Origin of the sequence: Methylosinus sp. RM1 (assembly GCF_011378635.1) — a bacterium.
Taxonomy (GTDB): domain Bacteria; phylum Pseudomonadota; class Alphaproteobacteria; order Rhizobiales; family Beijerinckiaceae; genus Methylosinus; species Methylosinus sporium.
Window position 1 is genome coordinate 114,325 of the sequence record NZ_WOVC01000008.1, and the last position, 55,997, is coordinate 170,321.

General features: G+C 66.7%; 52 protein-coding genes (1 of these 52 running past the window's edge). 31 read left to right on the forward strand and 21 right to left on the reverse strand.

Going from position 1 to position 55,997, the window contains the following annotated elements; translation table 11 throughout:
• The first annotated feature begins 254 nt into the window (after positions 1–254).
• The 5 genes from FMZ75_RS07850 (at position 255) to FMZ75_RS07870 (ending at position 4,453) form a co-directional block, all read left to right on the forward strand.
• Positions 255–1,559 (forward strand): TAXI family TRAP transporter solute-binding subunit, encoded by a 1,305-nt coding sequence (locus FMZ75_RS07850; protein ID WP_166141969.1) that lies wholly within the window; start codon positions 255–257, stop codon positions 1,557–1,559.
• A 54-nt stretch (positions 1,560–1,613) separates the two neighbouring features.
• Positions 1,614–2,117 (forward strand): GFA family protein, encoded by a 504-nt coding sequence (locus FMZ75_RS07855; RefSeq protein ID WP_166141971.1) that lies wholly within the window; start codon positions 1,614–1,616, stop codon positions 2,115–2,117.
• Between the two features lie 107 nt (positions 2,118–2,224).
• On the forward strand, positions 2,225–3,403 hold the full coding sequence (locus FMZ75_RS07860; RefSeq protein WP_166141973.1) for an AI-2E family transporter: 1,179 nt from the start codon (positions 2,225–2,227) through the stop codon (positions 3,401–3,403).
• A 165-nt stretch (positions 3,404–3,568) separates the two neighbouring features.
• On the forward strand, positions 3,569–3,787 hold the full coding sequence (infA, locus tag FMZ75_RS07865) for a translation initiation factor IF-1 (protein WP_018266249.1): 219 nt from the start codon (positions 3,569–3,571) through the stop codon (positions 3,785–3,787).
• A gap of 9 nt (positions 3,788–3,796) precedes the next feature.
• Entirely contained in the window at positions 3,797–4,453 is a 657-nt protein-coding gene (locus FMZ75_RS07870; RefSeq protein ID WP_166141975.1) for a Maf-like protein, read from the forward strand.
• Positions 4,454–4,457: 4 nt separating this feature from the next.
• Here FMZ75_RS07870 and alr read toward each other — a convergent pair whose 3' ends face one another.
• Both alr and FMZ75_RS07880 read right to left on the reverse strand, forming a co-directional pair.
• On the reverse strand, positions 4,458–5,603 hold the full coding sequence (gene alr, locus FMZ75_RS07875) for an alanine racemase (RefSeq protein ID WP_207783330.1): 1,146 nt from the start codon (positions 5,601–5,603) through the stop codon (positions 4,458–4,460).
• A gap of 74 nt (positions 5,604–5,677) precedes the next feature.
• Complete coding sequence (locus FMZ75_RS07880) at positions 5,678–6,400, reverse strand: response regulator transcription factor (RefSeq protein WP_166141978.1); 723 nt, start codon at positions 6,398–6,400, stop codon at positions 5,678–5,680.
• A 475-nt stretch (positions 6,401–6,875) separates the two neighbouring features.
• On the opposite strand from FMZ75_RS07880, the gene sdhC reads away from it, so the two are divergent.
• From sdhC to FMZ75_RS07910, 6 genes are all read left to right on the forward strand, one after another.
• Positions 6,876–7,289: a succinate dehydrogenase, cytochrome b556 subunit gene (gene sdhC / locus FMZ75_RS07885; protein ID WP_166141980.1), complete on the forward strand. Its 414-nt coding sequence runs from the start codon at positions 6,876–6,878 to the stop codon at positions 7,287–7,289.
• A 42-nt stretch (positions 7,290–7,331) separates the two neighbouring features.
• Positions 7,332–7,724, forward strand: a complete 393-nt coding sequence (gene sdhD, locus FMZ75_RS07890) for a succinate dehydrogenase, hydrophobic membrane anchor protein (RefSeq protein WP_166141982.1) — start codon at positions 7,332–7,334, stop codon at positions 7,722–7,724.
• Between the two features lie 74 nt (positions 7,725–7,798).
• A complete protein-coding gene (gene sdhA / locus FMZ75_RS07895) occupies positions 7,799–9,628 on the forward strand; it encodes a succinate dehydrogenase flavoprotein subunit (RefSeq protein ID WP_166141984.1) in 1,830 nt (609 codons plus the stop codon).
• 53 nt (positions 9,629–9,681) lie between these two features.
• Entirely contained in the window at positions 9,682–10,467 is a 786-nt protein-coding gene (locus FMZ75_RS07900) for a succinate dehydrogenase iron-sulfur subunit (RefSeq protein ID WP_142863131.1), read from the forward strand.
• 121 nt (positions 10,468–10,588) lie between these two features.
• Entirely contained in the window at positions 10,589–10,945 is a 357-nt protein-coding gene (locus FMZ75_RS07905) for a hypothetical protein (RefSeq protein ID WP_142863152.1), read from the forward strand.
• Between the two features lie 159 nt (positions 10,946–11,104).
• Positions 11,105–12,139 carry an aspartate-semialdehyde dehydrogenase gene (locus FMZ75_RS07910; protein WP_166141986.1) on the forward strand — a complete coding sequence of 345 codons (1,035 nt, stop codon included), beginning with the start codon at positions 11,105–11,107 and terminating at the stop codon, positions 12,137–12,139.
• Here the strand turns inward: FMZ75_RS07910 and FMZ75_RS07915 are convergent.
• Positions 12,114–13,865: a SulP family inorganic anion transporter gene (locus tag FMZ75_RS07915; protein WP_246728846.1), complete on the reverse strand. Its 1,752-nt coding sequence runs from the start codon at positions 13,863–13,865 to the stop codon at positions 12,114–12,116. The two genes, FMZ75_RS07910 and FMZ75_RS07915, sit on opposite strands and share 26 nt — an antisense overlap.
• Positions 13,866–14,003: 138 nt before the next feature.
• Here FMZ75_RS07915 and FMZ75_RS07920 point away from each other — a divergent pair, with 138 nt between their 5' ends.
• Together FMZ75_RS07920 and FMZ75_RS07925 are read left to right on the forward strand one after the other, a co-directional pair.
• A complete protein-coding gene (locus FMZ75_RS07920; RefSeq protein WP_166141988.1) occupies positions 14,004–14,297 on the forward strand; it encodes a hypothetical protein in 294 nt (97 codons plus the stop codon).
• Between the two features lie 10 nt (positions 14,298–14,307).
• The gene (locus FMZ75_RS07925) at positions 14,308–14,931 is read left to right on the forward strand and encodes a nucleotidyl transferase AbiEii/AbiGii toxin family protein (RefSeq protein WP_166141990.1); all 624 of its coding nucleotides are present in this window, start codon (positions 14,308–14,310) and stop codon (positions 14,929–14,931) included.
• On the opposite strand, the gene FMZ75_RS07930 is transcribed toward FMZ75_RS07925, so the two are convergent.
• From FMZ75_RS07930 to FMZ75_RS07945, 4 genes are all read right to left on the reverse strand, one after another.
• Positions 14,846–17,125: a TonB-dependent receptor domain-containing protein gene (locus FMZ75_RS07930; protein ID WP_166141992.1), complete on the reverse strand. Its 2,280-nt coding sequence runs from the start codon at positions 17,123–17,125 to the stop codon at positions 14,846–14,848. The two genes, FMZ75_RS07925 and FMZ75_RS07930, sit on opposite strands and share 86 nt — an antisense overlap.
• Positions 17,126–17,199: 74 nt before the next feature.
• Positions 17,200–17,607: a hypothetical protein gene (locus FMZ75_RS07935; protein ID WP_166141994.1), complete on the reverse strand. Its 408-nt coding sequence runs from the start codon at positions 17,605–17,607 to the stop codon at positions 17,200–17,202.
• A 143-nt stretch (positions 17,608–17,750) separates the two neighbouring features.
• The gene (locus FMZ75_RS07940; RefSeq protein WP_166141996.1) at positions 17,751–18,641 is read right to left on the reverse strand and encodes an alpha/beta fold hydrolase; all 891 of its coding nucleotides are present in this window, start codon (positions 18,639–18,641) and stop codon (positions 17,751–17,753) included.
• Positions 18,638–19,012, reverse strand: a complete 375-nt coding sequence (locus FMZ75_RS07945) for a copper uptake system-associated protein (RefSeq protein ID WP_246659858.1) — start codon at positions 19,010–19,012, stop codon at positions 18,638–18,640. Before FMZ75_RS07945 ends, FMZ75_RS07940 begins: the two co-directional genes overlap by 4 nt.
• Positions 19,013–19,287: 275 nt before the next feature.
• Here FMZ75_RS07945 and FMZ75_RS07950 point away from each other — a divergent pair, with 275 nt between their 5' ends.
• The 3 genes from FMZ75_RS07950 to phbB all read left to right on the forward strand — a co-directional run bounded on the left by FMZ75_RS07950 (position 19,288) and on the right by phbB (position 21,904).
• Positions 19,288–19,821 (forward strand): TetR/AcrR family transcriptional regulator, encoded by a 534-nt coding sequence (locus FMZ75_RS07950; protein ID WP_142863124.1) that lies wholly within the window; start codon positions 19,288–19,290, stop codon positions 19,819–19,821.
• A gap of 111 nt (positions 19,822–19,932) precedes the next feature.
• Entirely contained in the window at positions 19,933–21,108 is a 1,176-nt protein-coding gene (locus FMZ75_RS07955; RefSeq protein WP_166141998.1) for an acetyl-CoA C-acetyltransferase, read from the forward strand.
• A 70-nt stretch (positions 21,109–21,178) separates the two neighbouring features.
• A complete protein-coding gene (gene phbB / locus FMZ75_RS07960; RefSeq protein WP_166142000.1) occupies positions 21,179–21,904 on the forward strand; it encodes an acetoacetyl-CoA reductase in 726 nt (241 codons plus the stop codon).
• Positions 21,905–21,992: 88 nt separating this feature from the next.
• Here the strand turns inward: phbB and FMZ75_RS07965 are convergent, their stop codons facing one another.
• The 3 genes from FMZ75_RS07965 to FMZ75_RS07975 form a co-directional block, all read right to left on the reverse strand.
• The gene (locus FMZ75_RS07965; protein WP_246728847.1) at positions 21,993–24,104 is read right to left on the reverse strand and encodes a PAS domain S-box protein; all 2,112 of its coding nucleotides are present in this window, start codon (positions 24,102–24,104) and stop codon (positions 21,993–21,995) included.
• 191 nt (positions 24,105–24,295) lie between these two features.
• Complete coding sequence (locus FMZ75_RS07970; RefSeq protein WP_166142002.1) at positions 24,296–26,362, reverse strand: elongation factor G; 2,067 nt, start codon at positions 26,360–26,362, stop codon at positions 24,296–24,298.
• 134 nt (positions 26,363–26,496) lie between these two features.
• Positions 26,497–27,579 carry a DUF2332 domain-containing protein gene (locus tag FMZ75_RS07975; RefSeq protein ID WP_166142004.1) on the reverse strand — a complete coding sequence of 361 codons (1,083 nt, stop codon included), beginning with the start codon at positions 27,577–27,579 and terminating at the stop codon, positions 26,497–26,499.
• A gap of 100 nt (positions 27,580–27,679) precedes the next feature.
• Between FMZ75_RS07975 and rph the strand changes: the two genes are divergently transcribed.
• Together rph and rdgB are read left to right on the forward strand one after the other, a co-directional pair.
• Positions 27,680–28,393, forward strand: coding sequence for a ribonuclease PH (gene rph / locus FMZ75_RS07980; RefSeq protein ID WP_108918088.1), 714 nt, complete (start codon positions 27,680–27,682; stop codon positions 28,391–28,393).
• Positions 28,390–29,016: an RdgB/HAM1 family non-canonical purine NTP pyrophosphatase gene (gene rdgB / locus FMZ75_RS07985; RefSeq protein ID WP_166142006.1), complete on the forward strand. Its 627-nt coding sequence runs from the start codon at positions 28,390–28,392 to the stop codon at positions 29,014–29,016. Before rph ends, rdgB begins: the two co-directional genes overlap by 4 nt.
• Positions 29,017–29,084: 68 nt before the next feature.
• Here the strand turns inward: rdgB and FMZ75_RS07990 are convergent, their stop codons facing one another.
• Both FMZ75_RS07990 and FMZ75_RS07995 read right to left on the reverse strand, forming a co-directional pair.
• On the reverse strand, positions 29,085–29,432 hold the full coding sequence (locus FMZ75_RS07990) for a general stress protein (RefSeq protein WP_166142008.1): 348 nt from the start codon (positions 29,430–29,432) through the stop codon (positions 29,085–29,087).
• A 130-nt stretch (positions 29,433–29,562) separates the two neighbouring features.
• Positions 29,563–30,789: an OmpA family protein gene (locus FMZ75_RS07995; protein ID WP_166142010.1), complete on the reverse strand. Its 1,227-nt coding sequence runs from the start codon at positions 30,787–30,789 to the stop codon at positions 29,563–29,565.
• 329 nt (positions 30,790–31,118) lie between these two features.
• Here FMZ75_RS07995 and FMZ75_RS08000 point away from each other — a divergent pair, with 329 nt between their 5' ends.
• Both FMZ75_RS08000 and hemW read left to right on the forward strand, forming a co-directional pair.
• Entirely contained in the window at positions 31,119–32,867 is a 1,749-nt protein-coding gene (locus tag FMZ75_RS08000; RefSeq protein ID WP_166142012.1) for an MEDS domain-containing protein, read from the forward strand.
• Between the two features lie 61 nt (positions 32,868–32,928).
• Positions 32,929–34,098, forward strand: coding sequence for a radical SAM family heme chaperone HemW (hemW, locus tag FMZ75_RS08005; RefSeq protein ID WP_166142014.1), 1,170 nt, complete (start codon positions 32,929–32,931; stop codon positions 34,096–34,098).
• A 9-nt stretch (positions 34,099–34,107) separates the two neighbouring features.
• On the opposite strand, the gene FMZ75_RS08010 is transcribed toward hemW, so the two are convergent.
• The 3 genes from FMZ75_RS08010 to FMZ75_RS08020 all read right to left on the reverse strand — a co-directional run bounded on the left by FMZ75_RS08010 (position 34,108) and on the right by FMZ75_RS08020 (position 37,571).
• The gene (locus tag FMZ75_RS08010; protein WP_166142016.1) at positions 34,108–34,962 is read right to left on the reverse strand and encodes a hypothetical protein; all 855 of its coding nucleotides are present in this window, start codon (positions 34,960–34,962) and stop codon (positions 34,108–34,110) included.
• Entirely contained in the window at positions 34,959–36,710 is a 1,752-nt protein-coding gene (locus FMZ75_RS08015; RefSeq protein ID WP_166142018.1) for a caspase family protein, read from the reverse strand. The genes FMZ75_RS08010 and FMZ75_RS08015 overlap by 4 nt, the downstream gene beginning before the upstream one ends.
• 93 nt (positions 36,711–36,803) lie before the next feature.
• On the reverse strand, positions 36,804–37,571 hold the full coding sequence (locus tag FMZ75_RS08020; RefSeq protein ID WP_246728849.1) for a tRNA1(Val) (adenine(37)-N6)-methyltransferase: 768 nt from the start codon (positions 37,569–37,571) through the stop codon (positions 36,804–36,806).
• 177 nt (positions 37,572–37,748) lie between these two features.
• Here FMZ75_RS08020 and FMZ75_RS08025 point away from each other — a divergent pair, with 177 nt between their 5' ends.
• Both FMZ75_RS08025 and FMZ75_RS08030 read left to right on the forward strand, forming a co-directional pair.
• Positions 37,749–38,036, forward strand: coding sequence for a YARHG domain-containing protein (locus FMZ75_RS08025; RefSeq protein ID WP_142863112.1), 288 nt, complete (start codon positions 37,749–37,751; stop codon positions 38,034–38,036).
• A gap of 136 nt (positions 38,037–38,172) precedes the next feature.
• On the forward strand, positions 38,173–39,183 hold the full coding sequence (locus tag FMZ75_RS08030) for a polyprenyl synthetase family protein (RefSeq protein WP_370464689.1): 1,011 nt from the start codon (positions 38,173–38,175) through the stop codon (positions 39,181–39,183).
• Positions 39,184–39,257: 74 nt separating this feature from the next.
• Here FMZ75_RS08030 and FMZ75_RS08035 read toward each other — a convergent pair whose 3' ends face one another.
• Positions 39,258–39,761: a Spy/CpxP family protein refolding chaperone gene (locus tag FMZ75_RS08035; protein WP_108918307.1), complete on the reverse strand. Its 504-nt coding sequence runs from the start codon at positions 39,759–39,761 to the stop codon at positions 39,258–39,260.
• A gap of 173 nt (positions 39,762–39,934) precedes the next feature.
• On the opposite strand from FMZ75_RS08035, the gene FMZ75_RS08040 reads away from it, so the two are divergent.
• Together FMZ75_RS08040 and greA are read left to right on the forward strand one after the other, a co-directional pair.
• Complete coding sequence (locus FMZ75_RS08040; protein WP_166142022.1) at positions 39,935–40,939, forward strand: MDR family oxidoreductase; 1,005 nt, start codon at positions 39,935–39,937, stop codon at positions 40,937–40,939.
• Between the two features lie 11 nt (positions 40,940–40,950).
• Entirely contained in the window at positions 40,951–41,418 is a 468-nt protein-coding gene (gene greA / locus FMZ75_RS08045) for a transcription elongation factor GreA (RefSeq protein WP_108918309.1), read from the forward strand.
• A 49-nt stretch (positions 41,419–41,467) separates the two neighbouring features.
• Here greA and FMZ75_RS08050 read toward each other — a convergent pair whose 3' ends face one another.
• Positions 41,468–42,394, reverse strand: a complete 927-nt coding sequence (locus FMZ75_RS08050; RefSeq protein WP_166142024.1) for an AAA family ATPase — start codon at positions 42,392–42,394, stop codon at positions 41,468–41,470.
• A gap of 234 nt (positions 42,395–42,628) precedes the next feature.
• On the opposite strand from FMZ75_RS08050, the gene FMZ75_RS08055 reads away from it, so the two are divergent.
• The 5 genes from FMZ75_RS08055 to FMZ75_RS08075 all read left to right on the forward strand — a co-directional run bounded on the left by FMZ75_RS08055 (position 42,629) and on the right by FMZ75_RS08075 (position 51,412).
• Positions 42,629–43,939 carry a replication-associated recombination protein A gene (locus tag FMZ75_RS08055; RefSeq protein ID WP_166142026.1) on the forward strand — a complete coding sequence of 437 codons (1,311 nt, stop codon included), beginning with the start codon at positions 42,629–42,631 and terminating at the stop codon, positions 43,937–43,939.
• A 505-nt stretch (positions 43,940–44,444) separates the two neighbouring features.
• Positions 44,445–45,254 carry an outer membrane protein gene (locus tag FMZ75_RS08060; protein WP_166142028.1) on the forward strand — a complete coding sequence of 270 codons (810 nt, stop codon included), beginning with the start codon at positions 44,445–44,447 and terminating at the stop codon, positions 45,252–45,254.
• A gap of 312 nt (positions 45,255–45,566) precedes the next feature.
• On the forward strand, positions 45,567–46,715 hold the full coding sequence (locus tag FMZ75_RS08065; protein WP_166142030.1) for an efflux RND transporter periplasmic adaptor subunit: 1,149 nt from the start codon (positions 45,567–45,569) through the stop codon (positions 46,713–46,715).
• Between the two features lie 48 nt (positions 46,716–46,763).
• Entirely contained in the window at positions 46,764–50,006 is a 3,243-nt protein-coding gene (locus tag FMZ75_RS08070) for an efflux RND transporter permease subunit (RefSeq protein WP_166142032.1), read from the forward strand.
• Complete coding sequence (locus FMZ75_RS08075) at positions 50,003–51,412, forward strand: TolC family outer membrane protein (protein ID WP_166142034.1); 1,410 nt, start codon at positions 50,003–50,005, stop codon at positions 51,410–51,412. The genes FMZ75_RS08070 and FMZ75_RS08075 overlap by 4 nt, the downstream gene beginning before the upstream one ends.
• A gap of 69 nt (positions 51,413–51,481) precedes the next feature.
• On the opposite strand, the gene FMZ75_RS08080 is transcribed toward FMZ75_RS08075, so the two are convergent.
• Complete coding sequence (locus FMZ75_RS08080) at positions 51,482–52,426, reverse strand: trypsin-like serine protease (RefSeq protein ID WP_166142037.1); 945 nt, start codon at positions 52,424–52,426, stop codon at positions 51,482–51,484.
• A 231-nt stretch (positions 52,427–52,657) separates the two neighbouring features.
• On the opposite strand from FMZ75_RS08080, the gene FMZ75_RS08085 reads away from it, so the two are divergent.
• The gene (locus tag FMZ75_RS08085) at positions 52,658–53,338 is read left to right on the forward strand and encodes a hypothetical protein (RefSeq protein ID WP_370464687.1); all 681 of its coding nucleotides are present in this window, start codon (positions 52,658–52,660) and stop codon (positions 53,336–53,338) included.
• Between the two features lie 7 nt (positions 53,339–53,345).
• On the opposite strand, the gene ruvB is transcribed toward FMZ75_RS08085, so the two are convergent.
• Positions 53,346–54,389, reverse strand: a complete 1,044-nt coding sequence (gene ruvB / locus FMZ75_RS08090) for a Holliday junction branch migration DNA helicase RuvB (RefSeq protein ID WP_166142041.1) — start codon at positions 54,387–54,389, stop codon at positions 53,346–53,348.
• Positions 54,390–54,456: 67 nt separating this feature from the next.
• Positions 54,457–55,254 (reverse strand): glucose 1-dehydrogenase, encoded by a 798-nt coding sequence (locus FMZ75_RS08095; protein ID WP_166142042.1) that lies wholly within the window; start codon positions 55,252–55,254, stop codon positions 54,457–54,459.
• Between the two features lie 95 nt (positions 55,255–55,349).
• Between FMZ75_RS08095 and FMZ75_RS08100 the strand changes: the two genes are divergently transcribed.
• Positions 55,350–55,934: a Uma2 family endonuclease gene (locus FMZ75_RS08100; protein ID WP_166142044.1), complete on the forward strand. Its 585-nt coding sequence runs from the start codon at positions 55,350–55,352 to the stop codon at positions 55,932–55,934.
• Positions 55,935–55,937: 3 nt separating this feature from the next.
• Here the strand turns inward: FMZ75_RS08100 and FMZ75_RS08105 are convergent, their stop codons facing one another.
• A protein-coding gene (locus tag FMZ75_RS08105) for a transglutaminase-like cysteine peptidase (protein ID WP_246728850.1) crosses the window boundary here: on the reverse strand, positions 55,938–55,997 show its 3' portion. The gene runs 552 nt beyond the window's last position; 60 of the gene's 612 nt are visible here — the last part of the coding sequence; its start codon lies off the right edge, out of view — the gene reads right to left on this strand; it ends in the stop codon at positions 55,938–55,940.

Sequence of the window (55,997 nt, forward strand, 5' to 3'; positions counted from 1 at the left end):
ATGCCCGGCGCGCGCGAATGGGAAGAGCGCGTGATCCGGCTTCCGGCTGATCGGTTCGCGCGGCGTTTGCCGCCTTCCTTCTCCCCGCATTGCGGGGAGAAGGTGGGGATGAGGGGCTCGGGGCGTTTTCCGTCTGCGGCTCACGCCCCGAGAGAGGGGGAACGCGCCGAACCATCCAGCGGGAAGGCGGTATGACAAGGCCGTGGGCTCTGGCGCGCGGCGGCCTATTTCTCCGCGCATAGGGAGGAGGCCCCATGCCCAAAGGCCATGCGCCGCGTCTCGTCTTCTGGGTCGCGGTTCTGCTGTTCGCGCTCGCGGCGGCGCTGTCGCTCTTTTATTACCTGTCGCCGCGGGCGACCTTGCGCATCACCACAGGCCCGGCGATGTCGCCGGCTCAGCGCACCATCTCCACGTTCATTCATGTCGTGTCGGGGTTGCACCCCTTCATCCGCATAGAGGAGGTCCCGGTCGCCGATCTTTCGGCCAGCGCCAAGGCGCTCGAGGACCGCAAGGTCAATCTCGCCATCGTGCGTACCGATGTCGCGCCGCCCTCCAATGGCCAGACCATCGCCATTCTGCGCCGCGACGTGGTGGCGATCGTGCTGCCGCATGGCTCGCCGATCAAGGACGCCGCCGGCCTCGCCCGCAAGACCATCGCCGTGCCGGAGGGCGCGCTGCAGACGGAAAATCAGCATGCGCTCGATGATATTCTCGCCTATTTCGACGTCCCCGCGGCGAGCGTGAAGCGCCTCGTCCTGCCGCTCGGCGAGATCGGCCCGGCCATGCGCGCGGGCCGCGTGGCGGCGGCGTTGGCGGTCGGGCCGATCGGGCCGGGGCAGGCGGTCGATGTCGTCGCCTCCATCGCCAAGGCGATGAAGAGCCCGCCCCAGCTCCTGCCGATGGATCAGGCCGACGCGCTGGTGAAGCGCTTTCCGGGCTTCGAATCTGTGGATATCCCCGAAGGCGCCTTCAAGGCGCATCCGCCCGTGCCCGACGATACGGTGAAGGGCCTCGCCGTCACCTATCGGCTGGTCGCGCCTTTTTCGATGCTCAATGTGGTGGCCGGAGCGATCGGCCGCTCCATTTTCAAGACCAAGGCCAAGCTCGCCGCCCTCTCGCCGGGCGGGACCCAGATCGAGGCGCCCGATCTCGACGCGCAGAACCCGCTGCTGCCGGTCCACCCTGGCGTCGCCGCCTATCTCGCGAGCGGCGATCAGAGCTTTTTCGATTCGTTCCAGCAATATTTCTACATTATCGGCATTCCGCTGAGCCTTTTGGGCTCGCTCGTCGCCGTGCTGCTCGGCCTATGGAACAATCGGCGCCTCGTGCAGGACCAAAATCGCGTCTTCCGCCTGCTGACCCTCGCAGACGAGGCGCTGACGGCCGACAGCGCGGGCCTCGAGCGGATCGAGACGGAGTTTCGCGGGCTCGTCGCCGATTGCGTCAACAAGCTCGCGGATGGCGAGACCGCGGCCGATCAATATCCCGTGTCCTCGCTCGCCATCGACCATGCGCGGCGTTCGATCGAGCGCAGGAAGGATGGCCTGCGCGCCGCATGACGCTCGCGCCGGGCTCGCTATAATGTCGTCGGTTTCGAGCAGAGGATTTCCGACATGGCTTCCCTCATCCGAGATTTTACCTGCGCCTGCGGGCGTGTGCGCTGCGAGGTGGTCGGCGAGCCGATCGTCAGCGCCGTCTGCTATTGCTCCGATTGCCAGGAGGGCGGCCGCAGGATCGAGGCTCTGCCCCATGCGCATCTCCTGCGCGATCCCGACGGCGGCACGCCTTATCTCACTTTTCGTGACGACCGTTTTCGCTGCGTCGCGGGCGCGGAGCTGCTCGAGGATCACAGGCTGAAGCCCGATTCGTCGACCCGCAGGGTGGCCGCCTCCTGCTGCAACACGGGCATGTTCCTGAAATTCGATCCCGGCTTCTGGGTTTCGACCTATCGGCTGCGCTACGCTGGCGATCTGCCGCCGATCGAGATGCGGACAAAGGTCGCGCGCCGGCGCTCGGCGCTGCCGCTGCCGCAGGATGCGCCGGCTTTCCGTGGCTTTCCGCTGCGGCTCTTCGGACGGCTGATCGGGGCGCGGCTCGCCATGGCCTTCGGGCGATAGGCGGGAAACGGGGCCGCGGGCGTGAAACCTTTTGTGATCCGCGCTATGTTGTCGCGGGGGAGGCGCGTCGGCGGCCGAGGCGCGACAAAAGATCGGGGAAAACTCGGGTGATCGAGGACCAGCGCGAAGCGTCCGGCCGCAGGCGGCTGAACGCGACACTCATAGATTTGATCATCCGGCTCGGCGCGCTCGGCGCTCTGGCCTATTGGTCCTTCCTGCTGGTGAGGCCCTTCGTCACCATCGTGACCTGGAGCGCGATTCTCGCCGTGGCGCTCTATCCCGTGTTCGAGTGGACGGCGGTCCGGCTCGGCGGGCGGCGACGGCTGGCGGCCGTCGTCATCACGCTCCTCGGCCTGCTCTTCGTCATCGGGCCGGCGACCTGGCTCGGCCTCGGGGTCGTCGACGGCTTGCGCGTCCTCTCCGAGCGCATAGACGCCGGCGGCGTCTGGGTGCCGCCGCCGCCCGAGGCGCTGCGCAGCTGGCCCTTCGTCGGCGAATCGGCCTACGAATTCTGGGAGCTCGCCTCCACCAATCTGCGCAGCGCGCTCGCCCAGGCGCTGCCGCAGCTCAAGCCCTATGGCGAGATCGCGCTCGACGCCACCAAAAACGCCGGCGCAGGCGTGTTCAAATTTCTGATTTCGGTGATCATCGCCGGCTTTCTGTTCGCGCCCGGGCCGGCGCTGGTGCGCGCCATAAAGACGGCGGTGACGCGAATCGATTCGAAGCGCGCCGAGCATTTCGTGGAGCTCGCGGGCTCGACGATCCGCACGGTCTCGCGCGGCGTCATCGGCGTGTCGTTGCTGCAGGCGGCGATCGGCGGGCTCGGCTTGCAGCTCGCCGGCGCGCCCGGCGCCAGCCTGCTGACCTTGTGCATTCTGGTGCTGGCGATCGTCCAGATCGGGCCGCTGCTCGTCGTGGTGCCCTCGATTCTCTGGGCCTGGACCGAGATGCGCACGCTGCCGGCGCTGCTCTTCACCTGCTGCATGTTGACGGTGACGCTGGTCGACAATGTGCTGAAGCCCATCGTCATCGCGCGCGGGCTCACGACGCCCTTGCTCGTCATCATCGTCGGCGTCATCGGCGGCGTGTTGGTGCATGGAATCATCGGCCTCTTCGTCGGTCCGGTGGTGCTGGCCGTCGCCTGGGAGCTGCTGAGCGCCTGGGCGGGGGAGGGCAAGAGCGGCGTCCTCGTCGCGACGCCGGAGCCGGCCGCTCCCGAGCCGACCGCACCCGAGCCGCGCGCGCTCGAGCCTCCCGCGGCGACCGCCTCCGCGCCCGAGCGCTGAACGGCGCGACAGGGCGAAAGGCGAGGTTCACAAATCGGCCGTACTCGATTAGGGTCCGGCGCGGATTTGCACGTCCCGGCTTCGATCCCATATTGATGAGCGCCCGCTTCGCAAGCGGGCCTTTCGCTATCCGAGGTCCGCTACGGCCTCTGAAGAAGGAACCACATGGCCAAGGAAGAACTGTTGGAGTTTCCCGGAGTCGTCACCGAGCTGCTGCCCAGCGCGATGTTTCGGGTCAAGCTCGAGAACGAGCACGAGATCATCGCCCATACGGCCGGAAAGATGCGCAAGAACCGCATCCGCGTGCTCACCGGGGACAAGGTTCTCGTGGAGATGACGCCCTATGACCTCACCAAAGGGCGGATTACCTATCGTTTCAAATAATTTCGATTTATGGCGGAGCCGATCGTCTTGACGTCCCACCCGACCGATGCGCGGCCCAAGCTGGCGCTGGCCTCCGCCTCGCCGCGCAGGCTCGAGCTGCTCCAGCAGATCGGCCTCGACGTCGATGCGCTGCTGCCGACCGACATAGACGAGACTCCGCAGCGCAACGAGCTGCCGCGCAGCCTCGCCCAGCGTCTTTCCAGCGAGAAGGCCGCGGCGGCCGTGAAGATCATGGCCTATCAGCCTCGGCTCGAGGGGAGCTATGTGCTCGCTGCCGACACTGTGGTGGCGGTCGGCCGGAGAATTCTGCCCAAATGCGAGGACATAGAGCAGGCCGAGGATTGCCTGCGCCTGCTCTCGGGCCGCCAGCATAGGGTTTTTACCGGCGTCACGCTGATCACCCCGCGAGGGGCCGAGCGCCGCCGTCTGGTCGAATCGCGGCTGCGCTTCAAGCGCCTCGGCGCGAACGAGATCGACGCCTATCTCGCCTCCGGCGAATGGCGCGGCAAGGCGGGCGGCTATGCGATTCAGGGGCTCGCGGGCGCTTTCGCGGTGCGGCTCATCGGCTCTTATTCGGGCGTCGTCGGCCTGCCGCTCTATGAAACCGCGGCGCTGCTGGCCGGCGAGGGCTATCCGGTGCTGACGCCCTGGTTCGAGGGGGCGTGAGCGTTCACTCGCCGATATAGACCCGCTCATAGCGTCGCCCGAGCCGGGTCAAAATCTCATAGCCGATCGTTCCGCAGCGCTCCGCCAGCTCGTCGACGCCGATCGTCTCCCCCAGCAGCTCTGCCGTCTGGCCGCGATAGACGGCGCCTTCGGGGACGTCGGTCACATCCAGCATGACGAAATCCATCGACACGCGGCCGACGATCGGGCAGCGCCGTCCGGCGACGATCGCCTCGGGAGCTGGGCGGCCTGGGCCGGCGACGGCGGCCGGAAAACCGTCGCCATAGCCGAGGCCGAGCGTCGCCAGTCTTGTCGGCCGCGCCGCCGTCCACACGCCGTCATAGCCGACGCTCTCGCCGGCCTCGATCCAGCGCGTCGCCAGAATCGGCGCCTCGAGCCGGGCGACGCTCAGCATCGGATTGGGCGCGGAGGGCGTCGGATTGCCGCCATAGAGGGCGTAGCCCGGGCGCAGCACATCATAATGCGGTTGCTGCGCCAGAAAAATCCCGGATGAGTTGCAGAGCGAGGCCGGCGCGCCGGGGAAGGCGCGCCGCGCCTCCTCGAAAGCAGCGATCTGCCGCGCGTTGCGCGGGTCGTCTGTCCATTGGGCGCAGACGAAATGGCTCATCGTCAGCGTGAGGTCCACATCCTGCGCCGCTATGGCTGCGGCCTCGGCGTCGCGCAGCGCGAGTCCCAGCCGATTCATGCCGGTGTCGAATTGCAGCGCCGCGGGCAGACGGCGGCCGATGGAGCGGCCGAAAGCCCCCCATTCGCGGATTTCCTCGAGCGAGGCCAGAACCGGGCGCAGCCGCGCGGCGGCCAGAGCGCGGGCGCCTCCGCGCGGCAGGCCCTCGAGCACATAGACGACGGCGCGCGGCGCGACGGCGCGAATGCGTTCGCCTTCCCCGGCGGCGGCGACGAAAAATGTACGGCAGCCGGCGGCGGCCAGCGCCCGCACGGAAGCCTCGGCGCCGAGGCCATAGGCGTCGGCCTTGACCACGGCGGCGCATTCGCTCGCGCTGGCGCGCGCGGCGAGCCGTCGCCAATTGGCGACGAGGGCGGTGAGATCAATGGTGAGAATCGCCCCCGCGCGCGCCTCGGCGGGGGCGGTCTCGTTCAGGGGCGCTCGGGCCGATCGGTCGAATCTCATGACGGAGTATTCTAGCGCCGGAGCATGGCGTTCGCATGGCTATTCGAATGCGCAATGCTCCGGCGTCATTAATTTCACCGGCGGGTCGCGGCCGCTCCCGGCTCCGTCAGCGCCCGCGGGGCCGGCGCTCCCATACGGGCGGCCGGATCGACAGGCGGTCGCGGCGCCCCGAGGCGAACGGCCGGATCGGGCCGCGGCGCGCCGAGCGAGATACGTACGAGATCGGCGACGCTCTTCACGCGCATCTTGGTCATGATGTGGGAGCGATGCGTCTCGACCGTGCGGGCGCTGATGCCGAGCTCATGGGCGATGACCTTGTTGAGCTTGCCCTCGACGAGGCCGGCGAGCACGTCGTTCTCACGATTGGTGAGCGTCGCGAGCCGGCCGGGCGTGGTCCGCGTGCGGCCGCGATAGGCGCGATGATCCACGCGGCGGGTCAGCGCCTGCTGCACGGAGGCGAGGAGCTTGGCCTCGTTGACGGGCAATTCGAGCAGATCGAACGCCCCTTCCTTCATCACTTGGATCGCGCCCCGCACATTGGCCTGGGCGGTGATGACGATGATCGGCAACTCGATCCGCCGCGCCTTGGCGTCTCTCAATAATTCGATCCCGATCATCTCGGGCATGTCGACATAGATGATGACGCAGCCGCGGCTGTCGGTTTCGACGGCTTCGAAGAAGCGTCCCGCGTCCTCATGCAGGCGAAGGTGATAATCCGCCCTGTCCAGCGCGCTCGTCAAAGACGAACGAATGATCGGGTCGATGTTCAAGATATGGATGGTTTCACTGTAATTCATAGATCGCTCGCGAGATGAGTTGACGAAAAAGTCATTCGACGAGACCAGCATATTCCCGCCGCCGACAAAATGATCGGCGGTCCGACGTTACGACGAAATCGACGCTTACTACGAGAACTGACACGACAAGGACGCAAAAGACACAGACGAACTTCGACGCTCACGCTACTCGACGCGTTCGTCGCCGGTCGAGAAAAAGCCGGCTGCGAACGACGATGCGCCGGCTGGTCCCGGGCAACGTCGGCGAGCGCATGTTAACAGATCGTATCGCTCGCGCCACGATTTTCGACTCGAAACCTACGCATCGACGCTTCGATTGCGCAGGGCGTCTCTGCGCGTTACTTAAGTCTCGCGTCCTTTCGCCGCGCCGCCGCCGCCCCGCGCAGCGCTGTCTACTGAGGTTCGGGACGCTGGTTGCGGTCGCGACGCGATTGAATTATCAGTCGAGCCGAGCCTCGAGCGGAGAAAAAATATCATGGCCGACGCCGATCCCATGAGCGAGAGCCTCGCCGCCGCGCGGCCGCTCTCCCCGCATCTATCGGTCTATAAGCCGATCTTCACCATGGTGATGTCGATCGCGCATCGCATCACCGGGGCGGCGCTCTATGCGGGCGCGCTGCTGCTCGCCGTCTATCTTTTGGGGCTCGCGCTCGGGCCGTCCGCCTTCGGCGCCGTATCCTGGATCGTCGATTCTTTCGTCGGGCGGCTGTTCATGCTGCTGTTCAGCTGGGCGCTGTTTCATCATCTTCTCGGCGGCGTGCGCCATGCGATATGGGACCGTGGGCTCTATCTCGATCGCGACGGGCGCGAGCTGCTCGCCAAAGCGACATTGGGCGGCGGATTGGTTTTGACCGCGCTTTTGTGGATCGCATCCTCGCTCTTGGGCTGAGGGCGCTCGGGCCGTCTCGTATAGGGTCAATGGAGAAGCAATATGTCGCGCTCGACGTTCCAGAGCGGCCGCAGCGGCAAGGGAGACACCTTCGTCTCCGATCGCGCAGGCTCGCTTCATGCGCTGGCCATGCGTCACAGCGCCAGAGCGCTGGCGCCGCTGGCGCTGCTCTCGATCTGGCATCTCGTCGGATTGGTCGGCAAATCCTATGAGGCCGCGCGCGCCGAGATCGGACGGCCGCTGCCGGCCATCGCGCTGATCGGCTTCATCGTCGTCGTCGCCTATCATGCGCGGCTCGGCATGGAGAACATCATCGAGGACTATGTCCACGACAAATCGCTCAAGACGACGGCGCTCATCGTCAACAAATGGACGGCGATCGCGATCGCCGCGGTCTGGACGCTCGCCATCATGATCATCGCCGCGCCGCGCTAGAGTCTTTCCGTGTTTCTTTGAGACATGGAAAGACTCTAAAAGCGGCAAGGGCGCTCTTTCGACGAGGATTTGGAATGGCTGGGAACGGCAAGACGACGGTGAATATCGGGGGCAGGGCCTATCCGATCGTCGATCATACATTCGACGTCGTCGTCGTCGGCGCCGGCGGCGCGGGACTGCGCGCCGTCGTCGGCTGCGCCAAGGCGGGGCTGAAGGCCGCTTGCATCACAAAAGTATTTCCCACTCGTTCGCATACGGTGGCGGCGCAGGGCGGCGTCGCCGCGGCGCTGGCCAATATGGGGCCGGACGATTGGAAATGGCACATGTACGACACCGTCAAGGGCTCCGACTGGCTCGGAGACCAGGACGCGATCGAATATCTCTGCCGCAACGCTCCGCAAGCCGTCTATGAGCTCGAGCATTGGGGCGTGCCCTTCTCGCGCACAGAGGACGGACGCATCTATCAGCGGCCCTTTGGCGGCATGACGACGGATTACGGAAGAGGCCCGCCGGCGCAACGCACTTGCGCGGCCGCCGACCGCACCGGCCATGCGATGCTGCATACGCTCTACGGCCAGGCGCTGCGTCACGACACGGAGTTCTTCGTCGAATATTTCGCCATCGACCTCATCGTCGATGCGGAGGGCGCCGTGCGCGGCGTCGTCTGCCTCAAGCTCGACGACGGCACGATCCATCGTTTCCGCGCCGCGCTCACCGTGCTGGCGACAGGCGGCTATGGCCGCGCCTATCTCTCCGCGACGTCTGCGCATACATGCACGGGCGACGGCGGCGGCATGGCGCTGCGCGCCGGACTGCCGCTGCAGGATATGGAATTCGTGCAATTCCATCCGACCGGCATTTATGGCGCGGGCTGCCTCATCACCGAGGGCGCGCGCGGCGAGGGCGGATATCTCACCAATAGCGAGGGCGAGCGCTTCATGGAGCGCTATGCGCCGTCGGTGAAAGATCTCGCGCCGCGCGACATGGTCTCGCGCGCGATGACAGTGGAGATTCGCGAGGGCCGCGGCGTCGGCAAATTGAACGATCACATCCATCTGCATCTCGAGCATTTGGATCCTGCGATCCTGCATGAGCGCCTGCCGGGCATTTCCGAGAGCGCGAAAATTTTCGCCGGCGTCGATGTGACCCGCGAGCCCATTCCGGTGCTGCCGACCGTGCATTACAACATGGGCGGCATACCGACGAATTTTCACGGCGAGGCGCTGCGCCGCGTCGGCGCCGATCCCGATGTGGTGGTGCCGGGCCTTATGGCGATCGGCGAGGCGGCTTGCGTCTCCGTGCATGGCGCCAATCGTCTCGGCTCCAATTCGCTGGTCGATCTCGTGGTCTTCGGCCGCGCCGCCGGCCAGCGCGCCGCCGAGCTGGTGAAGCCCGGCCAGACGCAGCCGGAGCTGTCCGCCGATTCCGCCGAGCTCGCTCTTTCGCGTCTCGACGCGCGGCGCTTCGCCTCCGGCTCGATCGCGACCGCCGATCTGCGGCTCGAGATGCAGCGCGTGATGCAATCGCATTGCGCCGTCTATCGCGCCGGCGAGGTGCTGGAAGAGGGATCGCAGGCGATCCATGCGGTGTGGAAGAAAAGCAACGACGTCAAGGTTTCGGATCGCTCGCTGATCTGGAACTCCGATCTCGTCGAGACGCTGGAATATGACAATCTCATCGTGCAGGCGGTGGTGACGATGGATTCGGCGAAGAACCGCACCGAATCCCGCGGCGCTCACGCCCGCGAGGATTATCCGAACCGCGACGACGCCGATTGGATGAAGCACACGCTCTCGACGATCGACGAGGCGGGCAAGAGCGTCGCGATCGATTATCGCCCAGTGCACAGCTACACGCTGTCCAATGAGGTCGCTTATATCGAGCCGAAGGCGCGGGTGTATTGAGGGGCGGCGCGGGCGTCGGCTTCGAAGCGGCATAGAACGCGAGTGGACAAATCATGGTCGAATTCGTCCTTCCCAAATCCTCCCGTCCCGTCGAGGGCAAGGTCTGGCCGCGGCCCGAGGGCGCGAGCCGGCTCAAGGAATTCCGCATCTATCGCTTCGATCCGGACGAGGCGTCGAACCCGCGCATCGATACTTATTACGTCGATCTCGACGATTGCGGGCCGATGGTTCTCGACGCGATCATCTGGATCAAGAACAAGATCGATCCGACGCTGACCTTCCGCCGCTCCTGCCGCGAGGGCATTTGCGGCTCCTGCGCGATGAATATCGACGGGCTCAACACGCTCGCCTGCACCAAGGGCATGGACGAGATCGAGGGGGCGATAAAGCTCTATCCGCTGCCGCATATGCCGGTGGTGAAGGATCTCGTGCCCGATCTCGCCGATTTCTACGCCCAGCACGCGGCCATCGAGCCCTGGTTGCAGACGGTGACGCCGGAGCCTCAGAAGGAATGGCTGCAGGCGCCGGATGATCGCCGCAAGCTCGACGGGCTCTATGAGTGCATTCTCTGCGCCTGCTGCTCCACATCCTGCCCGAGCTATTGGTGGAATCGGGATCGCTTCCTGGGCCCGGCGGCGCTGCTGCAGGCCTATCGCTGGGTGGTGGACAGTCGCGACGAGTCGACAGCCGAGCGCGTCGCCTATATCGACGACACCTTCCGCCTCTATCGCTGCCACACGATTCTGAACTGCTCCAACGCCTGCCCCAAGAGCCTGCTGCCCGGCACGGCCATCGCCGAGCTCAAAAATCTGGCGATCGCGCAGACGACGGGCGAGTGAAGCGGGGCCGGCGCCGCAATGGCGCCCCGATCGCCGCGCAATCTCGCCCGTGGAATCGCCGGAACTTGTCTTTTTTCCGGCGTGGGAGCATTTTGGAGCTGATGCTCGAGGAGTAGCCGCCATGCGATCGCGCCCGCTTCTTCTGGTCGCCGCTATTTTCGCCTTTTCGTCCGCGCTGCCGCTGTCCGCGGGGGCGGAGGACGCGCTCGACCCCAGCCGGCTAGACACTTCCGCCGCTGGAGCCGTCAAGGCGAATCCGAAGAAAAACAAACAGCAGCAGACGGCCGGTCAGCCGGCTGCGCCCGGCAAGCCGCCGGCCAAGGTCGAGAACCGCCAATTCGGCGAGCTCGAGGGCTGGTCGCCGGGCAAATCTCCGCCCAAGAAGAAAGACAAAGAGGACGATACGCCGCGTTTCGGCGGCCGTGCGCCGGTGAGCATGGGCAATAACGGCAATATGTCGGTCGGCATGCCTTTCTGAGCCCGTCGGCCTCGGCGCGTTCGCCGTGGCCATGCTGTGAGATCGATGCGAAGCCGCTCCGTGGCCCAGTCGGCCTGCGGGGTCGCTTCGCTATTCTCGTCCATACCCTCGACAAAAGGCGCGCCCGTCGTCATAAGCGGGCAAAAGGAGTTCCATCCCATGGGTTACAAGGTCGCCGTCGCGGGCGCCACGGGCAATGTGGGCCGCGAGATGCTCGACATTCTGGCGGAGCGCCGCTTTCCGGTCTCGGAAGTGGTCGCGCTGGCTTCGTCCCGGTCCATCGGGACGGAAGTGTCGTTCGGCGACAAGATTCTCAAATGCCGCCATCTCGACACTTATGATTTCTCCGACACCGACATTTGCCTCATGTCGGCGGGCGGCGACGTCGCGCGCGAATGGGCGCCGCGCATCGGCGCCAAGGGCTGCGTCGTCATCGACAATAGCTCCGCCTGGCGCATGGACCCGGATGTGCCGCTGGTGGTGCCGGAGGTCAACGCCGACGCCGCGGCTGGCTTCACGAAAAAGCACATCATCGCCAATCCCAATTGCTCCACCGCGCAGCTGGTCGTGGCGCTGAAGCCGCTGCATGACGCCGCCAAGATCAAGCGCGTCGTCGTCTCGACCTATCAATCCGTGTCGGGCGCCGGCAAGGAGGGCATGGACGAGCTGTTCTCGCAGACGCGCTCCGTCTTCGTCTCCGATCCGCTCGAGTCGAAGAAGTTCCCCAAGCGCATCGCCTTCAACCTCATTCCGCAGATCGACGTCTTCATGGAGGACGGCTTCACCAAGGAAGAGTGGAAGATGGTGGTGGAGACGAAGAAGATTCTGGACCCGAAGATCAAGCTCGTCGCCACCTGCGTGCGCGTGCCGGTGTTCATCGGCCATAGCGAGGCGATCAACATCGAGTTCGAGAACCCGCTTTCGCCGGACGAGGCGCGCGACATTCTGCGCGAGGCGCCGGGCGTGCTCGTCATCGACAAGCACGAGGCCGGCGGTTACATCACGCCGCATGAGGCGGCGGGCGAGGATGCGACCTTTGTCTCGCGCATCCGCGACGATCCGACCGTCGAGAACGGCCTGGTTCTGTGGTGCGTCTCCGACAATCTGCGCAAGGGCGCGGCGCTGAACGCGGTGCAGATCGCCGAAGTGCTGGCCAATCGCAAGCTCATCACGCCGAAGAAGAAGGCGGCGTGAACGCGCGGCTCTTGCGCGGGACGAGCGGGGCGGCGTCCAGCTTCAGCGCGACGGCGTCGGGGGCGAGCGCCCGCGTCGCCTCGTCGACGCTGCGAAAGAGCCGCCCTTCGCCGAGCGTCTTGGTCACGCCATAGCGCGCCAGCGCTTGGTGCGCGCGCACGGATTCGAGCCGCGCGATCGCGAAATCCGCGCCTGCCGCGCGGCAATCCTGGATCGCATCGTTCAATATGCGCGCCGCCGTGTAGTCGATCTCGACGATATTGCTCGCTTCGAGCACGACGAGCGTCGGCTTCTCGTCGCCCGTCTCGATCGCCTCGCGCAGATCGCGCTGAAAGCCATAGGCGTTGAGGAAAGACAGCGGCGCCTGAAAGGCCGCGACCAGCACGCCCGCCAGCTTCTCGCCGCAAGGCTCGTCCCGGACGCTCGAGCAGGGCCACCAGACCGAGCTTCCCGGTAGGCGCGCGAAAGTGATGAGGCGCGAGCGCGTCGTCGTCCACACGCCATGCAGCAGCGACGCCAATATGGAGAGCGACACGCCGGTCTGCACCGGCAGCGCGACGACGGCGGCCATGGTCAGCGCGACCAGCGCGAATTCGCCGCGTGTTTTCGAGTAAATATCGCGCATCACATGCAGGCGGAAAATGCGCGCGGCGATGAACATCAGCACGCCGGCGAGCGCGGCGTTGGGCACATGCTCGAGCAGCGCGGCGCCGAACAGCAGGAGCGCCGCAATGACCAGCGCCGCGACGATCGACGAGAGCTGCGAGCGCCCGCCCGTCGCCGAGACGATCGCCGTGCGCGGCGGCGAGGCGTCGACGGCGAAGGCGCCGACCAGCCCCGCCAGCAGACAGCCCGCGCCGACGCCGAGATAATCGCGATCGACATCCGGCGCGCGGCCCTCCTCATTGGGAAAGGAGCGCGAGGTCGCCGCCGTCTGCACCATGATCACCATGGCGATGATGATGGCGAGGCCGACGATATGCGGAATGTCGGCGGCCGCGATCTCGGGAAAGCGCGGATGCGGAAGCTCCGCCGAGACCGCGCCGAGCACCGCGACGCCACGCTCCTCGAGACGAAAATGCTGTACGGCGAAAGCGGCGCCGGCGAGCGCGATCAGCGCGGCTGGAAGCTTGGGGCTGATCTTCTCGCCGATGACGATGGTCGCGAGCGAGCCGAGGCCGAGGGCGATGGCCGCGGGATTGGCCTCGCGCCAATGCTTCGCCATTTCGGCGACGCGATAGAATTCGCTGCCTTCGACGCTCGGCAGGCCGACGAGCGCCGGCAGTTGCGAGATGAAGATGTGAATCGAGATGCCGGCGAGAAAGCCGGTCGTCACCGGAACGGAGAGGAGATCGGCGATCCAGCCGGCGCGCAGCAGAAAGCCGAGGATCAAAATGCCGCCGACCAAGAGAGCGAGAAAAGAGGCGAGCGCCATGAATTGCGGCGTGCCGCGCGTCGCCAGCAGCGCCAGAGCGCCGGCGAAGATCGGCGCGATCGTCGAATCCGCGCCGGAGGAGAGGAAGCGGTTGGAGCCGAAAGCCGCAAAGGAGAACGAGCCGGCGAGAAAAGCGAAAAAGCCGATCTGCGGCGGAAAGCCCGCGAGCCGGGCCGTCGCCATTTGCTCCGGTATGGCGATGGCCGCGAGCGTCAGCCCGGCCGCGACGTCATAGCGCAGCATGGCTTGCGACAGGGAGGGGAAGAATGGCCAGGAGCGTTGCTGCGGCATGGGGCGTGATCCGAGGCGAGCCTGTCGCAAATCTAGGGCGTGACGCTCGGTCTGTCATGGCGCGGCCGTGTCCGGAATGCTGACATGGCTTCGTCGTGGTGCTAGCGTTTCGAACGTATGCCGAGAGGGTTTCCGAAAATGGGCGAACCTGCACGAAACGCGGCGACGCTTCGTCTGGCGGCAAAATATGTGTGGGGCACGCCGCCGGAGATCGTCGTCTCGAGCGGCTTGCGAGGCCTCGTCGTGAATGTGATGGAGCTCGGCGTCTGGGAGGACGCCAATGAGCTGCTCGAGCTGATCGGGCCGGAGCTATTCGTCGATGTGCTCGAATCGCCGCCTCCGGGCGCGATCTCCAGCCGATCGCTGGCGTTCTGGCATTATCGCTTGGGCCGGCCGGGCGCGCCGCCGAAAGCGCGCAAGAGATTCGCGTGATGGAGCGCCAATGCTGACGCCTTTGCTCGACGCGCTGCCCGCGCCGCAACGTGGTCTCTGGCCACTGCTCGCGCGGATACCACGCCATTATGCGCTCTACGGCGGCGCGGCGATCGCGCTTCGTCTCGGGCACCGCACGTCGGTCGATTTCGATTTTTTCTCGGATGTTCCGCTGGACGACGGCGCCAAGAGCGCGCTCCTCGACGTTTTGCATGGTCTCGGTCGCGTTTCCGTGCTGCAAAACGACAAGAATACATTGACCGTGAGCGTTTCACGGGACGACGAGCCCGTAAAGCTGTCTTTCTTCGGAGGGATGTCGAACGGCCGTGTGGGCGAGCCCGAAAAGACCGCCGACGATGTTCTATGCGTCGCGTCTCTCGACGATCTGCTCGCCCATAAGCTGAAAGTGATTCACGACCGCGCCGAGGGAAAGGACTATCAAGACATTGCCGCTATGCTGGCCGCCGGCCAGAGCCTCGCGCATGGCCTCGCCGCCGTCAGAGAGACGCGCGAAGCGATCCAGCTGGATCGCTTCGCGGCAATGACGTTCAAAACGCCCATTTCATTCCGGCGTAGACCGCGCGGCCATAGCCCGGATAAAAGGCCGCCGGATTCGACGCGCGCGCGTCGATGATCGTCGTCACATCGCTGATGTAATGGCGATCGGCGAGATTGCGCGCATCGACATAGAAGGTGAGCCCATAGGGCAGCTTCATGCCCGCCTGAACGCCGAGCAGCACATAGCCGGGCGTCTGCAGCGTGTGCATGTAATCGACGTAAGAACCTTCCGGAACCCAATCGATCGAGGGCGCGACATAGAGCCCGTCGGGCCGGCTGTAGGCGAGCGTCGTGCGCAGCACATGGCGCGGAACGCCAGCGAGCGGATTGTTTCCGTAATTGGCGTCGCCGACGAAGCGGAAGTCGCTCCATGTCCAGACTTGGCTCAGCTTCAGCACATCATCGGGCGCGGTGATGTTGCGCCACAGATCGACGCTGGCGGCGAGCTCGACGCCCTGATGCATGGTGCGCTTGGCGTTGAAGGTCGTCGCCGGCACGCCCGCGCCGGGATTGGCGCTGAACTTCAGCAATTCGTCCTGCAGCTCGGTGTGATAGAAAGTCACGTCCCAGGAGAAGCGATCCCATTTGCCGCGCGAGCCGATCTCGCCGGTCCAGGCCTTTTGCGATGCGAGCGGCGTGAAGGAGGCGCCGGGCGTCGGCGGGAAAAAACCCTGCGTCAGATCGATGAAATCGGGAACGTCGCGGCTGCCGGTCATATCGGCGAAGAATTGAATCTCCGGCGTCGGCTGGAACATCAGTCCGACCTTGGGCACGACGCCGCGATAATTCTTCTCCGTGTGATTGGCGAGCGGCTCATAGGAAATGCCGCCGAGCACGGAATAGCGGCGATCGTCGCTGAAGATTTTCGCGCCGAACATCAGAGCGAGCTGCGGGGCGATATAGAAGCGATCCTCGAAATAGGCCTCGAGATTGAGCGCCGCCATGCGATTGTTGCGGATCTGAGCGCTCAGCCCCGGATTGATGAAGGTTCCGCAAAAGCCGAAGCAGGAGCCCGCGGCGCCGAATTGCGCGAGGCCGTTGAAGGAATAGGGCGGGAAGGAAAAAGCCGCATTGGCGAAATTGGCCGGTATCGCGCCATAGGGATTGAGCTTCGCGGCATTGTAATTGGAATACCAATTATCGGTGGAGCCGCCGCCCCACACGCGCCCGCCCACTGTCAGCTCGTTCCTATGGCCGGCGATCTCGAATTTCGTCGTCAGCTTCGGCGCGAAGCCCCAGCTCTCGCCTTCCTGCTCTATGACGACGAAGATCGGATGATAGAGGTAATTGTGGATGAACCAGCTGTCGACGTCGATGCGGCCTATGTCCGTTTCGAATGTCGTCTTGTTGGAGATGCGCTGGTTGCGGACATTGCGCGCCTGATCGGCGCCGAAGCCATCCGAGCCGAAGCCGGCGATATAGGGCAGCGTCGCGAGCGTCGGATTGCTGCGCGCATTATTGAGCGTCAGCGTGCCGGGCAATTGCTGATTTGTGTCATAGACGCCGAAGTAGAAGCGCGTCTCGATATTGTCGGAGAAGCGATAGCCGATATTGCCGTTGATCTGCACATAGTCGGATTGCGAATGGGTGCGGAACCCGTCCGAATGCGAGAAGGTTCCGTTGACGAGGAAATCGAAGTCGCCGATGACGCGCGACACCTGCGCTTGTCCGCGAATGGAGCCGAAGCTGCCGCCGTCGATCGCGAGCATGTTGGGCGCGAGCGCGGTGCGCGCCGTGGGCGAGACGAAATTGATCGCGCCGCCCAATGTCGAGGAGCCGAAAGAGAGCGCGTTGCCGCCCTTATAGACCTCGATCGAGCGGAAATATTTGGGGTCGATCTCGTAGAAATCGCCGCCGCCGTCGGCATAGTTCATCGGAATGCCGTCCTGCAGCAGCTCGAAGCCGCGCAGATGATAATCGCGCGTGAGATTGGAGCCGCGCATGGAGAGGCGCAGCTCTTGCCCGTAGCGCGTATCGACGAAGACGCCGGGGACGTCCTTCAGCGCGTCGCGCAGATCGGCGATATGGCGCGTCTGCATTTCCGGCGCGGCGGCGTCGACGAAAGCGACAGAGCCGACAGTCTGCTCGATGCGGCGCCTTTGCTCCGCGACCGAGGGAACAGTGAGCGAGCCCGTCTGCGGCGCCGCATCGGCGGAGCGCGCGTCCGAGCCGATGTCGATCGGCGGCAGCGCCGATTGCGCAAAGGCTGCGGGAGTCGCGAGGAGAAGCGCGCCGGCGGCGACGCCGCGCGAAAGAAGGCTGCGATACATGGAATGTCTCCTGAGACGGCGTCGCGCCGTTCGAAGCGAAGTCGGAACGCGGCTTTCGCCGCATGGCGTTGCTGTCAGGAGAAAAGTGGCGGCGCGCGTGACGACCAGGATGTCGTCCAGCCGATCGGCGCAGGTCGTGGGCGATCTGCGGTCGCGCGGATCGGCGTCGCATGCGCGTCGGCGGCGAGAGCCGTGACGATGAAGGAGCCGATGACGGCGACGCCGTCGCGCAGGCTCCATTCGCAGAGCAGGCAGCAATGCGAATGGGCGCCTTCGCCGGCGGGCGTCTGGCGATGGTCCCGCGTCGCGCAATCGGGCGCGGCGAGCGCGATTTCGGCTCGCGCATTCGTCGCGAGGGCGAAAGGCGCCGCGGCGAACAGCAATTGCAGCAGCAGCGGAAGAACGGCGAGGATCGTGGCGAGCGCGTGCGAGCGGCGCGCCGCTCCTCGGCCTGCTTCGATCATCCGCTTCGCCTCGTTCATTCGGCTCTCGCGCCGCGCGAACCGTCGCTCGGTTCCGCTTTCGTTTTCTTGGTAACTGACCAATAGTCGCGAGGCAAGCCGAAGCGACCGCCTGCAGCTGCTCGCTACGGAGATTTCCGAGGGTTGTGACCTCGAGGACACAGTCACGCGCGTCCGAGGCGCAGGCCGGCGGCAAAGGATTCGATCGCCGCGGCGACGACGTCCGGCCGATCGACGGCGACGAAATGGCGGGCCTCGCGCAAGAGCAGGACGGAGGCTTTCGGCGCCTTGGCGAGAAGATTGGCGTAAAAGGCCGATATCTCGTCTTCGCTGCGGCCGGCGAGGTAGGAATCGGTCGCCGCCAGAGCGAGCAGAGGCGCGTCGAGCCGCGCGAGCTCCGGCCGCAAATCGGCGGAAAGCATCTCGACGACATAAGCGGCGGTCGCGGCGGGATCGCTGTGTGCGGCGCGCTCGGCGAAACGCTCGGCCTGCCGCGAATCGTTCATGCGCGCGGCGAGAAAGCCGCGCAATCTCTCTCGAAAGCGGACAGGATCGCCGGCGCCGACGGAAAATTGCGCGGCGAGGCGCTGCGCTGTGGCGGCGCGCTCCTCGGCCGTCGCGCCGGCGAGGGCGGGGAAGACCGGGTAGCCGTCCAGAGTGATGATTCCGCCGAACAGCTCGGGACGCGCCGCTGCGGTCTTCAGCGCGATGAAGGCGCCGAGGCTATGGCCGACGAGGAGCGGCCGCTTCAGAGCGGCCACATAGGCCGCGATATCGGCGCAAATGCGCGGGATCATCGGCGTCTCGATCGGCGTACGGCCGTCGAAGCCGGGCAGCGTCAAAGCGTGAATCGAAAAGCGCGGGGAAAGCCGGCGGGCGATCTCCTCCAGCGCCCAAGCGCCGCAGGCGAGGCCCGGGATCAGCACAAGAGGCTCGCCGGCGCCGCTCAGCTCTAAAGAGAGAACGCCGAATTGCGTCGCGACGCCGGCGAGAGCGGGCGCTGCTGCGAGAAGGCTCGTTCCAGCGAGCAGCGCGCGTCGGCTGAGCGTGGTCATGGAATCGGGCGATGATGCGGGTCGAGCGGCGTATGGCCGCCGGCGGCGTCCACGGCGACCACGCCGTCGAATCGCGACATGCGCTCGAGCAGGGCGGGGGAGAGCCGGCGCTCGGCCGTCGCCAGCGAGGCGGCGAGCGCCTCGGCGCGGGGCCGCGCGAGGCCGAGCTTTTCGAGCGAGGCGCTCTGCTTCAACGCGTCGCCGGCGCAGAGCGAAATCTCCCATTTGCCGTCTTTGCGGCGCAGCAGCGCGCGGCCGCCTTGCTCGCCCTGCGCCCAATCCGCGATGGCGATGTCGCCGTCGACGACGATCGGCTCCACGGCGAGCGGCGAGTCGGGACGGTCGAAGGTCTGCATGAGGAGATGTTTCACGGCGGCTTCGTCATCGCCGGCAGCCGCGACGGCGACGTTCGCGCCGAGGAGGAGAGAAAAAAGCGCCGCGCCGCATCTGGCTCTTCGAAAAAAACGCATCTCGCCCCCCATTTCGATCGTCGGAAATTATTGGTAAGTTACCAACTCGGGTTTGGCAAGCGTCCCATGAAGAAAGCTCGTCCCCATGCGAAAGGAATGGCGAGGGCGCGCCGCCGCATTGCCCAGACGAGCAGGTTTTTGGTAGGGAGCCGGCATCGAGCTCGGAAAGATCGGCAGTGACGGCGGAAATCAGCGTCAGACAGCGGATATTGAACGCCGCGCTCGATATCGTCGAAAAAGACGGCGTCGAGGCGCTGACCCAGCCGCGCGTCGCCAAGGCCGCGGGCGTGCGGCAGTCGCATCTCACTTATTATTTCCCGCGCAAGGCCGATCTCTTCGTCGCTCTGCTGCAGGCCTCGCATGATCGCGCCGAGCGCGCGGGCGCCGCCACGGAGGCCGACGAGCTTTTCGACACGCTGCGCAATCTCATGCTCGGACGCGGGCGGATGCGCTTCTTTCTCGCCATCGTTCTGGGCGCGAGCGAGGAGGATGAGCTGCGGCCGATCCTCGCCGCCCATGCGCAGGGGTTGACGCGCCGCGTCGCCGCCTATTTCGGGCGAGAGGCGGACGATCCTGCGGCGGCCGGCTTCGTCGATCGGCTGCGTGGCTTCGGCCTGCGGGCGCTGCTCGAGCCCGGCCTCGCGGAGATCGAGACGGGTGAATTGGAGCGGCTCGCCGCCGAATTCGGCCTCCGCCGCCCGAAGAATTGACGCGCCGCGTCAACGATGCGCGCGTCCGGCGCTTGACGAGCCGCGACTCAAAATGCTCAACGTGCGCGAGCGGCGTCCGCCGGCGCCGGCCCGACCAATCAGGAGAACGATATGACGACGGAGATCGTGATCGTTTCCGCGGCGCGCACTGCTGTGGGATCGTTCAACGGAGCTTTCGGTTCAACGCCCGCCCATGAATTGGGCGCGGTCGCTGTCAAGGCCGCTATCGAGCGCGCCAAATTGGAGGCCGCCGACGTCGACGAGGTCATCCTGGGTCAGGTCCTCGGCGCGGCGCAGGGACAGAACCCCGCGCGTCAGGCCGCCATCAAGGCGGGCGTGCCGCAGGACAAGACCGCTTTCGGCATCAATCAGGTGTGCGGCTCCGGCCTGCGCGCGGTGGCGCTCGCCGCTCAGCAGATTCAGTCTGGCGACGCGAGCATCGTCGTCGCCGGCGGCCAGGAGTCCATGTCGCTGTCGCAGCACTCGGCGCACATGCGCGCCGGCACCAAAATGGGCGATGTGAAGTTCGTCGACACGATGATCGTCGACGGCCTCACCGACGCCTTCAACAATTACCACATGGGCATCACGGCGGAGAATGTCGCGGCCAAGTGGCAGATCAGCCGCGCCGAGCAGGACGCTTTCGCCGTCGCCTCGCAGAACAAGGCCGAGGCGGCGCAGAAGGCCGGCAAGTTCAAGGACGAGATCGTTCCCTTCACCGTCTCCTCCCGCAAGGGCGATGTGATCGTCGATCAGGACGAATACATCAAGCATGGCGTGACGCTCGAGGGCGTCGCCAAGCTGAAGCCGGCTTTCACTAAGGACGGCACGGTGACGGCGGCCAACGCCTCCGGCCTCAATGACGGCGCGGCGGCGCTCGTCATCATGACGGCGGCGGAAGCGGCCAAGCGCGGCCTCACGCCGCTCGCCCGCATCGCCTCCTGGGCGACCGCCGGCGTCGATCCGTCGATCATGGGCTCCGGCCCGATCCCGGCCTCGCGCAAGGCGCTGGAGAAGGCCGGCTGGAAGATCTCCGACCTCGATCTCGTCGAGGCCAATGAGGCTTTCGCCGCGCAGGCTCTGGCCGTGAACAAGGACCTCGGCTGGGATCCGGCGATCGTCAACGTCAATGGCGGCGCCATCGCCATCGGCCATCCGATCGGCGCCTCGGGCGCGCGCATTCTGACGACGCTGCTCTATGAGCTCGGACGCCGCGGCGGCAAGCGCGGCCTCGCCACGCTCTGCATCGGCGGCGGCATGGGCGTCGCCCTGACGATCGAGCGCTAAATATAAAAGGACCGCGCGCCTCTGAAGGCTCGCGGTCCGATTCTTTGAAAATTCGATGAAGGAGGACGAGGTGGGCAGAACAGCGGTTGTGACGGGCGGCACGCGCGGCATCGGCGAGGCGATTTCCAAGGCGTTGAAGGCCGCCGGCTATAATGTCGCCGCGACCTACGCCGGCAATGACGAGGCGGCGAACAAGTTCAAGGCGGAGACCGGCATTCCGCTCTACAAGTTCGACGTGTCGGACTATGACGCCAGCGCCGCCGCCATTGCGCAGATCGAGAAGGATCTGGGCGCGGTCGATGTGCTCGTGAACAACGCCGGCATCACCAAGGATCGTCTGTTCCACAAGATGGAGCTGGCGCAATGGCGCGCGGTGATCGACACCAACCTCAACTCGCTGTTCAACGTCACGCGCCCGGTCATCAACGGCATGCGTGACCGCGGCTTCGGCCGCATCATCGTCATCTCGTCGATCAATGGCCAGAAGGGCCAGGCCGGCCAGACGAACTATTCCGCCTCCAAGGCCGGCGACATCGGCTTCGTCAAGGCGCTGGCGCAGGAGAGCGCTTCCAAGGGCGTCACCGTCAACGCCATCGCGCCCGGCTATATCGCCACGGAGATGGTGAAGGCCGTGCCGCAGGACGTGCTCGATAAGCACATCATTCCTTACATCGCCGTCGGCCGCCTCGGCGAGCCGGAGGAGATCGCCCGCGCGGTCGTGTTCCTCGCCTCGGACGACGCCGGCTTCATCACCGGCTCGACGCTGACCATCAATGGCGGCCAGTATCTGGCCTGACGCTCTTCGCGCTCGAGCGGTCCCGCTCGAGCGCGCTTCCTCTGTGAGCGCCGTCTCGCCCCGCCTGCGGGCGAAAGAATCATGCTACTTAGGCCGGCTCCTCCGACCTCTCGTCGGCGAGCGGCAGGGTGAAGCTCAGCCGCGCGCCGCCGCCGGGATTCTGCTCCGCCCACAACTTCCCGTAATGCGCTTCGACGATCGCGCGTGAGACGGGCAGGCCGACGCCGAGCCCGTGCATCTTGGTCGTGGTGAAGGGCTCGAACAGCTCATTCAGCAAATCGTCGGCGAGGCCGGCGCCCGTGTCGATGATGTCCGTGCGGATCATCCCGCCCTCGATGAGACGCGTCGAGATCACGAGCTCGCGCTTGTCGGCGCCCTGCATCGCTTCGAGCGCATTGCGCTTCAGATTGATCAGCGCCTGCCGAATCTGAGCGCGATCGACGATGACGGCGTCGTCCGCCGCGTCGAGATCGAGCGTCGTCGTCACCTTGACATTGCTGCGCGCCATGTCGGTGGAGGCGCAGGCGTCGCGGATGATGTCGTGCAGCCGCTGCTGCGTCTTGTCCGGCTCGGCGCGGGTGACGTAGCCGCGCAATTGGCTGATGATCTGCGCCGCGCGGGTCACTTGCGCGACGGCGCTGTCGAGAATGGGGTCGAGATCGCTCGCCGCTTCCGCGTTGCGGCGAAGCACGCGCCGGGCGGCGCTCAGATAGGTCGCGATGGCCGATAGCGGCTGATTGATTTCATGCGCGACATTCGCCGCCATCTGCGCCATCAGGTCGAGGCGATCGGAACGCAGCTTGCGCATTTGCGCCTCGGCGCGACGCCGGTCGGTGAGATCGCGCAGGAATAGCGCCAGCAGCCGCTCGCCGTCATGCGCCGCCTCGCTGACGGAGAGCTCCAGCGGAAACAGCGAGCCGTCCTTGCGGCGGCCGATACGCTCTGGCTCGGCCTCGGCGGGCGCCGCCCCATCGGCGCCCAGCGTCGCGAAACGCGGGTCGTGGAGCGGCTCCGGGAACAGCATGTCGACCGATCGCCCGATCGCCTCCGCCGCCGCATAACCGAAGAGCCGCGTCGCCGCGGAGTTGACGGCGTGAATGACGCCGTCGCCGTCGATGATGACGATTGCGTCGCCCGCGCCTTCGACGATCGCGCGCAGGCGCGCCTCGCTCGCCCGTCGCTCCCGCTCGGCGCGCGATTTCTCGCTGAGATCGCTGATCATCACCGCATAGCCGTAGAGATTGTCGGAATCGTCGCGCAGCGGGGCGATCAGCTCCTCGGCCGGGAAGATCGAGCCGTCCCGGCGCCGGCGCGGTTCTATTCGCTTGACGACGCCGCGCTCCGCGAGAGCGCTCAGTTCCTCTTGCGTGTCGGCCGAATGCAGGATCGATAGGCGGCGGCCCAGAATTTCGTCGCGGCTCCAGCCGGTGATGCGCTCGGCCGCCTCGCTCCAGGCGACGATGAGGCCTTGCCGGTCCAGCGAGAAGATCGCCGAGGACGGCGCGCCCTCAGCGAGCAGGCGAAAATGCTCCTCGCTCTGCCGCAGCGCCTTGCGCGCGCGCTCATAGTCGAGGCTCTTGATCGTCTCCCAGCGGCCGCCGCGGCGGATCAGCGCGAATTCGTGCCGGGCGATCACCTCGACGATTTCGGGAGCGCCGATCAGCCGCAGCGAATAGGCGCAGAGCGTTATCATGCGGAACGAGCCGTGCAAGTCTCCGAGCCCGCTCTCATAAGCCATGAAGAGCGGCCAGTGGGAGGGATCGAATTCGAAAGAGTTGCCGCAGGCGCGCAGCCCGTCGAAACCGTCGCGAAGCGCCGCATCATGGGCTTCTCGCCAATCGTTCAGCACACGATCGCAGTCTATTTTGCCGGTACGAAGATACCATTCCTCGCTCGATACTATGTCGATGCGGCCGCGAGCGATATCGGCCTCGAGATCGGGAACGAGCGTCGCCAGGCGCGCCTTTGCGGCGGCGACCGTCAATGGCGGCGCGGCGATCCACAAGCAGCGCTCATTGGCGGCGATGCCGGCCGCGAAATAGGGAGCGACGATGTCGAGAAGATCGTCGACGTCCTCGTAGAACTGGCAGAAATGCGTGCCCCACGGCAAATCTCCCGCGCCCTCTATGCCGGATGGGCGCGACAGCCGCTCGCTCCGCGACCGAAGAGTCACGAATTCCGTAGCGGTCTCAGCCTGCATGTATATTCATTCCAGTAGAGATCGCCGCCGTCTCCGGTTTGCAGGGCGCTAGCCCGCTCGCCTTCGATCCGCCAATCGGATGGGACCAAATGCGAGCATTGTCAAAATGGGACAATGCTTCATCGTCGCCTGTGCCGATCAAGAACCGCGCCACAAGGCGCCTGTCCCGGAGTGAAGCGGAGGAGCGCCTTTCAATGGCTCGCCGCGCTGCGGGCGGCGACCACCTCATGCGCCTGCCGCCCGACCATTTCGGTCAGATGATCGAAGCGGGCCTCGAAAAATCCGGCGCCCGAGGTGGCCGAGCGCAGCTCGACGATGAGATCGCCGATCTCCGCCTCCGGAATGAGCGCGTCGAGCGCGTCCCAGCCGTCCCATTCCGGGCGCGGCCCGAAGCCCAATATCTGCCCGCGCCGGGCCGAAACAATGCCGGTGGCGCGGGAGACCGCCTCGCTCGGCGCGAATATCGCCACGGCGAGCATGGGCTCGAGCAGCACCGGCTCCGCTCTGCCCAGCGCCTCGATCATGCCGAGGCGCGCCGCCGTGCGGAAGGCCATGTCGGAGGAATCGACGCTATGATAGGAGCCGTCGACCAGCACCGCCTCCACATCGACCACAGGGAAGCCGAGCGGCCCGCGCGCCAGCGCGTCCCGGCAGCCGGCTTCGACCGAGGAGAAGTATTGTTTTGGCACAGTGCCGCCATGGACCCGCTCGGCGAAGCTGAAGCCTTCGCCGCGCCCGCGGGGCGACACCTCCAGCACCACATCGCCGAACTGGCCATGGCCGCCCGACTGCTTCTTGTGGCGCCCGCGCACGCTCACCGCATGGCGGATCGTCTCCTTGTAGCCGACAGCGGGCGCGTGCGTGGCGACGGTCACGCCATAGCGCGTGGCGAGCCGTTCCAGCGCGACGCGAATATGCATCTCGCCCTGGCCGAGCAGCTTCATCTCGCCGAGCGCCTGATCCTGAACGAAGACCAGCGACGGGTCCTCGTCGATGAGCTTGGCCAGCGCCGCGGCGAGACGCATCTCGTCCTTGCGGTCCCCGACCGAGAGCGCCAGCCCATAGACCGGACGCGGCGGCGCGAGCGGCGCCGGCGCCTGCGGGGCGCCGGCGCGGGCGTCCTGCACGGCTTCGCCGGCGGCGATCCCATCGAGCCGGCCGAAAGCCACGGTCTCGCCCGCTTCCGCTTTCGGCTGACGCATCGTCATCGCGCCGAGCAGCGAGGAGACGCCGCTGATCTTCTCCTCCGCGCCGGAGGAGCCGATCACCTGCTGTCCGTCCGAGAAGGCGCCGCGCAGCACGCGCGCCAGCGACAGCTTGCCGCCATGCGGCGTATGGATGGAGCGGAACACATGGGCGAGCGCGGGGCCGGCGTCCGCAATTCCGAGCCGCGCCCGCGTCGCGGCGACGCCGGGCGCCTCATGGCGCAGCGCTTTCAGCAGCCGCGTCACGCCGGCGCCGCGCTCCGCCGCGCCGATGAACACGGGCGCGACATGGCCGAAGCGAAGCTCTTTGGCGAGATCGTCGAAAATCTGGTCGCGCGGCGGCTCTATGTCGCTGAGCAATTCCTCCATCAGCGCATCGTCGTAATCGGCGAGACGCTCCAGCATGGAATAGCGCGCTTCCTTCTCCAGCACGGTTTCGCCATCGGGCATGGCGACGACCTGCGAGGGCGCGTGCTCGCGATAGACATAGGCCCGCTCCAGCGCGAGATCGATGAAGCCGACGGCGATGCCATTGTTCCACAGCGGGATCTGCCGCAGCAGCAGCGGCGTGCGCGAGGCCGTCTGCAGCAGAGCGAGAGACTCTCGCAGATTGCCGGCGGCGGCGTCGATCTTGTTGAGGAACAGAAAATGCGGAACGCGCGCCTCCTCCACCGCGCGCAGCACGAGCTGCAAGGCCGGCAGCTTGCGCGGATCGGATTCGGCGACGACGATGGCGGCGTCGGCGACGGCGAGCGCGCGGCGCTGCTCATCGGCGAATTCCACCGAGCCGGGACAATCGACGAAAGTGTAGCCGTCGCCGAGATAATCGGCGCGGCCGATATTGCATTCGACGCTCATCGCATGGGCGCGCGCTTCCGGCGACGCGTCGCCGACCGTCGCGCCGTCGCGCACGAAGCCCTGTCGTTGCACGGCGCCGCAACGCGCGAGCAGACATTCGAAGAGGCTGGTCTTGCCGCTCTGAAAAGGGCCGACCAGCGCGATCATGCGCGCGCCTTCGGCTCGCGCCGCGCCGGACGTTCTCGTTTCACTCATGTCCCGCTCCCGTTCCCGGCGCCGGCGAGTGGAAACCTTGTCGGCTCCGTCGAGGTCGATGCTCCCACCAGTTTGGCGCGCGCGCAAGTATGGAAAAGCGATGCGCCGCCGCATGGATGCGCGGGAGCCGCGAGCTATGCGAGCCGATGCGGAACGACGCCGCTCCACTCGGCCCAGCGCCCGTGAAAATCCGCGCGGCCGAGCGCAAGGCTCTCGCCGCCCGGCCAGAGCGTCAACGTGAGCGCGGCGGAGCGCGTGTCGCCGTCCGCCTCCATTTGCAGCCGTGCGAGCGGCGTCTCGCGGCTCGTTGCGGCGCCCGCCGCCTCGAGCGCGGCAGTGGCGCGGCGTTTGGTCTCGAGCGGCAAATATTGCCAGACGACCGTGTGATAGACGAAGCGTGCGACATTGCGCGTGGGCGGAGCCGCAAGCCGCGCCGCGAGCCAATCGCCGGCGTCGGCGCGCTCGACGCGCTCGGGCCGTGCGGCGGCGCAAGCGAGCGCGGTCTCCATGCGTGCGAGGCGCTCGCTCTGATCCGGCCAGACATAGGCGAGCAGTCGCGCGCGATGCTCGGCCTCGCCCGGATCGAGCGGATCGACGTCGCAGCCGGCGTGCGAGACGATCTGCAAAGGCGCGTCGAGCGACGGCGCTTCGCCGCGCCAATCGCAGGCGAGGCGAAGCGGCGCAGAAGGATCGCCGAAAGCGCCGACCCCAAGATCATAGGCATAACGATCGAAATGCAGATTGAGGCCGGCGCTGGCGCCGATCTCGAATGTCTCCAGCGGAAGGCCCGTCGCCGCGGCGACGATCAGCGCGCCCCCCAGAATGACGCTGGAGCGTCCCGTTTCATTGGTCTGCGGCGGACGATCGAGAAAGCCCGCCAAAAAATCGTCATGCGCCTCTATCGCGCGGGCGATCTCGCGCGCGAGCCGCGCTTCGTCGAGCGCATCGGGTGTGTAAACGGCGGCGAGCTTCGGCGCCTTTCCCGATCGCGCCAGAAAATGCAGCGCGCCGCAAGCGCGTAGCGCCAGCGCATCGGCCTTGGCGCGCGGACCCCAGGAAGAAATTCTGCGGCCGAAGGCGCTGCGCTCGTCGAGCCCGGCGGCGAGCGTCTCGCAGAGCGCGGCGGTGAAGGGCGAGGCGAGATCGCGGCACGCCTTCGCTTGAAAATCAAAGGCGTCGGCGATCTCGTCGGGCAGGCGGGAGTGGCGTTTTGTCATCGCTCGAAGCTTTTTCTCGCAATTTCGGGACGGAGGCCGCCCGGCTTCCACTCGCGGCCGAACCGCGTTAGTAAGGCCGCTTCTCTAGCAAGGAGCCTTCATGCGGCCGAGCAAACGCGCGCCAGACGAAATGCGTCCCGTCAGCTTCGAACGGGGCGTCGCCCGCTACGCCGAGGGCTCGTGCCTCGTCAAATTCGGCAACACGCATGTCCTATGCGCCGCGACGCTCGAGGACAAGCCGCCGCCGTGGCTGCGCGGGCAGGGGCGCGGCTGGGTGACGGCCGAATACGCCATGCTGCCGCGCGCCACCCATACGCGCACGCGCCGCGAGTCGAGCTCCGGCAAGCCGTCGGGCCGCACACAGGAGATTCAGCGCCTCATCGGCCGCTCGCTGCGCGCCGTCACCAATCTGCCGGCGCTGGGCGAGCGTCAGATCGTCGTCGATTGCGACGTCATCCAGGCCGATGGCGGCACGCGCACGGCCTCCATCACCGGCGCCTGGCTGGCGCTGCATGACTGCTTCCAATGGATGCGCTCGCGTTCCATCATCAAGGACAATCCGCTGCGCGACCATGTCGCCGCCGTCTCCTGCGGCGTCTGCAATGGCGAAGCGGTCATCGATCTCGATTATGCGGAGGATTCGACCGCCGAGACCGACGCCAATTTCGTCATCACCGGCGCGGGCGGGCTCGTCGAGGTGCAGGCGACGGCGGAAGTCGCCGTTTTCTCCGAGGACAATCTCGGCTCCATGCTGACGCTGGCGCGCGGCGGCATCGACAAGCTGGTGCAATTGCAGAAGGCGGCGCTGGCGTGACGCGCAGAATCGAAGGTCGTCTCGTCATCGCGACGCATAATCCCGGCAAGCTCTGGGAGCTGCGCCAGCTGCTCGAGCCGCATGGCGTCGACGCCGTCTCCGCCGGCGAGCTCGGCGTCGCCGAGCCGGAGGAGACGGAGACGACCTTCTCCGGCAATGCGCTCTTGAAAGCGCGCGCCTCTTGCGCGGCGACCGGCCTGCCGGCCTTCGCCGACGACTCGGGTCTCTGCGTCGATGCGCTGGATGGCGCGCCGGGCGTCTATTCGGCGCGCTGGGGCGGCGATGATCGCGACTTCGCCGCCGCCATCCGCCGCGTCGAGCGCGAGCTGAAAGAGCGCGACGCGACGGCGCCTTTCGCCGCGCATTTCATCTGCGCGCTCGCCATCGTCTGGCCGGACGGACATTTGGAAGAGTTCGAGGGCCGCGTCGATGGCGTGCTGGTGTTTCCGCCGCGTGGCGAGAAGGGTTTCGGCTATGATCCGATCTTTCTGCCGGACGGATTGGATCGCACCTTCGGCGAGATGATGTCGGCCGAAAAGCACGCGCTGCCGGGCGACGGCTCGCGCGCGCTGTCGCATCGCGCTCGCGCCTTTCAGGCTCTGGCGCGCGCCTGCCTCGCCTGACGCGGAAAGCCCCTGCGCGCTGCAGCGGGTGGGGGCTTCGCGAAGGGCGCGCGCGAGCTTTGCGCGCGTCAGTGCTTCTGATGCGAGCCGCCGCCGCTCTTGCCGCCCTTGTGGCCGGCTTCCGAGGCGAGGCCCTTGTCCTTGGAGAAGCTGCGCTCCTCGGCCGGCACGCTGTGGCCGCCCTTGCGCCCGGCCTCCGCCGCCAGCTCCCTATCCTTGGAGAAGCTGCGCTCCTCGGCCGGCACATTATGGCCGCCCTTGCGTCCCGCCTCGGCCGCCAGCCCCCTGTCTTTGGAGAAGCTGCGCTCCTCGGCCGGCACGCTCTGACCGCCCTTGCGCGCGATCTCATGCTGCTTGGCTTCGTCCATGGACGCGAAGCCGCGTTTGGAGGTCTCGTGTGACTCGGTTCTGGGCATGGAAGCCTCCGTTCGACGTCTGTCCGCCGACAACAATGGCGTCGATCCAAGGTTCCATCGCATTTTGAAGAGATTTGAGCGGAGCGGCGAGGCCGCCGTTCGCGCCGACGCTCCGACAAAAGCGGGCGCATCACCGCAATAAAATCTCCACCCGCCGATTCTCCGCCCGGCTCGCAGGATCGTCGCCCGCGACGATGGGCTGCTCGTCGCCGACGCCGGCGCTGGTCAGCCGCTCGCGCGAGACGCCGATGCGGCGCAGATAGTCGAAGACCGCGCGAGCGCGACGCTGCGACAAGTCGCGCTTGTCCTCGGGCGAGCCGACCGAATCCGAATGGCCGCGCAGCTCGAGCGCCGCCTCCGGGCATTGTTTCAGCGAGCCGGCGAGCCGCGCGAGGAATTTCTCCGCCCCCGCGCCGAGCGCGACGCTCTTGGCCGAGAAGCGGATTTTCTCCGAGGCGACGAGCGCCGCCAGCGCCGCGCGGCAGGGCGATGTCTCGGCGGCGGCCGCGGGCGGCGGCAGGCTCGGCCCTTCCGGCGCCGGCAGCGTCGGATCATTGGGGCTGTTCCAAACCAGCGTCGCGGACGGCGGCGGCGCGGCGGGGGGCGCGTTGCGCTCGGCCGAGCGGCCTTCAGCGATTTTGTCCTTGCGGCCTTTTTTTGGGGGAGACGGCGCCTCGACCAGCCGGGGCCGCGCGGCGAGGGCGGTGGCGAGGCGCTCCTGCTCGTGCTCCGCCCAGACGGCTGCGGCGGCGCGATGGGCGTCCTGCTCGGCGGAGGCGGCGGCGAGCGCCTCCTCGCGCTGGGCGGCGGCCTCCGGCGAGAGGGAGTCGACGCGCCAGACTATCCGCACGCCGGCGGCGCTCGCCAGCCGCTCGGCCAGCGCCCGATGGCCGGAAGCGTCGGCGGGCAGAAAGACGTCGCGGCCGCTGACCTCGAAATTCAGAGGGTCGCCGCCCTCCCGCTGCACCAGCGAGCCGAGGCGATGCCCCAGCGCATCCTCGAGGCTCTTCGCCGCCTCGCTATTGGCGAGAATGGCGATGACGGCGACCACGCCGGCGCCGATGCGCCAGCCCGGATGATCGCGCGCGATCGGCCCCGACCACAGCGCGACCGCGCCGAGCCCGGCCAGAAAGGCGACGTAGAGCGCGAACACCCCTTCGAGATAGAGCGCGAAACGGCCGAGCGCGGCCTTGGCGAGAATAGCGGCCAGGCACAGCGTCAGGGCGAGCAGAAAATCTCCCTCGCGCAGGAGCGAGGGATCGTCGCCCGCGCGGCGCGGGCTGGCGAGGCCGGAGAGGACGCCGACGAGGAAAGCGCTGGCGAGCCAAAGTCCATAGAAGCCGAGGAAATAGGTCATGTGTCGAGAATCGTCGGCTGGAGCGAGCGACCGGAGCCGACGTGGGACGGCGAGCAGAATCGCCGCGGCTCGCCCGGCAATTAACGTCGAATCGGCTCGTTTCAAGCTTTCGGCGAGACCGTCGCCTTTCGCGGCGCGGGGATGGCGAGAGGAAGAGGACGAGACTGAGGCTCGGTGATGGAAATCGAAGCGCGAGAGACATACGACGAAAGCTCGGCAAATTCATGCATATTCTGGCGTAATATCGGTTTTTACTTAGTGAATAACCCTCGCACAATGGGCGTCAAATGCTATATTTTAGAAAATACCCGTAATTTCCAGGAACCTAGATGAACGTCCACGCCGCGCACGCGCTGAAGGCCACCGTCACGCTGACAGGAGCGAATTGTGACCAGCTGAGGCCGTCTGGAATAAAAGGGCTGGGAGATGTCCCCTGGGGGGCGCATCTCTGCCAGTTCTATGACAGCGACGCCGAGCTGCTGGATATATTGGTCCCTTATTTCGCCGCCGGCCTGGCGTCGAATGAATTCTGCATGTGGATCACCTCGGAGACCATCAGCCGGAGCCGGGCGATCGAGGCGCTGCAGCAGGCGGTTCCACATCTGCCGCGCCTCCTCGACGAAGGGCGGGTACAAATTCTCGACTTCCGCGACTGGTACAAGCTCACCGACAATTTCGACTCCGGCCGGGTGTGCCTCGGTTGGAGCGGCAGATATGAGGCGGCCTTGGCGCGCGGCTTCGAAGGGATGCGCGTCTCCGGCGACACGTCCTGGCTGAACGAGGACGAATGGGAGGATTTCGTCCATTACGAGGATCAGGTCGATCCCCTCATCGGCTCCTCGCGCATCATCGCGCTCTGCACTTATTCCGTCACGGCTTGCGACACGACGAAGACCTGCGAGGTCTTGTCCAGTCACGACTGCGCGCTGGTGCGGCGGGGCGGCCATTGGAGAGCGATCGAGAGCTACGGCCGCCGGCGCGCCGAGCAGGCGCTTCGCGAGAGCGAGGTCCGGCTTCGCGCCACGATCGGGAGCGCCAGCGACGGAATCATCACGGTCGACGAGAACGGCGAGGTGACATTGGCCAATCCGGCCGCTGCGGCGATGTTCGGCTATAAGCTGGAGGAGCTGCTCGGCGAGAGCATCGGCCTGCTGCTCGAGCGCGGTCGCGGCTCGCGCCGGCGTCGGCCGGTCGATCTCTTGAAGATCGCCGATCGCGGCTATTTCGAAAGGCGGCGCGAATTCGGCTGGCGCCACAAGGACGGCTCGACGGTGCCGGTCGAATGCGCGGTCAGCGAGATCGGGCTCGAGCGTCTTCGCCGGCATTTCGTGATCTGCGTTCAAGATCTGACGGAGCGCCGCCGAGCCGAAGCGCGAATTCGCCAGCTGCACAGCGACCGGCTGCTCGCCATGGGCGGCATGGCGACGACGCTGGCTCATGAGATCAACCAGCCGCTGACCGCCACGGCCGCCTATCTGAACGCCGCGAGGCGCACCATCGCGCGAATGAGCGACAGCCGCGCGAGAGCGGCGGAGGAGGCGCTGGAGCGGGCTTGTGGCCAGGTCCTGCGCGCCGGCGGCATCATTCGGCATATGCGTGAGTTCATCGCGCGCAGTGAGCCGAACAAGACGCGCGAGCGTCTCCACGCTCTGATCGGGGCCGCATGTGAGCTCACCTCGGCGACCGCGAGCCACGCCGACGTCCGGCTCGTCCTCGACCTACAGGCCGAGCATGACACGATCATCGGAGACGCCGTTCAGCTGAAGCAGGTGATCGTCAATCTCGTCCGCAATGCGATCGAGGCGCTGCGCGCGGTCGAGGTCCGGCGGCTCACCATCTCCACCGCGGCGGTCGATGCGGGCATGATCCGCATCGACGTCGCCGACACCGGGCCCGGCATGTCCGAAGCGTCGAGAGCGCGGCTGTTCGAGCCATTCAAGACGACCAAGGCGCATGGGCTCGGAGTCGGCCTCGCTCTGTCGCGCTCGATCATCGAGGCCCATTACGGGACAATATGGGCGGAGCCGAACCACGGCGGCGGGACCGTGCTCCGCTTCACCCTGCCCCTGGCGGAGTAGGCGGCTCACTTCATCATCGGGACAGCGTGACCTTCTGAGCCTGGCGTGGCATAAAGCCCCCATGGCTGCGACGATTCGAAACGCGTTCGACCCGGGCTTCGGCGTCTATGTGCACTGGCCGTTCTGCCTGTCGAAGTGCCCCTATTGCGACTTCAACAGCCACGTCCGCAAGGGCGAGGTCGATGAAGATCGCTTTGTGGACGCCTTTCGCACGGAGATCGCCCATCGCGCCGCTCTGGCGCCGGGACGCGAGGTGCGCTCGGTGTTCTTCGGCGGCGGCACGCCCTCGCTGATGCTCCCATCCACGCTGGAGGCGATCCTCCGGGCGATCGCCGACCATTGGCCCATGGCCGCCGATGTCGAGGTCACGCTCGAGGCGAACCCCACCAGCGTCGAGGCCTCGCGCTTCCGCAGCTTCAAGGCGGCCGGCGTCAATCGCGCCTCGCTCGGCGTGCAGGCGCTCAACGACATAGAATTGCGCGCGCTCGGCCGCCAGCATTCGGTGGCCGAGGCGCTCGCCGCGCTCGATGTCGCCAATAAGATTTTCGAGCGCACCTCCTTCGATCTCATCTACGCCCGTCCGCAGCAGACGCCGGCGGCCTGGCGCAAGGAGCTGGAGCTGGCGCTGGGGCGCGTGACGGAGCATGTCTCGCTCTATCAGCTCACCATAGAGCCGGAGACGATGTTCGAGCGCATGGTGGACGCCGGCAAGCTCGATCTGCCGGACGTCGACACGCAGCGCGCGCTATGGGACGTCACGCAAGAGGTCACCGTCCGCGCCGGCCTGCCGGCCTATGAGGTCTCCAACCACGCGCGGCCCGGCTCGGAATGCCGGCACAATCTCGTCTATTGGCGCTATGGCGAATATGCCGGCGTCGGCCCCGGCGCGCATGGGCGGCTCATCACGCCGCGCGGCCGCCGCGCCCAGGCGACCGAGAAGCACCCGGAAATGTGGCTCACCTGCGTCGAGACGGAGGGCCATGGCCTCGTCGAGGACGATCTGCTCTCCGCGGAGCAGGAGGGCGACGAGTTTCTGCTGATGGGCCTGCGCCTGCGCGAGGGGATAGATCCCGCGCGCTTCTTCGCCCTCACCGGCAAGAAGCTGTCGCAATCGCGCGTCGCCGAGCTGATCGGCGACGGGCTCGTCGAGCTGACCCGCGACAATCGCATTCGCGTGAGCTCGGAAGGGTTTCCCGTGCTCGACGCCGTGGTGGCCGATCTCGCGGCGTGAGCCCGCCGGTCAGGCCAGCGCGCGGGCGATGCGCTCGCCGATGCGCGGATCGGTGAGATAATCGACGATCGCATGGGGATCGTCCTGGCGATTGGCGATATCGGTCAAATTCTCGACGCCGTCGCAAAAGCTGTCTTTGTCGAGCGCGGGATAGAGAGCGACATAGTCGCGCACATCGGCGCCGTTGAGCCAGGCGCGCACGCCCGGCGGCCGATTCAATCGCGGCGGCTTGAGATATTCGCGCACGAGATCGATGCCGAGCGGCGAGCCGAGCGTGACCAGAAGCTCGACCGCGCTCGCGACGCCGAAATCAGTGAGCAGGCGGTAGCCGACGATCGTGCCGAGCGAATGGGCGACGATGACGCGGTCGGCGCCGCGCAGGTCCGGTCCGACGATGTCGTCGACGGCTTTGCGCGCGTGCTGATTGGTGAGATAGGCGTCGACCTGCTCGACGAAGGGAAGGGCGGCGTGGCCGAGCCAGGGCGCCTTTCGCCCGAGCGCTCGCGCGATTCCTTGCGCCCATTGCTGATTGGCGATTCCTCTGTCGATGACCGTCTGTCCCGATTCCGCGGCGATGTCCGCGGGATCGAGTCCGGCGCGGTCGCCGATCTGCTGCAGCAGATCGGCGGCGAGGCTCGGCAGAGGCGCGTCGCCGCGCGCGACGACGGTCTTGCCGTCGGCCCCGACCCCGCGTGTGAGGCGGTCGAGCGTGTCGCCGTAATAGGGCATACGCAATTCGAAGTCGGGGCGCGCGATCCCCTGCCGCCGCCAATTGGCCTCGAGCGCGTCGAGCCATTCTTGTCGCAGATCGTCGGGAGAGCGATTCTCCTGACGCATTCCATGCACGAAGACCAAGGTTTTCAAGCGAGCCTCCCCTCGTCGAGCTCCGCGGCGAGCATCGCTCCGGCCGCAGCGTCGAATGTCGTCCACAGCGAGGGCTTCAATCCCCGGCGCGCCTCCAAGACGATGCGAGAGACGCGGGCGTCATCGGGCTCGAGATAGGCCCAGCCTTTCGTCAGCAGCGGAAAGGCGCCGACGGCGGCGGCTTCGCTATCGGCGAGATAGGCGACGTCGAACGGCGTTCCGATAGGGCCGCGTCCATATTCGTCCGGCGTCGCGGCGAAGAATTGCGCCAGCTCCCGAATTTCCGCGATGCGTCCCGCTTGCTCGAGCGCGTGAGCGGCGAGCACGCCGGCGCCCGGATCGACGACGCCGGCGGCGCGCAGCGCGTCGAGCAGAGCGATCACCGCATTTGCGTCGGGCGTGCGTTTCGCTTCCATTTCGGCGGTCAGGCGATGAACCGCGGGCGTGATCGTCTCGCGATAGAGATCGCAGGCGCGCGCAAAGCCGCCATTGGCCGACGGCGCGTAGGAGAGGCTCGCCGCCGCGCCCTTTTCGACGACGAGCGTCGCGACGAAGCCCGGAACCACGAGCACGGCGACGAAATCGCCTTCCGCCGTCTCGAGGAGAAGCGTGGCCGGGACTTCGGTCCGCACCGCGATCTGATCGGCGCCGCCGTCCGAGAAGCGCCAATATTCGGGCCGGGTGGCGACGCGCGCGATCGACGATCCGATCACAGTGACGCCGACATGCGTCTCGAAGGAGGCGCGCCCCTCCGCCGCCGCGAATTTGGCGCGGCGGCGACGCAGGCGGCCATTGGAGCGCTCGCGCAGCCGGCGAATGCGATCGGAGGCGACGCTCTTGCGGGATTTGGGGCGGGGCGGCGTCCAGCTCTCGAGGGGCTCCAGCTCCGATAGGGCGTCGACGCTGAAACGATGAATCTCGAAGCCGCGCTCCTTGCGGTCCAGCGCCGACGTCGACAGTATGATATGGCCCTTCGGAAAGGAGACATAGACGTCGTTCGGCTCCCGCCAGCCGGAGTTCGCATCCACGCGCTGCGGCCGGGCGCCCGCGAGCAGATCGGTTTCATAGGCGACGGCTTTCTCCAGAAAGGTCGCGAGACTGGCGGAGGTGACGCAGGGGCCTTCGCCTCGCGGCCGGGCGAAAGCGGCCGAGACATTTCCCTTCAGCGCCTGCATCAGGCAGCTGGTGAAGACTCCGTAATGTTCGGCCGGCTCGGTCTCGGTCGCCGGCTTGGCCACTTCCTGCGCCGCCCCGTCTATGTCTGCCGCCTCGAAATGGTCCCATTGCGCGGGCGTCGCGATGCGCTGCTGTCTTTGAAACAGCGAGCGCGGCGTGAAGAAGGGCTGGCCGGGAACGGAATTGCGGCAGGCGTCCGAGATGAACGACACTTGATCGATCCCGCAGCGGCGCGCATGTTTCTCGGAGGCTTCGACGCCGACGACCTCGTCGCTGCGTCGATCATATTTCGACAGCAGCCACATGGTTTCCGCCGCCGAGGCGCAACCATGTCCCGCGAAGAACAGAATCAATCGTCCGACGTCGAGCGCGTCGACGAATTCCTCCACCTTGGAGCGAATGGCGTCGAAAGTGACCTCCTTGCCGCCCTCGTCGGTGAAGAGCGCGGCCTCATAGGCGTTTTCCATCGCCCATGCGGCGAAATCCTTCGCGCCGCGCGTGGCGCCGGGGAGACGCGGGAGCTTGCCCGACCGTTCGATGCCGATCGCGATCACGACGCTTCGTTTCGCCATGGAACTCGCCCCTTCGCCGGGCGGATTACACCACTGCGCGACGCCGCTCGCAAGTCGGCCGAATAGTGTGTCGTCGCAGCGCTTCGCGCGCGTTCAGAACAGCTCGCCCTCGCCGCGATTGAGCGCCTCTGCGCGCGGCGTGAAGGCGCCGTCGGCTTCATGCAGGACGAGCGGCGGAAGCAGCGACAAAGGCGCTTTCGAGCCTTTGAGTCCGCGCAGCAGAATGCGCGTCGCGGCCTCGCCCTCGCGCGGGAGGACGGGCAGCAGGGCGAGCGCGCCGAGCCGCGTTCCGACGCTCGCGAGACAATCCGCGAGCGCGTCGGCGCGGTGGATCATGACGAAGAGCCCGCCCGGCCGCAGCAGCGCGAGGCAGGCGCGCAGCCAGGGCTCGAGGCCGTCCGCGCTCACATGGGCGAGCGCGCGGCGCGGATCGGGCGAGACGCGCGCGCGGCCCGGCGTGAGATAGGGCGGATTGGTGAGAAGCACCTCGGCGCTCTCATTCTCGAGCCCGCCGGCCCGACGCGCCGCGATCGAGAGGAGATCGACCTCGTGGACGCGGATGCGCGCCGCGAGCGCGTTCGTCGCGATATTCTCGCGGGCCAGCGCGCAAGACTCCGGATCGATCTCGACGAGGCCGAGCGTAGCGGCGGGCGCGCGCAGCGCCGCGGCGAGTCCGACGGCTCCGGTTCCCGCGCCGATGTCGAGAATGAGCCCGCGCGTCTGCGCCGGCGTCGCCGCCGCGAGAAGCACGGCGTCGGTTCCGGCCCGGTGGCCGCGCGGCATTTGGCGCAGACGCAAGCGTCCGCCGAGAAAGGCGGCGGCCTCCGACCGTTTCTCCATTGTGTTCGGGGGAACGTTCATGCGCGGGAAACGTTCATCGCACTGAAAAAATGTCACAGCTTCTCGCATCGAGCAAGCTCTCGTATCGAGAGCGAGTTCTCGCAACGAGCAATCGGCTTCCGCTCTTTTGGAAACGGCCTGAACTGATCGGGTCGCGCGACCGGAGCCCGGTCGCGTGGTCGTCGAGGAGGAAATGCGATGAAATCGATGAACGCCATGATCCGTATTCTCGCCGCAGGGGCGATCTTGTCGGCCTTTGCGGAAATCGGCGCGCCGGCGCCCGCGCTCGCGCAATCGGGCGCTTCCTGCGACCAGCTCTGGCGAGAACGCAACGCCATCTATGCGCGCGCCGGGCATTGTTTCCAGACCACGCGCGGGCGCTCGGTTTTCGGCGGGGGCTGCTTTCCGCCCTATGGCCGGCTGAGCGGCGCCGATGCCCGACGGGTTCGGCAGCTCCAGACCTTGGAGCGCCGGAACGGATGCTGAATTCTCACGCAGAACAGCGTCGGATCGGCCAGGGGAGGGCTCGCCGGGGGGCGCGCTCCCCTGGCTTGCCGCGCGCGCTCCGAAGCCTTAAGTTCGCCCCAGCATTCCAAGACAAGCCAAAGGGGTCTACGTGGGCATCGTCATACCGCTGGAGGACAAGGAAAAAAGGTCCGCCGGCCTCGATAATCTGCTTTCGCTGATCGGCCCCGATCTGCAGCGCGTCAACCAGCTGATCCTGCAGCGCACGGGCTCCGACGTGACGACGATCCCCGAGGTCGCCAATCATCTCATCTCTGCGGGCGGCAAGCGCCTGCGGCCGATGCTCGTGCTCGCCACCGCCGGAATGTGCGGCTATGAGGGCGACGGCCACATCAAATTCGCCGCCGGCATCGAATTCATGCACACCGCCACTCTGCTGCACGACGATGTGGTGGACGAGAGCGACATGCGCCGCGGCAAGATCGCGGCGCGAATGCTGTGGGGCAATGAGACCTGCGTTCTCGTCGGCGATTTTTTGCTCGGCCACGCCTTCAAGATGATGGTGGAGCCCGGCGTGCTCTCCTGCCTCTCCGTCGTCTCGACGGCGGCCGCCGTCATCGCGGAAGGCGAGATTTTGCAGCTCAACGCCGCCAAGGACACGCAGACCACCGAGGACGCCTATATGGCGGTCATCCGCTCCAAGACGGCGGAGCTGTTCGCCGCGGCGGCGGAGGTCGGGCCGATGCTGAGCGGCCGCTCCAAGGCCGATGAGGCGGCTTGCCGCAGCTATGGCATGAATCTCGGAATCGCCTTCCAGCTCATCGACGACGCGCTCGATTACGGCGGACAATCGTCCAAGCTCGGCAAGAATGTCGGCGATGATTTTCGCGAGGGCAAGATCACTCTGCCGGTCGTCCTGGCCTTCCGCCGCGGCAGCGAGACGGAGCGTGAGTTCTGGCGCCGCACGCTGGAGAAGGGCGAAATCAACGACGGCGACGTCGAGGCCGCCTGCGCGCTGATGAAAAAGCACGACGCCATCAAGGACACGGTCGAGCGCGCGAGCCATTATGGAGCGATCGCGCGCGACGCGCTGGAGATTTTCCCGGCCTCGCCGTGGAAGTCGGCCTTGCTCGAGGTCGTCGATTTCTGCGTCGAGCGCGCCTATTGAGGCGAAAACGCCCCGCAGGCGTCGAGCCGGCGGGGCGTCATGGCTAGCGAGCTTTCCGAGGCTGTTTCAGAGCGTCAGTCGTGCTCGGGGCCTTCATGCGGACCGCCCCATTCATGGCCGTGATGCGGGCCCTTGGCGATCGTATGCAGCAGCACGGCGAAGCGGCGCTTCTGGGCGTCGTCCAAGCTGTCGAAGAGCGGCTTGGCCGCTTCGGCGAGCTTTTCCGTCTCGGCGGCTTTCGCCGCGAGCGCCTTGGAGCGCCACTGCAGGCCTTCGATCACGCTGCGATGCTCGCGGACTTCCTTCATTTTGTCCTTGGCCTCGGCGAAGCGGGCGGCGCGCGCCTTGGCGATGTCGCGCAGCGAGGCTTCCACCGCCGGCCAGTTCTTCTCCTGGGCGGGGGTGAGCTTGAGGCCGGCCTTCAGAGCGGCGATCTTGGCGTCGGTGAAGGCGGCGTGATCCTCCGCCGAGAATTGGTGATGATGATGCTCGCCGGGAGCCGGCTCTGCAAAGACTCCGGCCGAGAGCGGGAGCGAGAGAGCGGCCACGGCGGCGGCGATGAGGAGATATTTCTTCATGTGCGTTCACCTGGGGGATTGGGTGGACTTGACGCTCACAGATTTCGTTCGCGAGCGCCAAAAAGCAACTTAATCTTTTGTAATGTCTCGCTTCAGAAACCTTCTGTTTACATAAGTCTCTACGTATTCGACAAGGCTGCGGCGCTGCGCGCCGCGACGGAAAGGGGGCCGCAGTGAGCGCTTTCACCGCCATACGCATCGACGAGGACGAGGCCGGCTATCGCGCCGCCTACCTCGAAATGGACGAGAGCGAGCTGATGGACGGCGATGTCGACGTCGCGGTCACGCATAGCGCCGTAAACTACAAGGATGGGCTCGCCGTGACCGGCAAGGCGCCGGTGGTGCGGCGTTTCCCGATGATTCCGGGCGTCGATTTCGCCGGCGTCGTCACGCGCTCGAGCCATCCGAATTTTGCGCCCGGCGATCTTGTGATCGCCGGCGGCTGCGGGCTCGGCGAGCAGCATTACGGCGGCTTCGCGCAGCGCGCCCGCGTCAGCGGCGATTGGCTGATCCCTTTGCCGGAGGGGCTGACGCCGGCGCAGGCCATGGCGATCGGCAGCGCCGGCTATACGGCCATGCTCTGCGTGATGGCGCTCGAGGGCCGAGGCCTCGAGCCCTCGCGCGGGCCGGTGGTCGTCACGGGCGCGGCGGGCGGCGTCGGCTCGGTGGCGGTGGCGCTGCTGGCGGCGCTCGGCTGGCGCGTCGTCGCCTCCACTGGACGCCCCGAGGAGGAGGCCTATCTCAAGACTCTCGGCGCGGCCGAGATCGTCGACCGCGCCGAGCTCTCCATCCCCGGCAAGCCGCTGCAGAAGCAGCGTTTCGCGGGGGGCGTCGACACTGTCGGCTCGGTCACGCTCGCCAATGTGCTGGCGCAGACGTCGATCGACGGCGTCGTCGCGGCCTGCGGCAATGCGCAGGGAATGGAGCTGCCGACGACGGTCGCGCCCTTCATCCTGCGGGGCGTCTCCCTCATCGGCGTCGAAAGCGTGCGGCCCAATCTGCCGCTGCGGCGCAGGGGCTGGGAGCGGCTGGCGCGCGATCTCGACAAGGGGATTCTCGCGCGGATGACGCAGACGGCGCCTTTCGCGCAGGCGCTCGACCATGCGCGATCGATCGTCGCCGGCAAGATCAGGGGCCGGCTGGTGATCGAGATCGGCGATTCTCGCAGCGTCGGATAGGACGTGACGAAATGAGCAGCGCCTTCACCAAGGAACAGGACGACGACGAGCTCCGCATGGAGCTTCCCGATCGGCCGATCAGCCCGCATCGCAATCTCGTCACGCCCGAGGGCTTCGCGCTGATAGAGGCGGAGCTCGCGCGCCTGCACAAGGAGCTCGAGGCCGCGCAGGCGCAGGACGACAAGGCCGCGGCGGCGCGGGCGGCGCGCGATTTTCGCTATTGGTCGGCGCGGCGGGCGAGCGCGGAGATCGTGCGGCCCATTCCCGATCACGAGCAGGCGCGCTTCGGCCATCGCATCGTCATCGAGGACGAGAGCGGCAAGCGTCAGAGCTTTCGATTGGTCGGGGAAGACGAGGCCGATCCCGCCAAGGGGCTCATCCCCTATGTCGCCCCGCTCGCCAAGGCCTTGCTCGGCAAGAGCGTCGGCGATGGCGTCGAGGTCATTCATCACAGCGCCAGGATCGTCGAAATCGGCTGACGCTCCGGCGAGGAACCGCGCGTGAAAGCCGCGCGGTTCGCCTTGGTTCTCACGCCGCTTTCTTGACTGCGGGCTTGGCCTGCGGCTTGGCGGCTTTTTCCGCCGCAGGGGCCGGCGCCGCGGCGGCGGCCGGCTTGCGAGCCGGCTCTTGCTTGGGCGCGATCTTGCCGGCGACCTTGGCGGCCGGCTTGGTTTCGGCCTTTGCCGCAGGCTTGGTCTCCGCCTTGGTTTCGGGCTTGGCCTCCGCCTTGGCGGCCGGCTTGGTCTCGACCTTGGCCACAGGCTTGGCCTCGACCTTGGCTACAGGCTTGGCCTCGACCTTCGGCTCGGCCTTGGCTGCCGGCGCGGCGACGCCCTTCTTGAGGCGGCGCTTCACCGATTGCCAGAGTTCGCGCATCTCCTGAGAGGCGACGCCCTCGGGATTGAGCTCGCAGACGCCGAGACCGAGGCGGGCCGCCTCCTGATAGTCGACGCGCGCCGAGACCAGCGGCGACAGCAGCGCGCCGATCGCCTGCAGCGCCTGCGCGCCCTGGTCGACGCGGGCGTTCTGCTGGGCGGGCGGGCACTGGTTGAGAAGAAAGGCGTATTCTTTCTTCTTGTCCTTGATGCTGGCGCGGGTCAGCTCGCAGGCCCACAGATCGAAGACATTGGGGCGGGCCGGGATGATGCAGAGATCGGCGGCGCGAATGGCGGCCTCCGAATATTCGCTGTCGGCGCCCGGCGCGTCGATGACGACGAGGGTGACGCCCTTCTTCTCGAGCGCGGCGAGCGCCTTGCCGAGCTTGGCCGGCGGCACATGCTCGACCGGCACGTCGGTCGCCTCGCGCGCCTTCGACCATTTGACCAATGACTGGAGCGGATCCAAATCGATAATGAAAACACGCTCGCCCGCGCAACTGGCGGCGACGGCGATGCTGCTTGCGAGCGTGCTCTTTCCGGCGCCGCCCTTCTGCGTGACGAATGCGATAGTGCGCATGTGATCGACCTGTGTTTGAAAGATGAGGCCCCTACGCCGCCGAGACGCCACCAGAAAGGACGCCACTAGAAAGAACGCCACGAGAGAACAGGGAGGGTCGCGAAAATTTTACAGAATCGTAATACTCCCCGAATGGTTAACCGCCGGTTAAACAGGGCCGGCGAAGGTAAAGGTTCGGAAATTACGAACAAGGGAGCGGGCGCGACCGCGGGCGATCCGCTATAATAGCGGGCTATGAGTGATTTGTTCGCCGCCGCCGGGCTCGATCGCAACGCGCCGCATCCGCTCGCCGACCGCCTGCGCCCGCAAAAGCTGGAGGAGGTGGCCGGCCAGGACCATCTCCTCGGCCCGGACGGGGCGCTGACGCGCGCGATCCGCTCGGGCTCGATCGGCTCGCTGATCTTCTGGGGGCCGCCCGGCACCGGCAAGACGACGGTGGCGCGCCTTCTCGCCCATGAGACCGCTCTCGCCTTCGTGCAGATTTCGGCGATCTTCACCGGCGTCGCCGATTTGAAGAAGACCTTCGAGGCGGCGCGCGCGCGCCGCGCCATGGGGCAGGGGACGCTGCTCTTCGTCGACGAGATTCATCGTTTCAATCGCAGCCAGCAGGATTCCTTCCTGCCGGTGATGGAGGACGGCTCTGTCACGCTGATCGGCGCGACGACGGAAAACCCCTCTTTCGAGCTCAACGCCGCGCTTCTCTCGCGCGCCCGCGTGCTGATCTTCAAATCGCTGGGCGCCGAGGCGATCGAAAAGCTGCTGCGCCGGGCCGAGCAGGCCGAGGGAAAGCCCCTGCCGCTCGACGAGGACGCGCGCGCCGCTCTCGTGGCCATGGCCGATGGCGACGGCCGCGCCTCTCTGACCCTCGCCGAGGACGTCTGGCGCGCGGCGGGGGAGGGCGAGGTTTTCGACCGCGCGCGGCTCGCCGAGATCGTGCAGCGGCGCGCGCCCATCTACGACAAGGCGCAGGAGGGCCATTACAATCTCATCAGCGCGCTGCACAAATGCGTGCGCGGCTCCGACCCGGACGCCGCCCTCTATTATTTCGCGCGAATGCTGGTCGCGGGCGAAGATCCGCTGTTTCTGGCGCGGCGAATCGTCCGCATGGCGGTCGAGGATATCGGCCTCGCCGATCCGCAGGCGCTGGTCGTCGCCAACGCCGCCAAGGACGCCTATGATTTTCTCGGCAGTCCCGAGGGTGAGCTGGCCCTCGCGCAGGCCGTTCTCTATGTGGCGACCGCGCCCAAATCCAACGCGGGCTATGTCGCCTACAAGGCCGCCCGCCGCCTCGCCGAGGAGAGCGGCTCGCCCATGCCGCCCAAGACCATCCTCAACGCGCCGACGAAATTGATGAAGAGCGAAGGCTATGGCGAGGGCTATCGCTATGACCATGACGAGCCCGACGCCTTCTCCGGCCAGGATTACTGGCCCGAATCGCTCGGCCGGCGGAGCTTCTACCGTCCCGTGGAGCGCGGTTTCGAGCGCGAGATCGCCAAGCGGCTCGATTATTGGGAACGGCTGCGGAGGGAGCGGGGCGGCTCCTGAAGTGGCGAGCAAGTCATTGAAAGAAGAGTCGTTCTCAGGCGACGGAAGCGCGCTGCTCGGGATCGAATATTCATCTTCGATGCTATCATCGCGCTACGACTGACCTTCAAACACTTGTTCATATTCAATGTTCCAGCTTCGGCGGGGATCGTCGTCCGCGGCGGCGGCCTCCGCGCCCGCGCCCTGGCGGGCGGCGCTGCCTCGATGATCAACAACTTGAATATTTTGTTCAAAATCCCTCCTGCCGCGATTCGGCGAAGCTGAGGTTCGTGCTTTTGAAGATGTCAAGCATAGATTCTCTCAGAGCGTATTCGATGTGACGGATATGTCACAATCATAATGAAATCGGACGTTGGCGAAGCAAATTGGCGCAGACAGCGTTGACGTGGCTTTGGGCCGAGGCGTAGACCACGCTCGATCGGCAACACCGAGCGGCCGCTCGGTCCCGGCGTCGGGGGGCGCAGTGGACACAAGCGACGGCCGCACTGATCCAGTGAGGGAACCTATGAAAACTCTTTCCGCCGTCGGCGCGCTCGCGCTGGCCATCGCCGCCGCTCCGGCTTTCGCGGCCGACCTTCCGTCGCAGAAGGCCGCGCCCGCTTTCGTCGCTCCGGTCGCGCCCGCCTTCAGCTGGACCGGCTTCTACGCCGGCGTGAACATCGGCTATGGCTGGACCGACAATAACAATGTCAGCGGCCTGTCGTCCTTCGGCCTGCTGCCGGTTTCGGCCTGGTCCTATGGCGCCTCCAACGCCGACGGCGTGCTCGGCGGCGTTCAGATCGGCTATAATCATCAGTTCGCCGGCACGGGCTTCGTGGTCGGCCTCGAGGCCGATTTCCAGGGCGCCGATCTGAAGGGCTCCACCGGCGGCTTCGGCTTCGGCCTGCTGCCGTCCGGCGTGACCGCGAATCAGCGTCTCGACTGGTTCGGCACGGTGCGCGGCCGCGTCGGCTACGCCGTTCTGCCGACCCTGCTCGTCTATGGCACGGGCGGCTTCGCCTATGGCGAGGGCTCGACGACCTTCTCTTATGCGGATGGCGCCGGCTTCGCCGCTTTCGGCTCCGAGAACGGCACGCGCACCGGCTGGACCGCCGGCGGCGGCGTGGAATGGGCGTTCCTGCCGAACTGGTCGGCCAAGGTCGAGTATCTCTATACGGAACTCGAGCGCGGCAATGCGATCGGCGTCCCGACCTTCCCGGCGGCGCTGCTGGTCAGCCAGCGCGGCGTGGAGAACCACTTCCACACCGTTCGCGTCGGCCTGAACTATCACTTCAATCTGTTCGGCGCGCCGGCTCCGGTGATCGCGAAATACTGATCCTATCGAGATTCGGGGGAGAAGAGCCCGGCGCATCGCGCCGGGCTTTTTTCGTTTGCGCCCCGTCTGTTCGAGAAACAGGCGAGGCGCCCGTTTTTCCAGCGCTCTGGCGTGGACGCAGCCGGCCATACGAGTTAAAGAAGTCTCGAGATGCGACTGCGAGACTTGGCCCATTTTTTCCGCCGACTGGCGGTATCGAACGTCGTTCCGACCGACGCGGGGGAGCGGCGGCCGAGCGTTCTTCCTGTTTGGAGCCGTTCTAATTCGCCGCGTTCGCGCGCGGCTATCGGCGCAGCGCTGCTGGCGAGCGCCATGCTCGGCTCGCTGTTTCCGCAAATTTCCGCGCCTTTTCGCGCGCTGTTCGCCGCCGGCGAGAAAGCCGCCGAACCGTCCGACGCCAAGCGCGCGGAGGGATTGGTCAAATTGACGGCCGAGCAGATCGGGGCCGCCAAGATCACGACGGTCGCGGCGGCGCCGGGCGTGCTGACGCGGACCGTCGTCGCGCCGGCCGTCGTCGCCGTCGATCCCGACCGCATCGGCCGCGTGGCCGCGAAAGTCGTCGGCGCCGTCGCCGAATTGCGCAAGCGGCTCGGCGATCCGGTCGAGAAAGGCGAGGTGATCGCCATCATCGACAGCCGCGAGGTCGCCGACGCCAAGAGCGATTATCTCGCCGCCAGAGTGGCGCTCGATCTGCAATCGGCGCTGTTCCAGCGCGAGAAGGGGCTGTTCGACAAGAAAATCGCCGCCGAGCAGAGCTTTCTCAAAGCCCGCGGCGCCTATGAGGAGGCGAGGCTCCGCGTCGAGCTGGCGCGGCAGAAACTCGCCGCGCTCGATCTTTCGGAAGCCGAGATCGCCGCTCTGCCGGGCCAGCCGGTCGGCGAATTGCGCCGGAAGGAGATTCGCGCGCCGTCCTCGGGCAAGGTGATCGAGCGTCGCGCCGATCTCGGCCAGCCGGTCGGCGGCGATGCGCAGCTCTATGTCGTCGCCGATCTGTCCACTGTCTTCGCCGAGATCGCCGTCGCTATCGCCGATTTGCCGTCGGTGCGCGAGGGGCAGAGCGTGCGCCTCTCGCATGACGGCGAGGAGGAGGCCATGGGCCGCATCGTCTTCATCGGCCCCATGCTCGATCACGAGACGCATTCCGGCCGCGCCGTCGCCTCTTTCGCCAATGCGGATTTCGCTCTTCGTCCCGGCACGGCGATGACGGCGCGCGTCGCGCTCGAGGAGAAGCCGGCGCGCCTGCGCCTGCCGCGCGCGGCGCTGCTCGCTTTCGAGGGCGAGACGGTCGTCTTCGTGCGCACGCCCGAGGGCTTCGTGAAGCGCAAGGTCGAGACGGGCGCGAGCGACGATGAGGCGATCGAGATCGTCTCCGGGCTCGAGGAGGGGGAGCAGGTGGCCGCGGCCAATGTCTTCGTGCTGAAGGCGGAGCTCGGCAAATCGCGGCTCGAAGGGTTGGATTGACCGCCCGCCTCGTCGACGACGGCGGCGCGCGAGAATGTGTGACGGTGGATGATCGAGCGTTGCATCGCCTTTTCGGTTCGTCAGCGTTGGCTCGTCGCGCTGCTGACTCTGCTCGCCTGCCTCGTCGGCGCCGCATCGCTCGACCGCCTGCCGATCGACGCCGTGCCGGACATCACCAATAATCAGGTGCAGATCAACGCCATCGCGCCGGCGCTGTCGCCGACCGAGGTCGAAAAGCAGATCACCTTCCCCATAGAGAATGCGATCGCCGGCATTCCCGGCCTCGAATATACGCGCTCGCTCTCGCGCAACGGCTTCGCGCAGGTGACGGCGGTCTTCGCCGAGAAGCTCGACATTTATTTCGCGCGCCAGCAGGTGAGCGAGCGTCTCGCCGAGGCGAAGGAGAATTTCCCCATCGGCGTCGAGGCGCGCATGGGGCCGATCGCGACGGGTCTCAGCGAAGTCTATATGTGGGCGATCCGCTATGCGCCCAAGCAGCCCGGCCGCAAATATCTCGATGGCGAGCCCGGCTGGCAGAATGACGGGACCTATCTGACGCCGGACGGGCAGATGCTGCGCAGCGAGCTCGAGCGCTCGGCCTATCTGCGCACCGTGCAGGATTGGATCGTCAAGCCGCAGCTCAAAATCGTGCCCAATGTCGCCGGCGTCGATTCGCTCGGCGGCTTCGTGAAGCAGTTCGACGTGCGGCCGGATGCGATGAAGCTCTATTCGCTCGGCCTCTCCTTCGGCGATGTCGCCGCCGCGCTCGAGCGTAACAATCAGAGCCGCGGCGCCGGCTATATCGAGCGCAATGGCGAAGGTTATGTGGTGCGCAGCGGCGGCCGTCTGGAGACGATGGACGACATAGAGCGCGTCGTCGTTTCGACGCGCAATGGCGTGCCGATCCGCGTTAGGGACATCGCCGAGGTCGGCGTCGGCCGCGAGATGCGCGTCGGCAGCGCCAGCATGGACGGCGAGGAGGTCGTCATCGGCACGGCCTTGATGCTGATCGGCGGCAATAGCCGCGCGGTCTCCGCCGCCGTCGGCGCCAAGCTGGGCTCCATTCGCGCCGCGCTGCCGCCGGGCGTCGAGGCGAAGACCATTCTCGACCGCACTGTGCTCGTCGACGCGACGATCCGCACCGTGGCCTCCAATCTCGCCGAGGGCGCGCTGCTGGTCATCGTCGTGCTGTTTCTGCTGCTCGGCAATTTTCGCGCGGCGCTGATCACGGCGCTGGTCATTCCCATCACCATGTTGCTGCTCGCCACCGGCATGGTCTATGGCCGCATCAGCGCCAATCTCATGAGCATGGGCGCGCTGGACTTCGGCCTCATCGCCGATGGCGCGGTGATCGTCGCCGAGAACAGCCTGCGCCATCTCTTCGAGCGGCGCCATGCGCTGGGGCGCGCGCTCTCGCTCGAGGAGCGATTGCAGACGGTCATCGCCTCCGCCGTGGAAATGATCCGCCCGACCGTCTATGGCCAGGCGATCATCATTCTCGTCTATGTGCCTTTGCTGTCCTTTTCGGGCGTCGAAGGCAAAATGTTCCATCCCATGGCGCTGACGGTGATCTTGGCGCTCGCCAGCGCCTTCGTCCTCTCGCTCACTTTCGTTCCGGCGATGATCGCCATTCTCGTCTCCGGCCGCGTCGAGGAGAGCGAGAACAAATTCATCGCCACGCTGAAGCGCGCCTATCTGCCGCGCTTGCAAAGCGCCATTGCGTCGCCGCGCCGGCCCATCGCCATCGGCGCGGGGGCCTTTCTGGTGGCCTTGCTGCTCGCTTCGCGGCTCGGGCAGGAGTTCATCCCGACGCTCGACGAGAAAAATCTCGCCATGCAGGCGGGCCGCATTCCGAGCGCCTCGCTCACCCAGTCGCAGGAGATGCAGAAGGACGTCGAGAACGCCATCCATCAGGCTCCCGAGGTCGCCTATGTCTTCTCCAAGACGGGAACGGCGGAGGCGGCGACCGATCCCATGCCGCCCAATCTCACCGACACCTATATTTTCTTGAAGCCGCGCGCGGAATGGGCCAATCCCGAGCTCCCCAAGGAGGACTTGATCCGCCGCATCGACGCGCATGTCTCCGAGCTGCCCGGCAATCTCTATGAATTCTCGCAGCCGATTCAGTTGCGCTTCAACGAACTGCTCGCCGGCGTGCGCGGCGACATAGCAGTGAAGGTGTTCGGCGAGGACTTCGACTCTATGGCCAAGGAGGCGGAGCAGATCGCCGGCTTGCTGCGCAATGTCTCCGGCGCCGAGGACGTGAAGGTCGAGCAGATCGCAGGCCTCCCCTTCCTCGAGATCAAGATCGACAAGACCGAGATCGCCCATCTCGGCCTCAGCGTCGCGGAAGTGCAGGACGTCATCGGCGCCGCCGTGGGCGGCCAGCGCGCCGGCGTCGTCTTCGAGGGCGACCGGCGCTTTCCGATCATCGTGCGGTTGAAGGACGAATTGCGCCACGATATTCGCGCGCTCGAAAATCTTCCCGTTTCCGTGCGCGGGCACGATACGGGGAAGATGCGCACAGTGCCGCTGAAGCAGGTCGCCTCTTTCTCCTTCCATGAGGGGCCGAACCAGATTTCGCGCGAGAACGGCAAGCGCCGCGTCGTCGTCACCGCCAATGTGCGCGGGCGCGACATCGCCTCCGTCGTCGTCGATGCGCAGGAGAAAGTGAAGGCGAAGATCACGCTCGCGCCCGGCGATTGGCTGTCCTGGGGCGGGCAGTTCGAGAATCTCGCCGCCGCGCGGCAGAAGCTCATTGTCGTCGTGCCCTTGTGCTTCTTCCTGATCTTCCTGCTGCTCTATTCGGCGCTGGGCTCGGCGCGCGACGCGCTCATCGTGTTCAGCGCCGTGCCGCTGGCGCTGTCGGGCGGCGTCGCCGCCTTGTGGCTGCGCGGAATGCCCATGTCGGTCTCCGCAGCCGTCGGCTTCATCGCGCTCTCCGGCGTCGCCGTGCTCAACGGCCTCGTCATGCGCAGCTATATTCTGCAGCTCGTGCAGCAGGGCCGGGCGCCGCGCGACGCCATTGTCGAAGGCGCGATGACGCGCCTGCGGCCCGTGGCGATGACGGCGCTCGTCGCCTCGCTGGGCTTTTTGCCGATGGCCTTTGCGACGGGCACGGGCGCGGAAGTGCAAAAGCCCATCGCCACGGTGGTCATAGGCGGGCTGGTCAGCGCGACCATTCTGACGCTCTTCGTGCTGCCGGCGCTCTATGCGCTGTTCGGGCGCGACGAGGCGGTCGTCGCGCCGGAAGAGGAAGTCGTCGCCGAGCCGAGAGGCGCCGACGCATGAGAGGCGTTTCCATCTTCGCTCTGGGGTTCGCTCTGCTGGCGCCGGCCGCCGCCTCGGGAGAAACCCTCGCCGGCGCGCTGGCGCGCGCCTATGAGCTCAATCCGACGCTCAATTCCGCGCGCGCCGGCCAGCGCGCCAATGACGAGAATGTGCCGCGCGCGCTCTCGCAATTTCGCCCCAGCGTGCGGACCGACGCCTTTCTCGGCGTCGAGCGGCGCCGCTCGGTGCAGAAATCCTTCGAATACGACAATGGCAACCGCCTCGAGCCATTGTGGGTCGAGAGCATTCAGAACAATCGCGGCGGCCCGCCGCGCTCGGCCGTGCTCAGCGTCGAGCAGCCTTTGTTCGACGGCTTTCGCACGAAAAATTCCGCGCTCGCCGCGCAGAGCAATGTCCATGCGGGACGCGAGCGGCTGCGGCTGATCGAGCAGCGTCTGCTGTTCGAGGCGGTCTCTGTCTATATGAATGTCTCGCGCGACACGGCGGCGCTACGGCTGCAACAAAATCATGTCGCCGTGCTCGAAGAGCAATTGCGCCAGACCAAGGAGCGCTATGCCGCCGGCGAGATCACGCCGACCGACATTGCGCAAGCCGAGGCGCGCCTCTCCGCCGGCCGCTCGCAATCCGCGACGGCGCGCGCCGAGCTCGACGCCGGCCTCGCGCGCTATGCGCAGATCATGGGAGCGGACGCGAAGCGCCTCGCGCCGGGCGAGCCCGTCGATCGCCTGCTGCCGAAGACGCGCGAGGCGGCCGAGCGCGTCGCGCTCGTCGAGCATCCCGTGGTGCGCGCCGCGCAGCATGACGCGGAGGCCGCCGATCTTGACATAAGGGTGATCGAGAGCGATTTTCTGCCCAGCCTCTCCATGGTCGGCAAGGTTTACACGGAGTCCGACATAGATGGCCGCGGCAATCGCGCCCTCGGCGCGCAATTGCTCGGCAAACTGTCGGTGCCGATCTATTCCGGCGGCGGGACGTCGGCGCGGCTGCGCCAGGCGAAAGAGACGGCGGGACAGAAGAAATTCGACGTCGACGCCGCGCGGGCCGAGCTGATGGCGCTGATCCGCGCCAATTGGGGAGGGCTGCAGGCGGCCAAAGCGCAGATCGGCGCCGCCAGCGCGCAGATCGCCGCCGCCGAGCGCGCGCTCGCGGGCGTGCGCGAGGAGGCCAAGGCCGGCAAGCGCACCACGCTGGAGATTTTGAACGCGCAGCAGGAGCTGCTCGGCGCGCGGCTGGCGCTGGTGGTCGCGCAGCGCGACCGCGTCGTCGCCTCCTACGCCGTGCTGGCGGCGATGGGCCGATTGTCGGCGCAGCAGCTCGGCCTTTCCGTCGCGGCCTATGACGCTTCCGCGCATTTCGAGGCGGTCAAAGACTCTTGGGGCGGAATCGAAACGCCCGGCGGCCGCTGAGAGCGACGCCGGGCGTTTTGAATGCGCGGCGGGGATGCGAGCCTCGAGGCTCGCAAATCCTTTTCCCCGTCAGTCGCGGCCGGCGGAGCGGCGCTGATCGCGCTCCGCAGCGGCCTTGTCGCCGGCGGGCGCCGCGCTCGCGGTGGCGGGGGGCGCGTCCTGTCCGGCGGCGGCCAGCACGGACTGGCGGAACACGCCTTCCACCGAGACGACGAAATTGTAATTCGTCGTCGAATAGGGCCCGACATGGGACGGATCATTGCTGCGCCAGCCGACGAGAATGGCGCCGAGATCGGCGTGCCGCTCGCCCGCGAGAACCGCGCCGCCCGATGCGCCGTCGCCGGTGCCGCAATCGAAGGCGAATTCGCGCGCGCCGCCCTTGAGCTGATTGGTCTGCGCGCGCAGGCGGCAGGACTCGAAGGACATGGTCTCGGCGTCGCGCCAATCGGAATGGCCGCGCGAGACGAATTCCACCGTCTGCTCCACGGCGATCTGATCGGCGAGACCATAAGGCTTCACATCGTCGAGCGGCTGCGTGAGCCGGGCCACCGCCCAGTCGTTGATCGCCTTGACCGCATAGGGCTTGGCGGAGCCGGCGACGATGGACGTCATGTCGATCGCGATGCGGCGCTTCTTGCCCTCGACCTCGGTGACGAACTGGCAGCTGCGCGCGCGCTTGGCGCCGCGCTCGTCGTAGAAGACATGCGCCGCAGTGGTGATGACATTATTGGCGAGGGTGAGCTGCCCGGCGCCATGCGCGCGACCGCATTGGATGAGTCCAGAAGCGGCGTGCGACTGCTTCAGCGCGCCGGCGTCGAGCTTTTGACGCGCGGCGTATTGATCGGCGCTGGCGCGGCGCTCGGAGCCGAGCACCAGCACTTTCGTCGGCTCGAGCCGCGCGGCGGCGGAGAATTTCACCTGCTGGGTGACGCCGGCTTCCGCGGTGGAGGTGGCAAGTGGCGCAGCCGCCAAGCAAAGGGCGGCCGCGAAAAGACGATATTCGACGTTCTTCATCGCGTCCTCTTGTCTCGTTCGAGATCAGGACTATGCGAGGCCATTGCAGTTCACAAGCTTGGCAGTGGACAAAAACACGGACTTCGCCGGAATACCTTCGAAGCGTCACAGAGTCGCCACGCCGCGACGCGGCCGCCGCGAAATCGCCGCCGTCTGCGGCGGGGGACAGGCGCGGCTGCTTGCGCTATTCACATCGAGACCGGGCCGAGGAGCGCTGTGATGCGAGCGAGGATGAGACGAGCGGCTGTCGCGGGGCTCGCTTTTCTGTCGGCGGCGCCGGCATTGGCGCGCGCGCCCTGGCCGGATGATTTCGTCGGCCGTCTCGAGGCGCTGGCGCTGATCGAGACGCTGAACGCCGAGCTGCTCGCCGGCCGCAGCGCGACATTGGTGCTGGAGAAATGGTGCGCCGACCATCACATGGCCGCGGAGCCGAAGATCGTCGCGCGCGTCGAGCCGGGCGCAGTCGCCGAGCCGAGCGCCGAGCAGCGCGAGCGCTTGGCCGTCGGCGCGCAGGAGCCCGTGAAATATCGCCGCGTGGCGCTGCGCTGCGGCGAGCATACGCTTTCGGAAGCCGATAATTGGTATGTGCCGTCGCGGCTGACGCCCGAGATGAATCGCGCGCTCGAGACGAGCGACGCGCCCTTCGGCAAGGTGATCGCGCCGCTGCGGCCTTTCCGCCGCACATTCTCGGCGGAGATGCGATGGTCGCCGCTGCCGGCGGGCTGGGAGGGCGAGACGCGCGAGGCGATTATGCGCGAGCGGCCGAAGAAGGCGGACCTCGATCCGCCTCATGCGCTGTTCGAGCATCGCGCGATCGTGCATGGCGGCGACGGCGAGCCGATCTCGGAAGTGCGCGAAACTTATACGAACGAGCTGTTGGATTTCGACGCTGCGGCCGTGCGGGAGCGGTGAGCCCGCTTCACTCCTCCTCTTCGTCGAACATTCCGAATTGCGCCGGCGGGCGCGACGGCTCGGCGAGGCCCAAATGACGGAACGCGTGCGGCGTCAGCAGGCGGCCGCGCGGCGTGCGCTGGAGAAAGCCCTGCTGGAGCAGGAACGGCTCGATGATGTCCTCGATCGCGTCGCGCGGCTCGGAGAGGGCGGCGGCGATCGTCTCTATCCCCACCGGCCCGCCGCCGAAATTGACGGCCACCATTTCGAGATAGCGACGGTCCATCACATCGAGCCCGATGCTGTCGACCTCGAGCAGAGCCAGCGAGCGATCGGCGAGCTCGCGCGTCACCTGTCCCGCATTCTCGACAATGGCGAAATCGCGCACGCGGCGCAGCAGGCGGCCGGCGATGCGCGGCGTGCCGCGCGAGCGCCGCGCGATCTCGCGCGCGCCATCCTCGCTCATGGAGACGCCGAGCACGCGCGCGCCGCGCCGCACGATCAGCTCCAATTCTTCCGCCGTGTAGAAATTGAGCCGGATCGGAATGCCGAAACGATCGCGCAGCGGCGTCGTCAGCAGGCCGGCGCGCGTCGTCGCGCCGACGAGGGTGAATTTGGCGAGATCGATCTTCACCGAGCGCGCCGCCGGGCCTTCGCCGATGATGAGATCGAGCTGGAAATCCTCCATGGCCGGATAGAGGATTTCCTCCACCGCCGGATTGAGGCGATGAATCTCGTCGATGAAGAGAACGTCGCGCGGCTCGAGATTGGTGAGCTGCGCCGCGAGATCGCCGGCCTTGGCGATGACCGGGCCGGAGGTGGAACGGAAGTTGACGCCCAGCTCGCGGGCGACGATCTGCGCCATGGTCGTCTTGCCGAGGCCGGGCGGGCCGACGAGCAGCACATGATCGAGCGCCTCGCCGCGCGTCTTCGCCGCTTCGATGAAGATTTTGAGATTCTTGCGCGCCGCCTCCTGGCCGGTGAAATCGCCGAGCGAGAGCGGACGCAGCGAGGCGTCGGGATCGTCGTCGCGCTTTTCGGGCGTCACCAGCCGGCGGGGAGGGGTGGTCAAAGCATCGGGCTCCGGGCGTTTCAGGGACGGCGAGAGCTTTATACCGCGAGCAGGGGATTCGGAACGCCTATCCTGGGCTGGCCGCCGATCCGGCCAGCAGGCCGCCGTCGATGTTCAGCTCGGCTCCGGTGACATAGGTCGCCTCGTCCGAGGCCAGCAGCACGGCGAGCGCCGCGACCTCCTCCGGCCGTCCGAACCGGCGCAGGGGCGTGTCGCGAACGAAGGCCGCCATGCGGGCCTCGCGATCGGGACCGCTTCCGAGCATGGGCTCCCACATCGGCGTCAGTATCGCGGCCGGATGGATCGAGTTGCAGCGGATCGCGAGGCCCTGCGCGGCGCACCATAGAGCGACGGTCTTGGTATGGTTGCGCACCGCCGCCTTGGAGGAGGCGTAAGCGGCGGCGCCCACAATGCCGACGAGGCCCGATCGCGAGGATATGTTGATGATCGATCCGGTCCCCGCCGGCCGCATCGCGCGGATCGCATGTTTGCAGCCGAGAAACACGCCGTCGAGATTCGTCTCATGCACGGCGCGCCAATCCTCGAGGCGCGCATTTTCCGGGTCATGGGCGGCGGCGCCGGCTTCGAAGCCGGTGATCCCCGCATTATTGACGACGACGTCCAGCCGACCGCGCTCGGAGAGCGCGAGAGCGACGACCTCGCGCCAATCGGCTTCCTCCCGCACGTCGAGACTTGCGTAAGCGGCGCCTTCGCCGAGCGCGGCGGCCGTCGCGCGTCCGTTGTCGTCGTCGATATCGGTCAGATAAACGAAGGCGCCTTCGTCGACGAAGGCCCGGGCGATCGCCGCGCCGATGCCTCGCGCCGCGCCGGTCACGAGCGTTACTTTCTCTTTCAGCCGAGTCATTCGGCGCTCCCGGTTTCAGTCCGTCCGCATGTTCGGCGGCCGAACAGATGCGCGGAATGGGGCGTTATGTTAGAGTGCCGCCAGGAGCCGAGACCATGAGCCGCCCCTCGTCGCAATACGAGCATATGTCCCTCGACGATTTCGAGGAACTGCTCGCCGACAAGCCCACGAATGAAAAGTGGGAGCTGATCGGCGGCCGCGTCGTGCGCATGATGGTGGGCGCGCGATGGGAGCATAATTACATCATCCAGAACCTTTCCTCCGGCATTCGTGAGAGGCTGAGGGCGAATGGCTCGTCGTGCCGGACATTAACCGAGAGCTTCCGGCTGCGTGACGCCCCTATGGATTCGTCCATGCTGCCCGATGTGATCGTGCATTGCCGTCCGCTCGAGCCCGGCGCGACGTCGCTGAACGATCCGACGGTCCTCGTCGAGGTCATGTCCGAGGGCAGCAAGGCGCGCGACCGTTTCGAGAAATGGGCCGTCTATCAGAAGCTGCCGAGCTTGCGTCATTACGTGCTGGTCGAGCGCGATCGGGCGCATATAGAGACCTTCGATCGGGCGGGCGCGGACTGGGCCGGCGTGCAGATTCTCGACGGGCTCGAGGCGGAGCTGAATTTGCCGGCGATCGGCGTGAGCGTGCCGCTCGCGGAAATCTATCGGGATGTGATCACGGACTGAGCCTCAACGCGCGCCCACGCGCCGGCGCGGCTCGATCGTCACCCATACATTCGGGTCTTCCTG

Coding starts and splice junctions, on each gene's coding strand:
- FMZ75_RS07850 (WP_166141969.1), top strand. CDS start 255: ATGCCCAAAGGCCATGCGCCGCGTCTCGTCTTCTGGGTCGCGGTTCTG.
- FMZ75_RS07855 (WP_166141971.1), top strand. CDS start 1,614: ATGGCTTCCCTCATCCGAGATTTTACCTGCGCCTGCGGGCGTGTGCGC.
- infA (WP_018266249.1), top strand. CDS start 3,569: ATGGCCAAGGAAGAACTGTTGGAGTTTCCCGGAGTCGTCACCGAGCTG.
- FMZ75_RS07870 (WP_166141975.1), top strand. CDS start 3,797: ATGGCGGAGCCGATCGTCTTGACGTCCCACCCGACCGATGCGCGGCCC.
- alr (WP_207783330.1), bottom strand. CDS start 5,603: ATGAGATTCGACCGATCGGCCCGAGCGCCCCTGAACGAGACCGCCCCC.
- FMZ75_RS07880 (WP_166141978.1), bottom strand. CDS start 6,400: ATGAATTACAGTGAAACCATCCATATCTTGAACATCGACCCGATCATT.
- sdhC (WP_166141980.1), top strand. CDS start 6,876: ATGGCCGACGCCGATCCCATGAGCGAGAGCCTCGCCGCCGCGCGGCCG.
- sdhD (WP_166141982.1), top strand. CDS start 7,332: ATGTCGCGCTCGACGTTCCAGAGCGGCCGCAGCGGCAAGGGAGACACC.
- sdhA (WP_166141984.1), top strand. CDS start 7,799: ATGGCTGGGAACGGCAAGACGACGGTGAATATCGGGGGCAGGGCCTAT.
- FMZ75_RS07900 (WP_142863131.1), top strand. CDS start 9,682: ATGGTCGAATTCGTCCTTCCCAAATCCTCCCGTCCCGTCGAGGGCAAG.
- FMZ75_RS07905 (WP_142863152.1), top strand. CDS start 10,589: ATGCGATCGCGCCCGCTTCTTCTGGTCGCCGCTATTTTCGCCTTTTCG.
- FMZ75_RS07910 (WP_166141986.1), top strand. CDS start 11,105: ATGGGTTACAAGGTCGCCGTCGCGGGCGCCACGGGCAATGTGGGCCGC.
- FMZ75_RS07915 (WP_246728846.1), bottom strand. CDS start 13,865: ATGCCGCAGCAACGCTCCTGGCCATTCTTCCCCTCCCTGTCGCAAGCC.
- FMZ75_RS07920 (WP_166141988.1), top strand. CDS start 14,004: ATGGGCGAACCTGCACGAAACGCGGCGACGCTTCGTCTGGCGGCAAAA.
- FMZ75_RS07925 (WP_166141990.1), top strand. CDS start 14,308: ATGCTGACGCCTTTGCTCGACGCGCTGCCCGCGCCGCAACGTGGTCTC.
- FMZ75_RS07930 (WP_166141992.1), bottom strand. CDS start 17,125: ATGTATCGCAGCCTTCTTTCGCGCGGCGTCGCCGCCGGCGCGCTTCTC.
- FMZ75_RS07935 (WP_166141994.1), bottom strand. CDS start 17,607: ATGAACGAGGCGAAGCGGATGATCGAAGCAGGCCGAGGAGCGGCGCGC.
- FMZ75_RS07940 (WP_166141996.1), bottom strand. CDS start 18,641: ATGACCACGCTCAGCCGACGCGCGCTGCTCGCTGGAACGAGCCTTCTC.
- FMZ75_RS07955 (WP_166141998.1), top strand. CDS start 19,933: ATGACGACGGAGATCGTGATCGTTTCCGCGGCGCGCACTGCTGTGGGA.
- FMZ75_RS07965 (WP_246728847.1), bottom strand. CDS start 24,104: ATGCAGGCTGAGACCGCTACGGAATTCGTGACTCTTCGGTCGCGGAGC.
- FMZ75_RS07970 (WP_166142002.1), bottom strand. CDS start 26,362: ATGAGTGAAACGAGAACGTCCGGCGCGGCGCGAGCCGAAGGCGCGCGC.
- FMZ75_RS07975 (WP_166142004.1), bottom strand. CDS start 27,579: ATGACAAAACGCCACTCCCGCCTGCCCGACGAGATCGCCGACGCCTTT.
- rph (WP_108918088.1), top strand. CDS start 27,680: ATGCGGCCGAGCAAACGCGCGCCAGACGAAATGCGTCCCGTCAGCTTC.
- FMZ75_RS07990 (WP_166142008.1), bottom strand. CDS start 29,432: ATGCCCAGAACCGAGTCACACGAGACCTCCAAACGCGGCTTCGCGTCC.
- FMZ75_RS07995 (WP_166142010.1), bottom strand. CDS start 30,789: ATGACCTATTTCCTCGGCTTCTATGGACTTTGGCTCGCCAGCGCTTTC.
- FMZ75_RS08000 (WP_166142012.1), top strand. CDS start 31,119: ATGAACGTCCACGCCGCGCACGCGCTGAAGGCCACCGTCACGCTGACA.
- hemW (WP_166142014.1), top strand. CDS start 32,929: ATGGCTGCGACGATTCGAAACGCGTTCGACCCGGGCTTCGGCGTCTAT.
- FMZ75_RS08015 (WP_166142018.1), bottom strand. CDS start 36,710: ATGGCGAAACGAAGCGTCGTGATCGCGATCGGCATCGAACGGTCGGGC.
- FMZ75_RS08020 (WP_246728849.1), bottom strand. CDS start 37,571: ATGAACGTTCCCCCGAACACAATGGAGAAACGGTCGGAGGCCGCCGCC.
- FMZ75_RS08025 (WP_142863112.1), top strand. CDS start 37,749: ATGAAATCGATGAACGCCATGATCCGTATTCTCGCCGCAGGGGCGATC.
- FMZ75_RS08035 (WP_108918307.1), bottom strand. CDS start 39,761: ATGAAGAAATATCTCCTCATCGCCGCCGCCGTGGCCGCTCTCTCGCTC.
- greA (WP_108918309.1), top strand. CDS start 40,951: ATGAGCAGCGCCTTCACCAAGGAACAGGACGACGACGAGCTCCGCATG.
- FMZ75_RS08050 (WP_166142024.1), bottom strand. CDS start 42,394: ATGCGCACTATCGCATTCGTCACGCAGAAGGGCGGCGCCGGAAAGAGC.
- FMZ75_RS08055 (WP_166142026.1), top strand. CDS start 42,629: ATGAGTGATTTGTTCGCCGCCGCCGGGCTCGATCGCAACGCGCCGCAT.
- FMZ75_RS08060 (WP_166142028.1), top strand. CDS start 44,445: ATGAAAACTCTTTCCGCCGTCGGCGCGCTCGCGCTGGCCATCGCCGCC.
- FMZ75_RS08065 (WP_166142030.1), top strand. CDS start 45,567: ATGCTCGGCTCGCTGTTTCCGCAAATTTCCGCGCCTTTTCGCGCGCTG.
- FMZ75_RS08070 (WP_166142032.1), top strand. CDS start 46,764: ATGATCGAGCGTTGCATCGCCTTTTCGGTTCGTCAGCGTTGGCTCGTC.
- FMZ75_RS08075 (WP_166142034.1), top strand. CDS start 50,003: ATGAGAGGCGTTTCCATCTTCGCTCTGGGGTTCGCTCTGCTGGCGCCG.
- FMZ75_RS08080 (WP_166142037.1), bottom strand. CDS start 52,426: ATGAAGAACGTCGAATATCGTCTTTTCGCGGCCGCCCTTTGCTTGGCG.
- FMZ75_RS08085 (WP_370464687.1), top strand. CDS start 52,658: ATGAGACGAGCGGCTGTCGCGGGGCTCGCTTTTCTGTCGGCGGCGCCG.
- FMZ75_RS08095 (WP_166142042.1), bottom strand. CDS start 55,254: ATGACTCGGCTGAAAGAGAAAGTAACGCTCGTGACCGGCGCGGCGCGA.
- FMZ75_RS08100 (WP_166142044.1), top strand. CDS start 55,350: ATGAGCCGCCCCTCGTCGCAATACGAGCATATGTCCCTCGACGATTTC.